This window comes from Mesorhizobium ventifaucium, from assembly GCF_935822925.1.
In the GTDB taxonomy this organism is placed as follows: domain Bacteria; phylum Pseudomonadota; class Alphaproteobacteria; order Rhizobiales; family Rhizobiaceae; genus Mesorhizobium; species Mesorhizobium ventifaucium.
The window spans coordinates 84973-140261 of sequence record NZ_CAKXZS010000009.1 but is presented as its reverse complement, the minus strand read 5'-3'; the positions used below and the strand labels follow the sequence as shown (position 1 = coordinate 140261).

General features: G+C 63.1%; 54 protein-coding genes and 1 pseudogene (1 of these 55 running past the window's edge). 29 read left to right on the top strand and 26 right to left on the bottom strand.

The features are described 5' to 3' along the window. A protein-coding gene (locus NMG70_RS07510) for a hypothetical protein (RefSeq protein WP_254023940.1) crosses the window boundary here: on the top strand, positions 1 to 64 show its 3' portion. Its footprint begins 566 nt before the window's first position; the window shows 64 of its 630 coding nt (coding positions 567–630); its start codon lies off the left edge, out of view; the stop codon is at positions 62 to 64. Positions 65 to 230: 166 nt separating this feature from the next. Beyond that, a complete protein-coding gene (locus tag NMG70_RS07505; protein ID WP_023799890.1) occupies positions 231 to 1166 on the top strand; it encodes a ribose-phosphate pyrophosphokinase in 936 nt (311 codons plus the stop codon). Positions 1167 to 1212: 46 nt separating this feature from the next. Here NMG70_RS07505 and NMG70_RS07500 read toward each other — a convergent pair whose 3' ends face one another. Then, the gene (locus NMG70_RS07500) at positions 1213 to 2103 is read right to left on the bottom strand and encodes an AraC family transcriptional regulator (RefSeq protein WP_254023939.1); all 891 of its coding nucleotides are present in this window, start codon (positions 2101 to 2103) and stop codon (positions 1213 to 1215) included. Positions 2104 to 2221: 118 nt separating this feature from the next. On the opposite strand from NMG70_RS07500, the gene NMG70_RS07495 reads away from it, so the two are divergent. Beyond that, positions 2222 to 3484: an MFS transporter gene (locus NMG70_RS07495; protein WP_254023938.1), complete on the top strand. Its 1263-nt coding sequence runs from the start codon at positions 2222 to 2224 to the stop codon at positions 3482 to 3484. Positions 3485 to 3589: 105 nt separating this feature from the next. Here NMG70_RS07495 and NMG70_RS07490 read toward each other — a convergent pair whose 3' ends face one another. After that, positions 3590 to 4189 (bottom strand): TetR/AcrR family transcriptional regulator, encoded by a 600-nt coding sequence (locus tag NMG70_RS07490; protein ID WP_254023937.1) that lies wholly within the window; start codon positions 4187 to 4189, stop codon positions 3590 to 3592. Positions 4190 to 4312: 123 nt separating this feature from the next. Between NMG70_RS07490 and NMG70_RS07485 the strand changes: the two genes are divergently transcribed. Beyond that, on the top strand, positions 4313 to 4801 hold the full coding sequence (locus NMG70_RS07485) for an anthrone oxygenase family protein (protein WP_254023936.1): 489 nt from the start codon (positions 4313 to 4315) through the stop codon (positions 4799 to 4801). Positions 4802 to 4838: 37 nt separating this feature from the next. On the opposite strand, the gene NMG70_RS07480 is transcribed toward NMG70_RS07485, so the two are convergent. Then, on the bottom strand, positions 4839 to 5267 hold the full coding sequence (locus NMG70_RS07480) for a nuclear transport factor 2 family protein (protein WP_254023935.1): 429 nt from the start codon (positions 5265 to 5267) through the stop codon (positions 4839 to 4841). Between the two features lie 55 nt (positions 5268 to 5322). Beyond that, entirely contained in the window at positions 5323 to 6315 is a 993-nt protein-coding gene (locus NMG70_RS07475) for an SDR family NAD(P)-dependent oxidoreductase (protein WP_254023934.1), read from the bottom strand. A 95-nt stretch (positions 6316 to 6410) separates the two neighbouring features. Here NMG70_RS07475 and NMG70_RS07470 point away from each other — a divergent pair, with 95 nt between their 5' ends. Next, positions 6411 to 7052, top strand: a complete 642-nt coding sequence (locus NMG70_RS07470) for a LysR family transcriptional regulator (RefSeq protein ID WP_254023933.1) — start codon at positions 6411 to 6413, stop codon at positions 7050 to 7052. Positions 7053 to 7060: 8 nt separating this feature from the next. Beyond that, positions 7061 to 7417, top strand: a complete 357-nt coding sequence (locus tag NMG70_RS07465) for a LysR substrate-binding domain-containing protein (protein ID WP_254023932.1) — start codon at positions 7061 to 7063, stop codon at positions 7415 to 7417. Positions 7418 to 7615: 198 nt separating this feature from the next. Here NMG70_RS07465 and NMG70_RS07460 read toward each other — a convergent pair whose 3' ends face one another. Then, a complete protein-coding gene (locus tag NMG70_RS07460) occupies positions 7616 to 8293 on the bottom strand; it encodes an ArsR/SmtB family transcription factor (protein ID WP_254023931.1) in 678 nt (225 codons plus the stop codon). A 123-nt stretch (positions 8294 to 8416) separates the two neighbouring features. Here NMG70_RS07460 and NMG70_RS07455 point away from each other — a divergent pair, with 123 nt between their 5' ends. From NMG70_RS07455 to NMG70_RS07405, 11 genes and pseudogenes are all read left to right on the top strand, one after another. Beyond that, positions 8417 to 8908 carry a DUF2938 domain-containing protein gene (locus NMG70_RS07455; protein WP_254023930.1) on the top strand — a complete coding sequence of 164 codons (492 nt, stop codon included), beginning with the start codon at positions 8417 to 8419 and terminating at the stop codon, positions 8906 to 8908. Between the two features lie 97 nt (positions 8909 to 9005). Further along, positions 9006 to 9222, top strand: a pseudogene (locus NMG70_RS07450) (hypothetical protein); the annotation flags it as partial. A gap of 64 nt (positions 9223 to 9286) precedes the next feature. Then, positions 9287 to 10180, top strand: a complete 894-nt coding sequence (locus NMG70_RS07445; protein ID WP_254023929.1) for a helix-turn-helix domain-containing protein — start codon at positions 9287 to 9289, stop codon at positions 10178 to 10180. Between the two features lie 60 nt (positions 10181 to 10240). Further along, positions 10241 to 11272 (top strand): aldo/keto reductase, encoded by a 1032-nt coding sequence (locus tag NMG70_RS07440; RefSeq protein WP_254023928.1) that lies wholly within the window; start codon positions 10241 to 10243, stop codon positions 11270 to 11272. Further along, the gene (locus NMG70_RS07435) at positions 11257 to 11979 is read left to right on the top strand and encodes a formylglycine-generating enzyme family protein (RefSeq protein ID WP_254023927.1); all 723 of its coding nucleotides are present in this window, start codon (positions 11257 to 11259) and stop codon (positions 11977 to 11979) included. The genes NMG70_RS07440 and NMG70_RS07435 overlap by 16 nt, the downstream gene beginning before the upstream one ends. Positions 11980 to 12344: 365 nt before the next feature. Further along, positions 12345 to 12983, top strand: a complete 639-nt coding sequence (locus NMG70_RS07430; protein WP_254023926.1) for a 50S ribosomal protein L25/general stress protein Ctc — start codon at positions 12345 to 12347, stop codon at positions 12981 to 12983. A gap of 23 nt (positions 12984 to 13006) precedes the next feature. After that, positions 13007 to 13732: an aminoacyl-tRNA hydrolase gene (gene pth, locus NMG70_RS07425; RefSeq protein WP_254023925.1), complete on the top strand. Its 726-nt coding sequence runs from the start codon at positions 13007 to 13009 to the stop codon at positions 13730 to 13732. 95 nt (positions 13733 to 13827) lie between these two features. After that, positions 13828 to 14931, top strand: a complete 1104-nt coding sequence (gene ychF / locus NMG70_RS07420) for a redox-regulated ATPase YchF (RefSeq protein WP_254023924.1) — start codon at positions 13828 to 13830, stop codon at positions 14929 to 14931. 361 nt (positions 14932 to 15292) lie between these two features. Beyond that, positions 15293 to 16267 carry a magnesium/cobalt transporter CorA gene (gene corA / locus NMG70_RS07415; RefSeq protein WP_254023923.1) on the top strand — a complete coding sequence of 325 codons (975 nt, stop codon included), beginning with the start codon at positions 15293 to 15295 and terminating at the stop codon, positions 16265 to 16267. A 132-nt stretch (positions 16268 to 16399) separates the two neighbouring features. Then, positions 16400 to 16897: a MaoC family dehydratase gene (locus tag NMG70_RS07410; RefSeq protein ID WP_254023922.1), complete on the top strand. Its 498-nt coding sequence runs from the start codon at positions 16400 to 16402 to the stop codon at positions 16895 to 16897. Beyond that, the gene (locus NMG70_RS07405; protein ID WP_254023921.1) at positions 16894 to 17364 is read left to right on the top strand and encodes a MaoC family dehydratase; all 471 of its coding nucleotides are present in this window, start codon (positions 16894 to 16896) and stop codon (positions 17362 to 17364) included. The genes NMG70_RS07410 and NMG70_RS07405 overlap by 4 nt, the downstream gene beginning before the upstream one ends. Positions 17365 to 17528: 164 nt before the next feature. On the opposite strand, the gene NMG70_RS07400 is transcribed toward NMG70_RS07405, so the two are convergent. The 4 genes from NMG70_RS07400 to petA all read right to left on the bottom strand — a co-directional run bounded on the left by NMG70_RS07400 (position 17529) and on the right by petA (position 21142). Next, positions 17529 to 18074 carry an adenine phosphoribosyltransferase gene (locus tag NMG70_RS07400; RefSeq protein ID WP_254023920.1) on the bottom strand — a complete coding sequence of 182 codons (546 nt, stop codon included), beginning with the start codon at positions 18072 to 18074 and terminating at the stop codon, positions 17529 to 17531. Positions 18075 to 18297: 223 nt separating this feature from the next. Beyond that, positions 18298 to 19170, bottom strand: a complete 873-nt coding sequence (locus tag NMG70_RS07395; protein WP_254023919.1) for a cytochrome c1 — start codon at positions 19168 to 19170, stop codon at positions 18298 to 18300. Between the two features lie 89 nt (positions 19171 to 19259). Next, entirely contained in the window at positions 19260 to 20564 is a 1305-nt protein-coding gene (locus NMG70_RS07390; protein WP_254023918.1) for a cytochrome b, read from the bottom strand. 17 nt (positions 20565 to 20581) lie between these two features. Further along, positions 20582 to 21142, bottom strand: a complete 561-nt coding sequence (gene petA, locus NMG70_RS07385) for a ubiquinol-cytochrome c reductase iron-sulfur subunit (RefSeq protein ID WP_027151039.1) — start codon at positions 21140 to 21142, stop codon at positions 20582 to 20584. A 302-nt stretch (positions 21143 to 21444) separates the two neighbouring features. Between petA and NMG70_RS07380 the strand changes: the two genes are divergently transcribed. Then, positions 21445 to 21801, top strand: coding sequence for a cupin domain-containing protein (locus NMG70_RS07380; RefSeq protein WP_254023977.1), 357 nt, complete (start codon positions 21445 to 21447; stop codon positions 21799 to 21801). 576 nt (positions 21802 to 22377) lie between these two features. Further along, positions 22378 to 24123, top strand: a complete 1746-nt coding sequence (locus NMG70_RS07375) for an adenylate/guanylate cyclase domain-containing protein (protein WP_254023917.1) — start codon at positions 22378 to 22380, stop codon at positions 24121 to 24123. A 400-nt stretch (positions 24124 to 24523) separates the two neighbouring features. Here the strand turns inward: NMG70_RS07375 and NMG70_RS07370 are convergent, their stop codons facing one another. From NMG70_RS07370 to NMG70_RS07345, 6 genes are all read right to left on the bottom strand, one after another. Next, positions 24524 to 24958, bottom strand: coding sequence for a RidA family protein (locus NMG70_RS07370; RefSeq protein WP_254023916.1), 435 nt, complete (start codon positions 24956 to 24958; stop codon positions 24524 to 24526). 463 nt (positions 24959 to 25421) lie between these two features. Then, a complete protein-coding gene (locus NMG70_RS07365; protein ID WP_254023915.1) occupies positions 25422 to 26099 on the bottom strand; it encodes a methyltransferase family protein in 678 nt (225 codons plus the stop codon). Positions 26100 to 26285: 186 nt separating this feature from the next. Further along, entirely contained in the window at positions 26286 to 28307 is a 2022-nt protein-coding gene (locus NMG70_RS07360) for a hypothetical protein (protein ID WP_254023914.1), read from the bottom strand. 186 nt (positions 28308 to 28493) lie between these two features. After that, the gene (locus NMG70_RS07355) at positions 28494 to 29672 is read right to left on the bottom strand and encodes a hypothetical protein (RefSeq protein ID WP_254023913.1); all 1179 of its coding nucleotides are present in this window, start codon (positions 29670 to 29672) and stop codon (positions 28494 to 28496) included. A gap of 28 nt (positions 29673 to 29700) precedes the next feature. Next, positions 29701 to 30306, bottom strand: a complete 606-nt coding sequence (locus NMG70_RS07350) for a helix-turn-helix transcriptional regulator (protein WP_254023912.1) — start codon at positions 30304 to 30306, stop codon at positions 29701 to 29703. Between the two features lie 584 nt (positions 30307 to 30890). Beyond that, positions 30891 to 31880, bottom strand: coding sequence for an acetylserotonin O-methyltransferase (locus NMG70_RS07345; RefSeq protein WP_254023911.1), 990 nt, complete (start codon positions 31878 to 31880; stop codon positions 30891 to 30893). A 731-nt stretch (positions 31881 to 32611) separates the two neighbouring features. Between NMG70_RS07345 and NMG70_RS07340 the strand changes: the two genes are divergently transcribed. After that, positions 32612 to 34828, top strand: coding sequence for an adenylate/guanylate cyclase domain-containing protein (locus NMG70_RS07340; protein WP_254023910.1), 2217 nt, complete (start codon positions 32612 to 32614; stop codon positions 34826 to 34828). Between the two features lie 7 nt (positions 34829 to 34835). Here the strand turns inward: NMG70_RS07340 and NMG70_RS07335 are convergent, their stop codons facing one another. The 6 genes from NMG70_RS07335 to NMG70_RS07310 form a co-directional block, all read right to left on the bottom strand. After that, positions 34836 to 35276: a YHS domain-containing (seleno)protein gene (locus tag NMG70_RS07335; protein WP_254023909.1), complete on the bottom strand. Its 441-nt coding sequence runs from the start codon at positions 35274 to 35276 to the stop codon at positions 34836 to 34838. Between the two features lie 13 nt (positions 35277 to 35289). Continuing rightward, positions 35290 to 36024, bottom strand: a complete 735-nt coding sequence (locus tag NMG70_RS07330; protein WP_254023908.1) for an ankyrin repeat domain-containing protein — start codon at positions 36022 to 36024, stop codon at positions 35290 to 35292. 403 nt (positions 36025 to 36427) lie between these two features. Continuing rightward, positions 36428 to 36742, bottom strand: coding sequence for a DUF6665 family protein (locus tag NMG70_RS07325; protein ID WP_254023907.1), 315 nt, complete (start codon positions 36740 to 36742; stop codon positions 36428 to 36430). 30 nt (positions 36743 to 36772) lie between these two features. Next, positions 36773 to 38656 carry an ABC transporter ATP-binding protein gene (locus tag NMG70_RS07320; RefSeq protein WP_254023906.1) on the bottom strand — a complete coding sequence of 628 codons (1884 nt, stop codon included), beginning with the start codon at positions 38654 to 38656 and terminating at the stop codon, positions 36773 to 36775. Positions 38657 to 38695: 39 nt separating this feature from the next. Then, on the bottom strand, positions 38696 to 40570 hold the full coding sequence (locus tag NMG70_RS07315) for an ABC transporter ATP-binding protein (RefSeq protein ID WP_254023976.1): 1875 nt from the start codon (positions 40568 to 40570) through the stop codon (positions 38696 to 38698). 29 nt (positions 40571 to 40599) lie between these two features. Next, complete coding sequence (locus NMG70_RS07310; RefSeq protein ID WP_254023905.1) at positions 40600 to 41130, bottom strand: hypothetical protein; 531 nt, start codon at positions 41128 to 41130, stop codon at positions 40600 to 40602. Positions 41131 to 41414: 284 nt separating this feature from the next. Here NMG70_RS07310 and NMG70_RS07305 point away from each other — a divergent pair, with 284 nt between their 5' ends. Further along, positions 41415 to 41873 (top strand): tRNA (cytidine(34)-2'-O)-methyltransferase, encoded by a 459-nt coding sequence (locus NMG70_RS07305; RefSeq protein WP_254023904.1) that lies wholly within the window; start codon positions 41415 to 41417, stop codon positions 41871 to 41873. Positions 41874 to 42041: 168 nt separating this feature from the next. Next, positions 42042 to 42494, top strand: a complete 453-nt coding sequence (gene soxR, locus NMG70_RS07300) for a redox-sensitive transcriptional activator SoxR (RefSeq protein ID WP_254023903.1) — start codon at positions 42042 to 42044, stop codon at positions 42492 to 42494. Positions 42495 to 42680: 186 nt separating this feature from the next. Here the strand turns inward: soxR and NMG70_RS07295 are convergent, their stop codons facing one another. Continuing rightward, positions 42681 to 42938 carry a hypothetical protein gene (locus NMG70_RS07295; protein ID WP_006202578.1) on the bottom strand — a complete coding sequence of 86 codons (258 nt, stop codon included), beginning with the start codon at positions 42936 to 42938 and terminating at the stop codon, positions 42681 to 42683. A gap of 107 nt (positions 42939 to 43045) precedes the next feature. On the opposite strand from NMG70_RS07295, the gene hemF reads away from it, so the two are divergent. The 3 genes from hemF to NMG70_RS07280 all read left to right on the top strand — a co-directional run bounded on the left by hemF (position 43046) and on the right by NMG70_RS07280 (position 44899). Next, positions 43046 to 43960, top strand: coding sequence for an oxygen-dependent coproporphyrinogen oxidase (gene hemF / locus NMG70_RS07290; RefSeq protein WP_254023902.1), 915 nt, complete (start codon positions 43046 to 43048; stop codon positions 43958 to 43960). Positions 43961 to 44206: 246 nt separating this feature from the next. Next, the gene (locus NMG70_RS07285) at positions 44207 to 44467 is read left to right on the top strand and encodes a DUF1344 domain-containing protein (RefSeq protein WP_254023901.1); all 261 of its coding nucleotides are present in this window, start codon (positions 44207 to 44209) and stop codon (positions 44465 to 44467) included. 246 nt (positions 44468 to 44713) lie between these two features. Beyond that, a complete protein-coding gene (locus NMG70_RS07280; RefSeq protein WP_254023900.1) occupies positions 44714 to 44899 on the top strand; it encodes a DUF1059 domain-containing protein in 186 nt (61 codons plus the stop codon). A gap of 117 nt (positions 44900 to 45016) precedes the next feature. Here NMG70_RS07280 and NMG70_RS07275 read toward each other — a convergent pair whose 3' ends face one another. The 3 genes from NMG70_RS07275 to NMG70_RS07265 form a co-directional block, all read right to left on the bottom strand. Next, positions 45017 to 46273, bottom strand: coding sequence for a CCA tRNA nucleotidyltransferase (locus NMG70_RS07275; RefSeq protein ID WP_254023899.1), 1257 nt, complete (start codon positions 46271 to 46273; stop codon positions 45017 to 45019). Between the two features lie 8 nt (positions 46274 to 46281). After that, on the bottom strand, positions 46282 to 46914 hold the full coding sequence (locus tag NMG70_RS07270) for a CoA pyrophosphatase (RefSeq protein WP_254023975.1): 633 nt from the start codon (positions 46912 to 46914) through the stop codon (positions 46282 to 46284). A gap of 77 nt (positions 46915 to 46991) precedes the next feature. Next, positions 46992 to 47621, bottom strand: coding sequence for a DUF1285 domain-containing protein (locus NMG70_RS07265; RefSeq protein ID WP_254023974.1), 630 nt, complete (start codon positions 47619 to 47621; stop codon positions 46992 to 46994). Positions 47622 to 47767: 146 nt separating this feature from the next. Between NMG70_RS07265 and NMG70_RS07260 the strand changes: the two genes are divergently transcribed. The 4 genes from NMG70_RS07260 to NMG70_RS07245 are packed head-to-tail and all read left to right on the top strand — an operon-like array spanning position 47768 to position 54599. Continuing rightward, positions 47768 to 48772, top strand: a complete 1005-nt coding sequence (locus NMG70_RS07260) for an AAA family ATPase (protein WP_254023898.1) — start codon at positions 47768 to 47770, stop codon at positions 48770 to 48772. Then, positions 48772 to 49686, top strand: coding sequence for a DUF58 domain-containing protein (locus NMG70_RS07255; RefSeq protein WP_254023897.1), 915 nt, complete (start codon positions 48772 to 48774; stop codon positions 49684 to 49686). The genes NMG70_RS07260 and NMG70_RS07255 overlap by 1 nt, the downstream gene beginning before the upstream one ends. Beyond that, positions 49683 to 52508 (top strand): DUF4159 domain-containing protein, encoded by a 2826-nt coding sequence (locus NMG70_RS07250; RefSeq protein ID WP_254023896.1) that lies wholly within the window; start codon positions 49683 to 49685, stop codon positions 52506 to 52508. The genes NMG70_RS07255 and NMG70_RS07250 overlap by 4 nt, the downstream gene beginning before the upstream one ends. A 3-nt stretch (positions 52509 to 52511) precedes the next feature. Then, on the top strand, positions 52512 to 54599 hold the full coding sequence (locus NMG70_RS07245) for a hypothetical protein (protein WP_254023895.1): 2088 nt from the start codon (positions 52512 to 52514) through the stop codon (positions 54597 to 54599). Positions 54600 to 54775: 176 nt separating this feature from the next. On the opposite strand, the gene clpS is transcribed toward NMG70_RS07245, so the two are convergent. Continuing rightward, positions 54776 to 55081, bottom strand: coding sequence for an ATP-dependent Clp protease adapter ClpS (gene clpS, locus NMG70_RS07240; protein WP_254023894.1), 306 nt, complete (start codon positions 55079 to 55081; stop codon positions 54776 to 54778). Positions 55082 to 55289 lie beyond the last annotated feature (208 nt).

Genomic DNA, 55289 nt, shown 5'->3' with positions numbered 1-55289 from the left:
GCAGGCGATCGCCGACCAGACCATCGACCAGTTTGCCACATGGCTTGGCGGCCAAGCGGGCTGACCGGCGGGCTGACATGTTGCCGGCTTTCCTCGCCGTTCATGTATATTGAGATTAGCCGGCGGATTCCGATCACGACGCTTGCAATACCGGCACGGGCCGCTAAAAGCCCCGACTAAGGGGCTCAAGAGAGTCTGCCAGAGTCTCCATCCTTCACCAGGAACGGTGCATGAAGCTTTTCGCGGGCAATTCCAACAGGGTGCTGGCCGAAGCGGTCGCCCGCTATCTCAACATCCCGCTGGGCAAAGCCAGCGTCAGGCGCTTCGCCGATCAGGAAATCTTCGTCGAAATACAGGAGAATGTGCGTGGCGAGGATGTCTTCATCCTGCAGTCCACCTCGTTTCCGACCAACGATCACCTGATGGAGTTGCTCATCATGATCGATGCCTTCATGCGCTCGTCAGCCAAGCGCATCACCGCGGTCATTCCCTATTTCGGCTATGCAAGGCAAGACCGCCGCGCCTCGGGCCGCACGCCGATTTCGGCCAAGCTGGTCGCCAACATGATCACCCGGGCGGGTGTCGATCGCGTCTTGACGCTGGATCTCCACGCCGGCCAGATCCAGGGCTTTTTCGACATCCCGACCGACAATCTCTTCTCGGTGCCGGTCATGGCCCGCGACGTGAAGGCGAAATACAAGCGGCTTGCCAATGTCATGGTCGTGTCGCCGGACGTCGGCGGCGTGGTCCGCGCCCGCGCGCTCGCCAAGCGCATCGATGCCCAGCTTGCCATCGTCGACAAGCGTCGCGAGCGCCCCGGCGAATCGGAAGTGATGAACGTCATCGGCGACGTGCGCGGCAAGGATTGCCTGCTGATCGACGACATCATCGATTCGGGCGGCACCTTGTGCAATGCGGCCGATGCGCTGCTTGCCGCCGGCGCCACCAGCGTCACCGCCTACACCACCCATGGCGTTTTGTCGGGCGGCGCCATCGCCCGCATCGGCGCCTCGAAACTGCAGGAACTGGTCATCACCGATTCCATCCAGCCGACCCAGGCGGTGCTCGACGCCAGCAACATCCGCGTTGTCTCCATCGCCGACCTGATGGGTGAGGCGATCTCGCGCACGGCGACCGAAGAGTCGGTGTCGAGCCTGTTCGACTGAAATCTCTGCCCGCGCTATCTTGTTTTTGCGCATGATCCTTTCGGGGTCATGCGCTACCCGTCGACATCCTGATGTTGTCCCTTGAGCCGCGCATATAGCCGCGTGGCGACGCCCCCAGCATTCGCTTGAACATGGTGATGAAGGCCGGCACGCTGTCGTAGCCGAGATCGAGCGCCACCCTTGTGATCGGCTCGCCGTCGGCCAGCCTCGGCAAGGCCGCGAACAGGCAGGCCTGCTGGCGCCATGTCGACAACGACAATCCGGTCTGGCGATGAAAGGCGCGGGTGAAGGAACGCCGGCTCATGCCGACGATATCGGCCCATTCATCGATCGTCGCGTGCGGCGAGGGTGCTGCGACGAAGCGCCGGCACAGTGCCGCGAGCCTTGGATCCGAAGGAAAAGGCAGGCCGAGCGGCCGTTCCGGTAGGTTCGGGATTTCATGCAGCAGGAGGCTCATGATCAGCCCGCCGCGCCCCTCAAGCTCGGCGCCCTGCGGCAGCTTTTCCGATTCCACGATCAGGCTGTGCATCAGATCGGTGATGCCGACGACGCGCAAGCCATCCGGCAGCCCGGCGATGGCGTCCGGCATCACATAGACCGAGCGCATGCTTACGTCGCCAAGCATCTCGACGGAATGCTCGGTGCCGGCAGGAATCCACATCGCATGATCGGGCGGCACCATCCAGCGCCCATGCCGCGTCGTCACCAGCACGACGCCGACAAGCGCATGCAGCAACTGACTGCGACTGTGACGGTGCTGCGGCACGTGGTAACCGTCGGGATATTCGGTCGGCAGGGCCACCGCCGGCCCGACGGCCTGCTCCAGCCACTGCCAGCGGCGCTGATGCAACTGCCCGAGATCGGTGAAGTGCCCGAGATCGGTAAATTGGTCGAGATCGGTCTCGCCCGCTTTGAAGATTTCGTTGCCATGCGGCATTGGCTAATGGCCCACTCGCGAAACTTTTGGACCAAACCACGAAAGAAGTCGCCCGGCAAGTAACTTATAAGGCAGCGGGCCATAAGGGCCGCCTGCGGCAGCGTCCGCCAAAGAGACCATGGAGCCTGCCTTGACCGATACGACAGCCACCGCCGCCGCCGCGCCGGCGACGGCCAGCCACACTTCGGCGCAAGCGACGGCCTTCAGCGTCATCCTTGCGGTGAGCTTCTGCCACTGCGTCAACGACATCATGCAGTCGCTGCTGTCGGCCATCTATCCACTGCTGAAGGACAATTATGGTCTCGATTTCTGGCAGATCGGCCTTTTGACCTTCACCTTCCAGGTGACGGCGTCATTGCTGCAGCCGCTGATCGGCATGGTCACCGACAAGCGGCCGATGCCCTATTCGCTGCCTTATGGCATGGCGTCTTCGCTGATCGGCCTGATCGTGCTGGCCTATGCCGGACATTATTGGCTGCTGCTGATCGGCGCGTCACTGATTGGCATCGGCTCGGCAATCTTCCATCCGGAATCCTCGCGCATCGCCCGCTTCGCCTCGGGCGGCAGGTTCGGCCTGGCGCAATCGCTGTTCCAGGTCGGCGGCAATCTCGGCCAGGCCATCGGGCCGCTGCTGGCCGCCTTCATCGTCGTGCCCTTCGGCCAGACCAGCATCGCGTGGTTTGCCGTCGGCTCGCTGATCGGCATCATCGTGCTGTGGCGGGTCGGCGGCTGGTACAGCCGCCTGCGCGCCTCGCTTGCCAGCCGCAAGGCGGCAGGCTTCGTCTCGCCCTTCCCGCGCCGCAAGGTGATCGGCGCGCTGGCGGTGCTGACCCTGCTGGTGCTGACCAAGAACGCCTACGTTGCCAGCCTCGCCAGCTACTACACCTTCTACGCCATCGATAAATTCGGCGTTTCGGTTCAGATGTCGCAGGTCATGCTGTTCCTGTTCCTCGGCGCCTCGGCGCTGGGCATCCTGCTCGGCGGCCCGTTCGGCGATCGCTACGGGGAGAAGGCGATGATCTGGTTCTCGATCGTCGGTGTGCTGCCCTTTACGCTGGCCTTGCCCTACGCCAATTTCGAATGGACCATGATCCTGACCGTGCTGATCGGCCTGATCCTGTCCTCGGCCTTCCCGAACATCGTCGTCTTCGCCCAGGAACTGGTGCCCGGCCGCGTCGGCATGATCGCCGGCGTCTTCTTCGGCTTCGCCTTTGGCATGGGCGGCATCGCCGCCGCCGTGCTCGGCGTCGTCGCCGACCTGAAAGGCATCGACTTCGTCTTTCAGATCTGCTCGTATTTGCCGCTGCTCGGGCTGCTGACGGTTTTTCTTCCCAATATGAGGCAAGCGGGGAAGCTCGAGGAGGAGACCACGATCGGGTGAAGCTTGAGTTGGATTTCGGCCTTAAGCCAGGCTGTCATTGCTCTCAGGAGCAGCCGTCTCCTGCTCACCCTACGTGTGAGAACGGTCGCAGGTCGATCTTTGCCGTCACGTGCTGCAGAGCTTTCTAAACGCACTGATCGCGGCAACCGCTCTTGAATGGATGTCCTTGTCTGAAGGAACCGGCAGAGTGCCAATGACCCGTCGGATCTGCAGATCACCTATCAGCAGATTCAAGAACCAGTCGGCCGCTATGCGCGCAGATGGGGCGGCCAGCGCACTGCGCTCCAAGCCGCGCTGGATCAATTTCTCGATCAGCGGAAATACCGAATCGCGGCCCCCTGCGGCGATCGTCGCACCCAATTCGCCACTCTCGTCAGAAGCAGCCGCGCGGTTCAGGGAAATTGCCCGCTCGCCAAGCAACATCGAAAGGAGGATCGGAGCAGCATCTTCAAGGGTTGCCAGAGGATCGGCTTCGTCCCTGATTGCCGCATCCAGTGCCGCCTTCGTCATCCTTGCATTGTTTTCGACCATCGTCTTGAACAGGCCCTTCTTGTCGCCATACCAGCGATAAAGGGTCTCGTTTGATGCCTTTGCCTCTTTGGCTATGCCAAGCATGGAAGTGCCGCCGTAGCCTCTCTCCTTGAGAAGCTTGTAGGCTGCCCGCTCGATCTGTGCCCGCCGCGCAGCCTTGCTGTCTTCGCGCATTCCAATCTCCGAAACTGCCAATCTCCTAACTGTGCCGATCTTCGAAACCGCTTGACCAGAACCGTACACTTTTGTACGTATATGTGAAAGCGTACACGACGATACGGTTTAGTGGAAGCAGCTATGCCTGGGATGGTCGTAGGATTGTCGGTCACCTCGATCGTCTTTTGCGGGGCGATCTTCGGATTTTTCTACGCCTGGGTCTGCTCCACAATGTGGGGGCTCGACCAGACTGATCCGCGAGTGGCGATCGAGGCTATGCAGGCGATGAATGCATCGGTTCGCAACGCCGTGTTCTTTCCCGCATTCTTTCTGACGCCGGTCGTCCTCGGGCTCACGGCTGCCGCGATGCGTTTCAATGGCCGCAAATCGCCTGCGTTCTGGTTCGCTGCGGCGGCGCTCGTCTATCTGACATCGGGCCTCTTCCTCACATTGGCGGTGAACGTGCCGATGAACGAGGCATTGGCCGCAACTCCCGTCCCCAGGGATATCGAGACTGCGCGAGAGATCTGGCAGGACTATTCACAACGGTGGCAGTTCTGGAACCAGGCGCGAACCATCGCATCAGGTATCGCCCTGGCTTTTGCCGGCTTCGGTCTGGCGAGATTGTGACCGGGAGCGTTCAGCGGAGCAAGGCGATCAGCCGACATCAGCCAAGGCTGCTGTGGATGACATTGGCATGCCTTGCCAGCAGGCGCCAACGCGCGTCGCTCCAAACGTAGACGTTGGTGAACCGGCGCTCGAGCGGTCCCCCGGAGAACATTTCGGCCGAGATGCTGCCTGAGGTGGCAACGATGGTCTCTCGACCCATAACAACGCCGACGTTTGCGGTGATGGCAATGCGTTCGATCGTCCGGTCCAAGCTGTCGCTGGCGATCGCCCCGGATGCCATGAGCGAGCGGACCGCTTCGCCATCGACGACGCGATTGTTCGGCGCGTTGCCGAGATAGTTAGGATGCTGGATTGCCGCCATGGCGTCCGGATCGCCACTCGATCCGGCCTTTAATTGCATGTGATCTGCGGCGCGCAAGGCTTCTTCGGTCGGTTCCGTCGACGCGGAATGGGCTAAGGTTTTCATGGCTGCCCTCGGCTTGAAGGATCGTTTCAGCAAAGACGGCAGCGCGGCCTGCAACTCACCGCAGCTTCAACAGATCGGCGATGCGGTTATGCGCGATCATTTCGGACTGCAGCGCGTCATGTGCCGCGTTCACGGGATCGAGCCCGTCCTTGTAGGGGCCGACGGCAAGGCGTCCGGGCCTTGTGCCGAACTCCATCCCGGCCAGCGCAATGACAGCATCGGAGACCTCCTTCGGATCGAGTTCTGCATCAGGCGCCAGATCCGTCAGCATCGCCTCAATGTGCGTCCGATAGGCAGCAAGCGCCGCCTGGTTCGGTTGGCCCGGCTGGTCGATCATGGCCTGCCAGTAGCGCTTGGCGTTCGCTTGGAATTTGGTCGGATAAGCGCCGGCGGGCTGCACGATCGTGACCTCGATGTTTGATGCCGCCACTTCGTAGGCCAGTGCGTCGGCGGCCGCCTGCACCGCCAGTTTCGACGCGCAGTAACCGCCGAGCATTGGGTCGATGGCGCGGCCGAGCGCGCTCGACATCTGGATGATGGTGCCACTGCCCTGCGTCCGCATCACCGGCAGCACGGCCCGGCACATGCGGAGCGCGCCGCCCATATTGGTGTCGATGTTGGAGGCGAAGTAGCTCAGCGGCTGAAGCTCGACAGGACCCGGTACGGCGATACCGGCATTGTTGACCAGAATGTCGATGCGCCCGGCCAACTCCACTGCGCGGGCGACGCCTGCGGTGACCGACTCATCGCTCAGCACATCAATCTCGACGACGTCCAGCGGCAAGCCGTTCGAAGCGAGCGCGCCGAGGTCCGCGGCCGCTTGCGCGTTACGTTCGCGGACATCGCGCATCGTGGCGAGGACGCGTGTTCCGCTACGGGCAAACCCTTCCGCCATCAACCGACCGAAGCCGGAACTGCTCCCCGTTATCAGGACAACCTTCGGGGCCGAAGGCGCCGGCTGCGCGAATGCAGGCGCGGCGGCTACCACCGCCAAGGCTGCGCCGGTCTTGATGACGTTGCGCCGAGATATGCTCCTTCCACCTGGCATAACCTTCACTCCTGTTGGGAGTTCAGAAGATGACGGCGTCGGCACCGGCATGCTAGACATGACATTAGAGAAAGTTCGTTCGAAAATTTGTACCAATGGCGAATCCTGGAAACATCGCCCTATTTCTGAAGGTGGTTGAGACCGGCGGCTTCTCCGCAGCCGCACGCGCGTTGGGCGTTCGCAAGGCGACGGTCAGCCGGGGCGTGGCGCAGTTGGAGAGCGAGTTGGACGTTCGACTGCTGCATCGAACGACCCGGAAAGTGACGTTGACCGCGCTGGGTGCGACGTTTCATCGAGAAGCCGAGCGCGGCTTCGCTCACCTGCAATCGGCCGAAGAGTTCGTGCGAGCGGCTCGTGCCGAGCCGGAGGGACGCCTACGCGTTTCGGCGCCGATCTATCTGGGCACGCACCATCTCATGGACTGGATAGCATCGTTCCTGGCACAGCACCCGAAGGTGAGCATCGAGTTGCGCCTTACCGACAAACATGTCGATCTGGTCGCGGAGCGCATCGACGTCGCACTGAGGACCGGCCGGCTGCCGGATTCGAGCCTCGTTGCGCGACGTCTTGGCGCGGTCGAAGGTATCTTCGTTGCCAGCCCGGAGTATCTACGGAGCCGTCATGCTCCGACGACGCTCGGCGACCTGGACGATCATGACCTGATCCTGCTCGGCGGTACACTTGAGCCACGAAGCGTCGCGTTGCAGGTTTTGGGCAGCGCTGTCGATGCACGCTGAGACCGCGGATGGTTGTCGACAATGCCGAGGCTGCCCTGCGCGCTGCGCGTTCCGGTGTCGGCATCGCCCTGCTGCCGCTCGGCGTTGCGGCGCACGACCTTTTATCGGGAAGGTTGGTGCGTGTTCTTGGCGATTGCCGGCAGGATGGCGGCGCGTTTCACGTCGTATTTCCGAGCAACCGACACATGCCGGCGGCCCAGCGCGCCTTTATCGATCACGTCGTCGCCGAGAGTGAGGTCATGCTGGCGCGTCACGCCAAAGCAGCAGCAATGCAGGCTGGGCCACTACCGGGTGAGCTTCGTCCCGGCTCGATCAAATGGGATAAGGGTTCGGAGCGGTCCTTGCGCAAGCACCCTGCCTGGTGAGCCTCATCGCAGCCGCGGCCGCAGCCAGGTAAAAGAGGCATGCAGCGCCGAATGCCCAGCCATAGCCTCGCACGACGTCGCTTTGCGTCGCGGCCACCGACATCAGTACCCGCCAAGCCCATAGTAGGGCCGAGTTCGGGCAGCGGTTCTAAGTTCGTTCATTTTGCGGCTTTGGCCGGCGACGCCGCTCGGCTTCTATCAGCCGCTTTCGTAGTTCATGCCGTCGTCATCAAGGCTTGAATTCAGCCACTCGGGCAAGCCGCCTTCGAACCGCCGTGAGTCCCAGCCTCGCGCCCTCAAAATTGCCAGCGCGTCGGCAGAGAGAACGCACTGGACACCACGACAATAGGCGACGATGACCTTCTCTCGTGGAAGCTCCGCAAGTCGTTCTTCCAGCTCACCCACGGGGATGTTGATCGCGCCCGGCAAATGCCCGGCCGCGTATTCTTCTCGCGGCCGAACGTCGAGCAGCACGATTTCGTCGTCCCGCATGCGGCGCACGAGTTCCTCGCGCGAGATGCTCTCCAGACTGTCCGGCCGGCTCATAGTGTCATCGATAAGCTCGCGGATTTGCTCGCGCCTGTGGTTTGCAAGGCTGCGCAAGGCCCCAAGCACGTTTTCGATCGGGCCATCGGCCAAACGATAAAGCACGCGTTTCCCGTCTCGCCGGGTCTGCACCAAGCCGGCCCGCTTGAGCTGTTGAAGATGCTGCGACGTGTTGGCCAAGGCGATCCCGGAAAGTTGCGTGAGCTGCTCCACGGCCAGTTCGCCGTCGGCAATGTGGCGGAGAAGAACCAGCCGGTGTGCATGCCCCAGCGTGCGGGCGAGATCGGCTATCTCGTCAAAGATCGGATGATGGACATCTGCGTTTTTCATACTGCAATTCTATCATCAATCAATTAATCAATCAATACATTGAATGACTGATTTTCATCGGCTAGTGTCTGACGCCGAAGACGGCAGCATGGGCAACACAGGAGCATAGAAATGAACAAGCAGTTGGAGTTCGTCGTCCGCGCTGCCGCGATCGGAACGGGGGCGACGGCGGTGATGGATCTTTGGGGATTGTTTCTGAAACGAACGTTCGCGATTACGCCTTTTGATTATGCCTGGGTCGGCCGCTGGATCGGCCACTTTCCGCGAGGCCGCTTCGCGCATGCGAATATCGCGCAGGCTCCCCGAATTCGCGGCGAAACGCCTATTGGGTGGGTCGCGCATTACGCGATCGGCATCGTCTTTGCTGCATTGCTGATGGGAGTTTGGGGCCTCGACTGGGCGCGACACCCGACATTGCTTCCCGCCCTTGTTGTCGGCATGTCCACTGTCGTCGCCCCGTTTTTCGTAATGCAGCCAGCCTTTGGAGCCGGAATTGCAGCCTCGAAAACGCCCAATCCGAGCACCGCGCGTCTGCGCGGCCTCATGACTCATCTGTCCTTCGGGGTCGGGCTGTATGTCGCTGCGTTGCTTTCGGCACTGCTGTTTCCGGTCTGACACCGATCGATTGCGGTCGGCTTTCAAGACATGACCCAAATGTTTGAAAATGGGAAATTCAAAGCGAGACACTATCCATGCCTGCAACGGCTTGCCCGCAGGCCGACTGGTGACCGGCCGGGTCGGCATGTTCGCCGGTATCTTATTCGGCTTTGCCTTCGGCATAGGCGGCCTCGCCGCCGGGCCTGGGGTCGTCGTCGACATAAGGGCATCGACTTCGCCTTTCAGGTTTGCTCCTCATGCCGCTGCTTGACCTGTTGACGGTGTTTTGCCGAACTCGTCGCCTTCGGGAGCGTGACGAACTGCACGGTTGATTTCGCCGCCGTCCCTTTCCATCTTGGGATTCTAAACGACCGAGAGATTGGTATGACGGAGCTAATGACCGGCGCGACCTGGACTGTCTCACCGCGGCCTCAGAGCCAAGCCACCTGCGGCTGGCAAGGGGGCAGGTTTGAGACAGCTGCGCGTCGCTATACCCGTGCGGTGGAAGGCAATATTCGCTCCGATTGTCACCTGATCATGGCAACTACAAAGGGTGGAGCCATCCGGCATGAGTTCAGGACTGACAGCGGTCTGCGGTATTCCGGCCGAGACCGAGCGGGAACCGTGTCCTTCCTGCCTGCGGGTTGCGAACGGCGGCTCTCCCTGGAGCACGTCGCATGGGAGTGGGGTGCGATCGCCGTGCATCCGGGATCCGTCGCCGCAGACATCATGTCGATAGCTCCTTTCATCGAACCTTCGGAACCATTTTTGTATGGTCTGATAACGCAAATGAAAAATCTGCTGTCCATCGATGGCGCGCTCGACGCCACTTATTGCAGCGTCATGACGATGGCGCTTGCCGAATATCTGCTGCGTCGATCCGGTCGCCCCGTTGGGGCCAAGGGTATCCGGCAACTCTCGCCCAGGCAGCTGCGTATGACGATGGACCGCATCGATCATATGCTGCCACAGCCGATCCAGATCGCCGATTTGGCCACTCCGCTCGGTATTTCAGAAGGCCATTTCTACCGGGCCTTTCGGGGCGCGGCGGGCCGCACGCCCGTTCAGGCGATCTCTGAGCGGCGCGTAGAGCGCGCGGCTTCATTGCTGGCTCAGACGGATTGTTCCGTTAACCGTATCGCTCTCGAAGTGGGCTTGATGAGCCCCAGCCACCTTGCGAGGCTGTTCCGTGCCGTACTCGGCACGACGCCGTCGGAGTATCGACGTGAGTTTCGAGCGGTCGCCGTCCCAGCAAGAAACGATCAGGATGAAGCGATCCGGTCAGGATGAGGCGCGCATTTGCTCCGTGTTTTTGGCTAGCTTGCACGCACATCAAACGGAGTGCCCTCGATGTCTCGTCCCGAGTTTCTCACCACCCGCCGCCATTTTCTCCGTTCCACTGCAACGCTGGCCGCCGTGGCCGCGGCCAGCCAATTTCCCATCAAGGCAATCGCGCAAGAGCGCTCGGCCATCATGCGGCCAATCCCCAAGACGGGCGAGATGATCCCCGCCGTCGGTCTGGGCACTTTCGAAACATTCGACATCATGCCCGGTGAACCGCGAGACCACATTCGCGAGATCATCCGTTCCTTCCATGAGATGGGCGGGCGCGTCATCGACACATCGCCGCTGTATGGGATGTCCGAGGTCAGCGTCGGCGATTTCATGATCGAACTTGGCATAGCCGACGACATTTTCATCACCAACAAGACCTGGACAACGGGCGAATACCTCTCGGACAACAGTCACTCGGAGGCGCAGTTTCTTCGCTCGCGCGAGCGCCTCTGGCGCAGCCGGATGGATGTCCAGCAGGTCCATAGTCTCGAGAACCACGATCAGGTCCTGCACCTGTTGCGCCAATGGAAGGAGGAAGGCCGGACTCGGTATATCGGGGCGACGCAGTGGAGCGCCGAATACTATGACACCATGGAGCGGTTGGTTGCAGGCGGCACGCTCGACTTCGTTCAGATCGCCTATACCATCCATACGCGGGCGGCGGAAAAGAGACTGCTGCAGGCCTGTGCCGACAATGGCGTCGCCGTGCAGGTGAACATTCCCTTCGAGAAGGCGCGCCTGTTCACGCCCGTTGCCGGGCAGCCTCTTCCGCCTTTCGCTGCCGAGTTGGGGATCGAAAGCTGGGCCGAGTATTTTCTCAAGTTCATCATTTCGCACCCCAGCGTTACCGTCGTGATTCCCGCGACCAGCAATCCCGAACATCTCGTGGAAAACATGGGCGCGCTCTTTGGCGAACTGCCGGATCAGGCGATGCGGGAGCGTATGGCGGACCATTATGCGTCCCTTCCCGGTGTGGCCGACGCCCTCCGGCAGCCGCCCTATCCAGGAAAGAACTATGGAGGGGTCGTGAAGTGGCCTTTCGCTTGAAGAATGCTCCGGCAGTTCTCTCGATCGCCATTCTTCTGGCAACCTGCGGCCCGCTCAGCGCCGGCGAAAGAGTTGTCGTGGGACAGTTCGCCATCGACCGTACCGAAGTGACGATCGGGCAGTTCGCCGGCTTCGCCGGTGCGACCGGGATGGTGACGGCCGCCGAAACCATGGGTGGCGGACACGAGTGGGGCTCGGGCTGGGAGCGTCGTCCAGGATGGACGTTTCGGACGCCCTTCGGAGAGGCGCCGCAATCGACGAGCGAGCCGGCCGTTCATCTCAACTGGCATGAGGCGGCGGCCTATTGCGCCTGGGCCGGTGGCCGCTTGCCGACCTCGGAAGAATGGAACCGAGCAGCCTATCGCGAAACCCGCCCTGGCCCATCGGCGGGCTTCATCGCCGGCAGGCAATATGCGTATCCTGTCGGCGACACGCCCGTCGGCGCCAACACGCGGGGCGACGATCCTTGGCCGCGCCATGCGGCAGCGGGCACCACGCAGGTCGGGGTCAATGGTCTCTACGATATGGGTGGCAACGTGTGGGAATGGCTTGCTAATCGTGATGGCCCCGCGGCTCTAACTGCCGGTGGTTCCTGGTGGTATGGGGCCGAAGAAATGGTGTCCAGCGCGATGCAATGGAAACCTGCCGATTTCTACGTCGTCTACATAGGTTTTCGCTGTGTCTACGATCACGGACGTGCCCGATAAATCCTGAGTTGCGGGCTTATCATCGGCGGGAGCTCCGCATTTTTGGCGATCTTGCTTCTTCGCGCTGGAAGCTCAGATCGTCTGCCCATAGCGGGAACAGGCTGTTGTTCCGGGGTCGGCAGACACATCCGTGCCGTTCGGAGTTCCCCACGACCCACGGCCTTGCACCCCGCCCCGCCTTCCGCTATAGAGCCGCCACCCGCGTAGACACCCTTGGAGGCAACGCGGCGGAAGGCTGTCCGGCCTCACGTGATCCCAAAGAAGATTTTGGACCAGATCATGTAACGCCATGACGGCTTTCGACGTTTACGGCCCAGGCATCTCGCCGGCCGCGAACGCTCCAGAACAACGCGAAAGGAAATGCCATGAGCGATACTTACGAGCTCAAGGCCGAAGCGCGCGAACAGGTCGGTAAGGGGTCCGCCCGTGCAGTTCGCCGCAACGGTAAAGTGCCTGCAGTAATCTACGGTGACAAGCAGCCTCCCCTGGCGATTGCGCTGACCTACAAGGACATTTACTACAAGATCCATGGCGGCGGGTTCCTGACCACGATCGCCACGATCGATGTCGACGGCAAGAAGATCCAGGTCCTGCCCAAGGACTACCAGCTCGACCCGGTCAAGGATTTTCCGGTCCATGTCGACTTCCTGCGCATCGGCAAGGACACCGAAGTCAATGTCGACGTGCCGGTCCACTTCATCAACGAGGACAAGTCGCCCGGCCTCAAGCGCGGCGGCGTGCTCAACATCGTGCGTCACGAAGTCGAGTTCCACTGCCCGGCCAATGCGATCCCGGAATTCATCACCGTCGATCTCACCGGCACCGATATCGGCGATTCGATCCACATCTCGGCGGTCAAGCTGCCGGCCGGCGTCAAGCCGGTGATCTCCGACCGCGACTTCACCGTCGCGACCATTGCCGGCTCCTCGGCGATGAAGCCGGAGCCTGAAGAGACGGTCGAAGCGGCTGAGCCCGAAGCAGCTCCTGCCGACGAAGAGAAGTAATCGTTTTTCGCCCGGAGGTGACGATGCTGCTGTTTGCAGGCCTCGGCAATCCGGGCGCGAAATACGCTGACAATCGGCACAATGTCGGCTTCATGGCGGCGGACGCAATCGCCCGCCGCCATTCCTTTTCGCCGTGGTCGAAAAAGTTCCAGGGCCTGATCGCCGAAGGCACGCTTGCCGGCGAAAAAATCATCCTGATCAAGCCGCAGACCTTCATGAACCTGTCCGGCCAGTCGGTCGGCGAAGCCCTGCGCTTTTACAAGCTCGAAGCTTCGGCGCTAACCGTCTTTTATGACGAGATCGATCTTGCCGCCGGCAAGGTGCGGGTCAAGGTCGGTGGCGGTTCCGGTGGCCACAACGGTATCCGCTCGCTCGAGCAGCATGTCGGCAAGGGTTTCCGCCGCGTGCGTATTGGCGTCGGCCACCCCGGCATCAAGGAAATGGTGCATGGCCATGTGCTTGGCGATTTCGCCAAAAGCGACCGCGAGTGGCTGGACGTGCTGCTCGACACCATCGCCGACGATGCCGAACTGCTTGCCAAGGGCGACGACAATTCCTTCATGAATCGCGTGACGCTGGCCTTGCGCGACAAGCTCACGCCGACGGGCGAAGACGACCGCCCGCCACCCAAGGCGCCAAAAGTACAAAGCCACGTTCGCCAGGCGCGGCCGCAGCTGCCGGCAGCCAAGCTGCCCGAAACCGGCCCCATGGCCGCCATGCTGAAGAAGCTGTTTGGCGGCAAGGGTTGAGCCTGGCCACGGATCGGGGCCAGGGCTTGACGTTCGTCACCCCTTTCGCCCATAGCCCTCATCAAATTTCGATTTCCCGATAGGACCGGATAAAAATGGGTTTCAAATGCGGCATCGTTGGCTTGCCCAACGTCGGCAAGTCGACGCTTTTCAACGCGCTGACCAGAACGGCGGCGGCACAGGCCGCCAACTATCCGTTCTGCACCATCGAACCGAACACCGGCGAAGTCGCGGTGCCCGACCCGCGCCTGCAAAAAATTGCCGCGATCGGCAAGTCGAAGGAGATCATCCCGACCCGCATCTCATTCGTCGACATCGCCGGCCTGGTGCGCGGCGCCTCGAAAGGCGAAGGGCTGGGCAACCAGTTCCTGGCCAATATCCGCGAGGTCGACGCCATCGTCCATGTGCTGCGCTGCTTCGAGGATGGCGACATCACCCATGTCGAAGGCCGCATCGATCCCGTCGCCGACGCCGAGACCGTCGAGACCGAGCTGATGCTCGCCGACCTCGACAGCCTCGAGCGCCGCATCGTGCAGTTCCGCAAGCGCGCTTCCGGCAAGGACAAGGAGGCGCTGACCGTGCTTCCGTTGATGGAAGCCGCTCTGGAACTCCTGCAGGTCGGCAAGCCGGCCCGCATCCTGCTCAAAAATATCTCCGCGGAGGATCTGCGCATCCTGCAGGGGCTGAACCTGCTGACATCGCACCCCGTGCTCTATGTCTGCAATGTCGCCGAGGCCGACGCCGCCACCGGCAACGCGCATACCAAGGCGGTCGAGCAGATGGCTGCCGCGCAAGGCGCCCGCACCGTGGTGATTTCCGCGGCGATCGAAGCCGAGGTCGCGCAGCTCAGCGACGAAGAGGAAATGGAATTCCTCGCCACCCTGGGCCTCGATGAGCCTGGCTTGAACAAGGTGATCCGCGCCGGCTACGAGCTGCTGCAGCTCATCACCTATTTCACCGTCGGGCCGAAGGAGACGCGCGCCTGGACCGTGCACAAGGGCGCCAAGGCGCCACAGGCGGCAGGCGTCATCCACACCGATTTCGAGCGCGGCTTCATCCGCGCCCAGACCATCGCCTACAACGACTTCGTCACGCTGGGCGGCGAAGTGGCGGCCAAGGAAGCCGGCAAGGCACGCGACGAAGGCAAGGAGTATGTCGTCCAGGACGGCGACATCATGCTGTTCAAGTTCAACACCTGAGCTGACCGACGCTTCTTCCTTCTCCCCTTGTGGGGCCTGAAGGGCGGGCGAGGCCGGTGACTCGCCCCGGGCGGTGGATTGGCGCGCAGCGCCAAGACGGTTGAGGGGTGTTGGCCGGAGCGCTGTTGGTGCCAAGCTGGAACACCCCTCATCCGACCGAGCTTCGCTCGGCCCTTCTCCCACACGGGGAGAAGGAAGAGACTGCGCGGGCCCTTTCCGCGCGCCTTGACTGCCCGCAATGCCCGGTCTAAGGGGCGTCTGCCCTCAGGTCTGCTTTCGTCGAAAGCGCCCGCCCCGTGCAATCCGAAACGACGCGCCCGCTCGAACCCATCCTTTTGGCCTCAGCAAGGGAGACCCGGCGATGATCAAGGCATTCGTCGTGGACAATGATCGCCTGCGCCTTGCCGACGATCTCTTGGCAAACAGCGACCAAATCGTCTGGGCCGACCTTGTAAGCCCGACAAAGGAAGAGGAAGCGGCCATCGAGGCCTGGCTCGGCGTTGCCATTCCGACACGCGAGGAGATGGAGGAGATCGAGATTTCGAGCCGCCTATATGTCGAGGACGGCGCCTATTTCATGACCGCCATTCTGCCCGCCCAGACCGAGGCCGACGATCCCTTGATGTCGCCGGTCACCTTCGTGCTGGCCGGCAACAGGCTGATCACGGTGCGTTACCACGAACCGAAGGCTTTCAAGACTTTTCCGCAGCGTGCCGAGAAGGTGGCGACCGGCTGCACCAGCGGCGACACCATCCTGATCGGCTTGCTGGAGGCGATCGTCGACCGCCTCGCCGACATTCTGGAGCGCGCCGGCCGCGACATCGAGGCGATCTCACGCGACATCTTCCAGGCAAGCTCGACCAAGGCTTCCAAGCGCAACCGCGATTTTCAGGAATTGCTGAAGGCGATCGGCCGCAAGGAGGACATCGCCTCCTCGATCCGCGACAGCCTGATCTCGCTGCAGCGGCTCGCCGGCTTCCTCACCCACGCCTCGACCCAGACCAAGATGAGCAAGGACATTCGCGCGCGCATCAAGACCTTGTCGCGTGATGTGCTGTCGCTCGCCGACCACGCCACCTTCCTGTCGCAGAAGATCAACTTCCTGCTCGACGCGACGCTCGGCATGATCTCGATCGAGCAGAACGCTATCATCAAGATTTTCTCCGTCGCTGCCGTCATCTTCCTGCCGCCGACGCTGGTCGCCTCGATCTACGGCATGAATTTCAATGTCATGCCCGAACTGACCTGGAACTTCGGCTATCCTTTCGCCATCGGCTTGATGATCCTCTCGGCGATCCTGCCCTTCTGGTATTTCCGCCGCCGCGGCTGGTTGTAGAGGCTTCGGAGCTTCTATTGCGTTGGGCGCGATGGCCTGGCACACCAGAAATGACTTGACCAAATCCCGCCCCGCCTGCATCCGGGAAACCGATCCGTGGCGATCGTACAATCTTGAACCGGATTCCTGACCATGACCGGAAAGAACGCAAAGACTTCGGCCTATGAAAAGACTTGGGCCTATGAGGATTTCGTCGAGGGCGCCTCGCTCGACCTCGGCACGAAACTGGTGAGCGCGGCCGAGATCATCGAATTCGCGCAAGAGTTCGATGCGCAGCCGATGCATCTCGACGAGGCGGCGGGCAGGGCCAGCATCCTTGGCGGGCTGGCGGCCTCCGGCTGGCACACCTGCGCGATGTTCATGCGCATGCTGTGCGATGCCTTCCTGCTGGATTCGACCTCGCAAGGCGCCCCTGGTGTCGACCAGGTCCGGTGGAAGAGGCCGGTGCTGGCCGGCGACATCTTGAGCGGCAACACCACCGTCCTTGCCAAGCGTCTGTCCAGGTCCAAGCCTCAGCTCGGCCTCGTTACCTTGCGCAGCGAGCTTTTCAACCAGCGTGGCGAAGGCGTCTTCGAACTCGAGAACACGGTCATGTTCCTCGCCCGTGATGCCGCACAGGGCCGCTCATGACATTGGACGAGTTCTTCCGCATCGGCGTCACCGTCACCCTCGGGTCGCATAGATTCGAGCCCGAGGCGATCAAGGCGTTCGCCCGCAAATACGATCCGCAGATATTCCATCTCGATGAAGAGGCGGCGAAGAACAGCGTGTTCGGCGGCCTGTGCGCCTCCGGCTGGCACACAGCTGCAACCTGGATGAAGTTGAACATTGAGACCGGCGTGGAGGCCGAAGGCATCAGCTGGGCCGGCGCTGGGCCCGCCCCCGAATTCGGCCCCTCGCCCGGCTTCAAGAACCTCAAATGGCTAAAACCCGTCTATGCCGGAGAAACCGTGACCTTCACCCGCACCGCGCTTGCCCACCGCCCCCTCGCATCGCGGCCGGGCTGGCGAGTGCTGACGCTGCGCTCGGAGGCTTTCGATTCGATCGGCGACAAGGTCATCGAGTTCGAAAGCGCCGTTCTGGTGAAGGTGGGATAGTTTCTTCCTTCTCCCCTTGTGGGAGAAGGTGGCCGAGCGAAGCTCGGTCGGATGAGGGGTGTTCCAGCTTGGCACCGACAGCAACCCATGCAACACCCCTCTTCCGTCTCGGCGCTGCGCGCCGATCCACCTTCTCCCACAAGGGGAGAAGGCAAGAGCTCCCCTCAATGCCCTTCGAACTCGATCAGCGTCCTGACCGGCACGCCGAGCGCTTCGAGCTTCTCGCGACCACCGAGGTCCGGCAGGTCGATGACGAAGCAGGCGGCGACGATGTCGGCGCCGACCTGCCGCAACAGCTGGACCGCCGCCGCCGCCGTGCCGCCGGTTGCGATCAGGTCGTCGACAAGGATCACCTTCTCACCCGGAGACACGCCATCCCGATGCATCTCCATCTCGTCCAGCCCGTATTCGAGGCTGTAGGCGACGCGCACCGTCTCGTAGGGCAGCTTGCCCTTCTTGCGGATCGGCACGAATCCGGCCGAGAGTTGGTGGGCGACGGCGCCGCCAAGAATGAACCCGCGCGCCTCGATGCCGGCGATCTTGTCGACCTTCTGGCCGGCATAGGGATGCACCAGCTCGTCGATGGCGCGGCGGAAGGCGCGCGCATTGCTTAAAAGCGTGGTGATGTCGCGAAACAGGATGCCCGGCTTCGGATAGTCCGGAATGGTGCGGATCGCGGCAAGCAGCGTGTCTTCGAGCGAAGGTTTCATGGGCGGCTTTCCGGGCGTTCGTCCGACTTTGAAGACGTGAAAGGAATTTTGGCCGATCGTAACCCGGCGCGGCCGGCGACGGCTACCGCGATGTGGCGCCTGGAAGAAAATATACGGCAAAGGACTGGAGCCGGCGGCCTTCGGAGGCGGTCTTCGGAGGCAGTCCTCGGACATGCAAAAGGGCGCCTTTCGACGCCCTTTTGATCTCATGGCTTTGCATAGCTCAGTGCGCCACGCCGGCCCACACCTTGCGCTTGGTCAGATAGACCAGCGCGCCGAACAGCAACAGGAAGACCAGCACGCGAAAGCCGGTCTTCTTGCGGGCTTCCAGATGCGGCTCGGCTGCCCACATCAGGAAGGCCGACACGTCGCGGGAATACTGGTCGACCGTCTGCGGCGCGCCGTCGTCATAGGTCACCTGGTCGTCGGAAAGCGGGTTGGGCATCTTCAGCGACACCCCGGCTATGAAGTACGGATTGTAGTGGGTGCCTTCCGGTATCTCCATGCCGGCCGGCGGCGGCTCGTCATAGCCGGTCAGCAGCGAGTGGATATAGTCGGGACCGCCCTGCGCGTATTGCGTGAAGATGTCGAAGACGAAACGCGGGAAGCCGCGCTCGACGCCGCGCGCCTTGGCCAGCAGCGACATATCGGGCGGGGCGGCCCCGCCATTGGCGGCCGCTGCTGCCTGATCGTTGGGGTACGGCGCCGGGAAATAGTCGGACGGTATGCCGGGACGATCGAACATCTCGCCGGCATCGTTGGGACCATCATTGATCGTGTACTCGGCGGCCAGCGCCTTGACCTGCGCTTCCGAATAGCCAAGGTCTTCCAGCGTGCGAAACGCCACCAATTTCATCGAATGGCAGGCCGCGCAGACTTCCTTGTAGACTTTCAGCCCGCGCTGCAACTGCGCCTTGTCGTAGGTGCCGAACGGCCCGGCGAAGCTCCAGTCCATTTCCTTCGGCTCGTGTATCGGGAAATGCGTCGGCGCGGCTTCGCTGTGCGCCTCCTCCTGGGCGATTGCCCCGGTGGTCGCGGCCCCGGTGCCTGCCAGCACAAGGCCGAGCAGCGCCAGCGAGGTGAGAATCGTCTTCATACCAAATCCCCTTGAGATTCTCTGGCGCGCTATCGTCGTCTCGAGCATGATCTTGTCCGAAAACCGGTCTCCACTTTTCGGGGTCATGCTCAGCCCTTGGTTTCCGGCGCGGCTGTCGCGCGGGCCGGATGCCCGCCACCGCCACCCTTGTTCTTCTCGAGCACCGCCTCGGTGATCGAGTTCGGCAATCGCCGCGGGGTTTCGATCAGGCCCAACACCGGCAGCACGACCAGGAAGAAAGCGAAGTAGAACAATGTCGCCATCTGCGCCATGAAGACATAGCTGCCTTCGGCTGGCTGCGAGCCCAGCCAGCCAAGCAGGACGGCATCGATCACGAACAGCCAGAAGAACAGCTTGTACCAGGGCCGGTAGACCGCCGAGCGCACTTTCGAGGTGTCAAGCCACGGCACCAGGAACAGCATGGCGATGGAACCGAACATCGCGAGCACGCCACCGAGCTTGGAGTTGATCGGCCCGATATTGAAGGTGATGGCGCGCAGGATCGCGTAGAACGGCAGGAAGTACCATTCCGGCACGATATGGGCCGGCGTCTTCAGCGGGTCGGCGACGACGTAGTTGTCCGGGTGGCCGAGAAAGTTCGGCAGGTAGAAGACGAAATAGGCGAAGATGAACAGGAACACCAGCATCCCGAACGCGTCCTTGATGGTCGCGTAAGGGGTGAAGGCGACGGTATCGGTCTTCGATTTGACCTCGATGCCGGTCGGGTTCGACTGGCCGACCACATGCAGCGCCCATATGTGCAGCACGACGACGCCGGCGATCATGAACGGCAGCAGATAGTGCAGTGAAAAGAAGCGGTTCAGAGTCGGGTTGTCGACAGCGAAGCCGCCGAGCAGAAGCTGCTGGATCCATTCGCCGACCAGCGGGATGGCGCTGAAGAAGCCGGTGATGACGGTCGCGCCCCAGAACGACATCTGTCCCCAGGGCAGCACATAGCCCATGAAGCCTGTCGCCATCATCAGCAGATAGATGATGCAGCCGAGGATCCACAGAAGCTCGCGCGGCGCCTTGTAGGAACCATAGTAGAGGCCGCGGAAGATGTGGATGTAGACCGCGACGAAGAAGAACGACGCGCCGTTCGAATGCAAATAGCGCAGCAGCCAGCCCGAATTCACGTCGCGCATGATCTTCTCGACCGAATCGAAGGCGAGACTGCTGTCCGCCGCGTAGTGCATGGCCAGCACGATGCCGGTCAGCATCTGCGCCCCCAGCATCAGCGCTAGGATGCCGCCGAAGGTCCACGCATAATTGAGGTTACGCGGCACCGGATAGGCGACGAAGCTGTCATAGACCAGCCGCGGCAGCGGCATGCGGGCATCGACCCAGCGTCCGATACCGGTCTTGGGCGTATAGGTCGAGTGTCCCTCGCTCATCGAAATTTCCCCTCGCCTCAGCCGATACGGATCTTGGTGTCGGAAATGAACTGGAATACCGGCACCGACATGTTCTCCGGCGCCGGTCCGCCGCGGACGCGGCCGGCGGTGTCGTATGTCGAACCGTGGCACGGGCAGAACCAGCCGCCGAACTCGCCTTCCTGGCCGAGCGGAATGCAGCCGAGATGCGTGCAGACCTGTACCATCACCATCCAGGCCTCCTTGCCCGGCATGGTGCGGTTGGCGTCGGTCGCCGGCGCATCGGCCGGCAGATTGGCGTTGCGGGCGAGCGGATCCTTGAGCTCGGCCAGATTGACCGCCTCGCCGTCCTTCATCTCTTGTTCGGTGCGGTTGCGCACGACCACCGGCTTGCCGCGCCATTTCACGACAAGCGACGTTCCCGGCGTCAGCGAGGAGACGTCGACCTCGACCGAGGCCAGCGCCAGCGTCGAGGCATCCGGACGCATCTGGTCGATGAACGGCCAGGCGACAGCACCCGCGCCGACCACCGCGGCCATGCCCGTGGCGACGTAGAGAAAATCACGACGGTTGGGATCCTGGATGTCGGTTGCGCTCACGGGTGCCTGATCCTTTCGCCTCTTCCGTGCCGGTGGCCGAGGCTTGTTCCCCGCTCTTTCACGCCAACCCGACAGCGCATGGCGAACAGGCTAGCGAATTCCTCCGGCAATTGGAGTTCGGTTTATGCGTGAAGCCCGTTTTTGTCCAGACGGGTGAAGGCACAAGGGCAGATTGTCGCGGGGACGCAATTCGACGGCGGGCGGCGTGGCGACGAAGACGGCGAAACCACAGGAAAACAATGGCAAAACCGGCGCCGGTGTTTGCCTCGACAGGAGACCCAGCCTCGGTCTATCCTCGGCTCATGGCGCATGTCATCGACCGCGACAAATGGGCCAGGACGCCCGACCGCTGGCCCGACCATTGGCAGGGCGAACTGCAGTGCGGCGCCTACGGCTCCAAAAGCTGCCTGATCTTCAACCATCTGCCGGAGATCGGCGGCGGCCCGCGGCCGCACATGCATCCCTATTGCGAGATTTTCATCATCCGCACGGGCACTGGGCTGTTCACCGTCGGCGACCAGCAGATCGAGGCGTCGGCCGGCCAGATCCTGATCGTGCCGCCGAACACGCCGCACAAATTCACCAATCTCGGCCCAGGCCCGCTGGAGACCACCGACATCCACGAAAGCGGCAGCTTCATCACCGAATGGCTGGAGTAGACCCCGAACCGAAAGTCCGCGTCAGCGAAAAGTGGAAACCGGTTTTCGGAAAAGATCATGGTCAAACTAGTGGTGAAAATCTGACGCTTGGTACCCGAGGTTAGACAACCGCTTGGGTGGGAGATCGCCACTCGGCGGGGATCGGCCGAACGGCTTAGGAGCGCCACTTGCCGACCTCAGCACCTCTAAGCGCGAACATCTGGTGTGATGCACCGATGCGCGCGTACGTAGAGCATCTCGCTGTTACATCGCAGTGACAAACGTGCCGCCACGCTGGCGTCAACCGGTTACACAGGGCAGGAAATATCTCCGGCCTTCTGGGAGTGGCGTGTCGGCGTCCCCAGAGGCTGCGTGGGCGTGTCGTCGGTTGGCTGTTAGCGCGGCGACTGGAACGCTCCACGCCTCGCAAGCGGGATAGCGAAATCTCGTGAAGGCAAGATCAAGCTGCGTTCTCCGTTCTGTATCGGCGACGGGCGGCGACTGGGAGAGATGGATACCATGCACGTAGGGCGTCTGGAAGTCAGCGGGACATGGACGCGGGGCGGCCCGCGTGCAGGCACTTGGCTGAGCGGTGCAATGACCACGCAGCGCCGCCTCGCAGCGATCCTGGCTTGCGACATGGTCGGCTATTCGCGCCTGACGGAGCGCGACGAGCGCGGCACGCTCCAGCGGCTGAAGATCTACCGCAAGGACCTTCTCGAACCGCTGGTCTCGGAGCACCAGGGTCGGATCGTCAAGCTCACCGGCGACGGGATGCTGTGCGAGTTCGCGAGCGTCGTTAACGCGGTGACCTCGGCGATGGCGATCCAGCAGGCCCTGGCAGAACACGAGGCGGAGACGCCCGAGGAAGAGCGGATTCGCTTCCGCATCGGCGTCAATCTCGGCGACGTGGTCTGCGAGGAGGACGGCGACCTCTACGGCGACGGGGTCAACATTGCCGCCCGCCTCGAAAGCATCGCCGATCCCGGCACCGTGGTCGTCTCGGGCACCGCCTACGATCACCTTCAGGGCAAGCTCGACTGCGGCTTCACGCCGCTCGGCGACCTGCGCCTCAAGAATATCGAGCGGCCTGTGCGCGCCTACCGCGTCGAGACCGACGCCAGCGCCTCGGTGGCTGCACTGCCTCCCCTGCCCGAGAAACCCTCGATCGCGGTTCTGCCTTTCACCAACATGAGCGGCGACCCCGACCAGGAATACTTCGCCGACGGGCTGGTGGAGGACATCATCACGGGATTGAGCCGGGTGAACTCCTTCTTCGTGATCGCCCGCAACTCGTCCTTCACCTACAAGGGCCGAGCGGTGGACCTGCGCCAGGTCGGGCGCGAGCTGGGCGTCCGCTACGTGCTAGAAGGCAGCATCCGCAGAGCAGGATCGCGGGTGCGCATCAGTGGGCAGTTGGTGGACGCGATCAGCGGACACCATGTCTGGGCCAATCGCTTCGAGGGCGACGTGAGCGACATCTTCGACCTGCAGGACAAGGTGACCGAGAGCGTCGTCGGCGCTGTCGAACCGAGCATCCGGCTGGAGGAGATCAAGCAGGCGCGCATGAAGCCGACCGAGTACATCAGCGCCTACGACCTCTACCTTCGCGCGCTGCCGCGCTTCTACAGCATGACGCGCGAAGGCTTTGCCGACGTGCGCCGGCTCACCAACGAGGCGCTCAGCATCGACCCTGGCTTCTACTTGGCGAAGGCACTCGGCGCCTATATCCGCAGCCTATCCGTGAGCCAGTGCTGGCACGAGCCCGACGATATCCGAGTCGCCGCGCGCATGGCGCGAGAGGTTCTGGCGGAAGCGCGCGACGACCCCACGAGCCTACGCTTCGCCGCGCAGGTGATCGCCTACAGCGCGAAGGACTACGAGATGGCGCTGGGCACGATCGAACGATCCCTGCTACTCAATCCCAATTCAGCGCAGGGCCATACGGGCAGCGGCTGGGTGAACGCACATTCCAGCCGCCCGCTCGTCGCGATCGAGCACTTTCACAGAGCAATGCGGCTGAGCCCGGTCGACCCCGAGAAGGGCATCGCGCTCTCCGGCATCGGGATGAGCTACCTGATGCTCGAGCGCTACGAGGAAGCGCTGGCATGGGGAGAACGCGCGCTGCACGAGATGCCGAACTACGGCTCCTCGCACCGGGTGGTGATCATGGCGCTGGTCAAACTCAACCGGCTGGACGAGGCGCAGGCGGCGGCGCGGCGGCTGATGGAGGCGTTCCCGACCTACACGCTCACCCTGCAGAGACAGATCAACCCGTGGCTGGACAAGGTGTTCGCCGAGCGTTACGTCGAGGCGCTGGGCATCTCCGGCGTGCCGGAGTGATCGTCGCGGGTGCAAAGATGCCCTGTCCTGCGCGTCACGTCCGGCCAGGCGACGTCCCTTGATCTCGCGATAGTTCTCTGGCCGGCATGTCCGAGGACTGAGCGCGTAGAGCAGCCGTGAACAGCCGGCGAGATCTCTGTTGGGTTCGCGTCGAACTTCCGGTCCACCTGACGAGACTTACCGACGGTCCAGACAAATGTCGCCGTTGGGTCAATTCTTCGGCTCTCGAACCGGAAGCTTGCGCCACAACCAGGCATTTCCGATGCTTCTCCAAACCCGACCTTCGCGCTACAGCTTGAGGCGAGCTTCTCTGCCGTTCCCATTTTGGAGACCTACGGCACACCATGATCCTTTGAAGTCGTCGCGACCAGCACAGCGATCGACAGCCGTTTGCCCAAAGTCACGCGGATCGAGTGGACGGCGATCTGAATTTCTCATGCGGTATAACGGCGACGACTGTAAGTTCTACGAGAAGTGCGTCGTCAACAAGCGCCGCAACTTTCACGCCTGTCACAGCTGGCCCGGCATTGAACGAAAAGCGAGTACGCCTCGCTTCCTGGATGGCATCAAGGTCTTCGTCTCGCACATAATACATCGTGGTTGAAACGACATCTTCGATGGTGCCGCCAAGATTTGCTAGGACTCTTTCGATATTATCAATTGCGGCGTGGGTTTGCTTCCCAGCATCGTCAGGACTAATTACTTCAAAATTTTCAGTCCAGGCAACCTGACCCGTTAGGTGAACCCGCTTTCCCTCTGGCTCGACAACCGCATGACTCATCGGAAACTCAGAGTCATTCCACACGCCATCGATGGTCACTCTCAAACCCGACATCCAGTAAATCCTCCGTCTGTATCGATGCTTCCAATTGGAGTAAGATGTGCAAAACTACGGGCTGTTAGCAATGGCAACTTTGTCGCTCGATGCTCGTTCCAGTCCACGAGACGTACGGCAGGAAGCCACCCGATGCGGACCTCTACGCCGGACTGCAGACGGTGGGCTTAGGGTGGTGGAAAGCTGCCCTCTGTCTTGCCCACAGCAGTTGCACCAAAAGCGGGGGCTGCGCTCGGCAATGTCGCTGTTCGCGGGCGATCGTGACAGTCGTAATAATGGCACGCGTATTCAACATCTCGCGGCAGCGGCGTTACTTGCCTTGTCGTCCCGGGGCGCGGCACCGTTCCTGTATCGTTGCCGAACTGGGCAGGGGTTGCCTTGATCGCAACAGGCGCGGTTCTAGTGGGTTACAAAGGCTAAATGGTAGGCAAGTTGGCGACGGCGGATTGCCTCGACCTTGGGATTAGAATAGCCAGAAATAGGTTGGCAGATAACCGATCACCTGGAGGTATTCGATGCCTTCGATGGCTGGAAAGACCGCGAGAAAATAGAGAGCATCGAAGAATGTGCTTCTTAGCGCTTTCGTGGAGAACGTGTGCTGATGCTCGTCGTGATAAAGCCATAGTTTGGGCCAGAACCGTGGTGTTCTGGCCGCATACGCCTCGTATTTCGGGCCAAACTTTCCCAGAAGAAACGCCTCTTCCTTTCTAGCGGTTATCCCGAAAACCGCGTAGGTGCACACTCCGAGAACGACGGCAACGATGATCGACCCGAACATGAGGCCGATGCCGAATGCTCCAATCATCGAAAACAGATACAGGGGATTGCGAGTGATCGAGTATGGCCCGTTTACCGCCAACTCGGTGTTCTTCCGGCCCCCGACATATAGGATGCTCCACAATCTTCCGAATATGCAGACGAGGATCAGGACAAAGCCTGTCATCTCGATAAGTTCATGAAGGGTCGATGCTTCGTCCCAGCCTGGTCGAGAGAACAACAGCGATCCGATCGCCGCGATGCTCAAGCCCTGGACGACAAGAAGTCTCTTTCGCTGATTGAAAGGTTGCGGGGCAATTGAAGCGGACATCATGGTTCCTTTGACAGAGGCTTTTTTGGCGCTCGCGCCAAGCATCCGGTTCATTTTCGGGAGAGGCGCCGCAAGTTTAGGGCCAATGACCGCGGAGCAAGCGGCGCCGGCCCATGCGGCCCTATTCCTTATTATTAATCAGAACTTCACGAGCCGTGCTGCGCTTGTAGCGCTTGCAGGTGACTCCTTCCAGCCGATGGGGCAAGGGCGCGGCCAGGGAGACCGCGCCCCGCCCGCGCGTCAGACGAAGAAGAAATCGGAGGCATTGATCCGCGCGGAGTCGAAATTGGCGATCTCTACGGTTCCCTCCGCGAAGCTCAGCACGGTCGAATGTCCGTCCTGCGTGACGGCGACGTCCTCGAAGCTCTCGACGCCCGTATAGGTCGCGATCTCGATGCGATCGGCGCCGTTCTCGAAGCCCCGGATTAGGTCACTGCCGAAAGGGATCAGGTCGAAGACAAAGACGTCCTCGGCGCCGGCCTCGCCAAAGAGGGTATCGTCGTCCGCGCCGCCGGACATCCGCGCGCCGTCGCCGCCGGCCCGGAGCCGGTCGTCGCCTTCACCGCCCTTGAGCTCGTCGAAGCCATCGCCGCCGCAGAGCCGGTCGTTACCCTCGCCACCCGCGAGTTCGTCATCGCCCGCACCGCCCTGAATCCTGTCGCGACCCTCGTCGCCATCGATCTCGTCGTCGCCCTCGCCGCCGAACAGCCGGTCGTGCCCCTCCTCGCCGGAGATCTCGTCATCGCCGGCGCCGCCATATGCACGATCGTTGCCGTCGCCGGCCTCGATCTGGTCGTCGCCGCCGCGACCCCGGATCACGTCATTGCCGTCGAGCGCGATGAGCTGATCGTCCTCGTCCGTTCCGACGAGCCGATCCTGGCCGTCAGTGCCGATCAGGCGGCTGATGCCAGTCGCCTCGACCAAGGCCTTGACTGTCTCGCCGCTGAGCGGCGCATCGCTGACGGCAACGAAAGCATCGTCGAAGTCGCCGTCGAAGTCCTCGGTGCTGGCCAGGCCATCCTCGAAGCTCACCACCTCGACCCCGGCGAGGCCGTCGTCGATATCGCTTGCAAGGGCGTTCTCGCCGGCCACCGGGTTCAGGAAGTTGAAGCCGTCGCGGTTGCCGACCGAGTGGAACGCCCGGATCGGCAGCAGGTTGCCGTCAGCGTCGGTGACGACCGGCGCCACCCGGTCGTAGATGGTGGCCGGGCCAGGCGTGTAGGTCGTCGCATCGTCGCCGTCGTAAACGTCGGCGACATCGCCTGAGGTGAAGTTGCGGAAGAAGAGGCCGCCGTTCTCGTAGTCCTCGAGCTCGAGGCCGAGTTCCTCGACATCCGGGATGAGGAACAGGCCAAGCGACTGCCCGGCCGCGACTGCCATCGTCGCCTCGGTGCCCGCCTTAACGTCCTCGGTGTCGGCAAAGAGGATGCGCGCCTCGCCGATCTCGCCCGTCGCCGTGTCGAAAGTATAGGCGCCGATCGCGCCGTTGGTGCTCGCGTCCTCGCTGATGAAGGTGATGGTCTTGGCGGTGCCATCCCCCGCGAAGGCAAGTTCCGTCGGATCGACGGGGGCGGAAACGTCAACCTCGCGCCTGTTCTTGATCTCGATGACGAGCTCGGGCTCGTCCTCCGAGAGCACGACCTCCTCCTCCAAGACCAGGCCGATGCCGGGCGCGAAGTACTTGTAGGCGCCCACGCCGGGCTCCAGGCCGGAAGTGTCCAGGATCTTCACGACGTCGTCAAAAGAGCCGAAGTCGGTCTCGACGGTGAGGCCTGTCGCGATCACCTCGCCTTCATCCTCCGCCACTCCGGCGTAGAACTCCTGGAAATAGCTGTCGCCCGGCATCGGCGCGGCGCGCATGATCCAGCCCGGCGCGGCGCCGTCGACGCCTGCCTCCCACGATCCGCCGAAGTCGGTCCCGATGAACTCGCCGTCGTCGTTGTAGTTGTAGTTCGTCGCGATCTCGCCCAGATACCAGACGTTGCCTTCATCGTCCTGCGCGTACCAGTCGAGCGTGTCCTCGACGAGGACGCCGTCAGCATAGGCCGTATCGCGGACGACGACGGTCTCGACGCCCTCGATGATCTTCGTCTCGAACGTGGCGAAGTGATCGTTGCGCTCCGTCTCCTCCTCGCCGGTTTCGGGATCGATAAGCGCGGCGTCGTAGCTGTTGATGGTGCCTCCGGGCAGCGGGAAGAACGTGTTGTCGACATTCGTGGAATTGCCGAACGTGGCGGCGGAGAAGTCGGGTAAAATGGCCATGGGAATGTCCTCCGAGGTGGATCGCGTCGCGGGCGCGTCCGCGGCCGGACGCTCGCCGCAGTCCCCAGCATGGCTCGGCTCCCGCCTCACGGGAATCCGGCAGGCGTGACGGGTAAAAAGACTCAGCCTTTCAAAACCCTAGACGGCGCATCCTACGGATGTGAGTCCGTGCCGACGTGCGGCAGTCTACCTGCCGAACTCCACACCTCCGCTGAAATCGAACACCGCACGCACGCTGAGAATGTGAGCGTTTTCGTGATCCGCATTCCGCGCGAACGTATAGGCGGCGGCGAGTTGCCATTTTGATCCAACGAACGGCGTATTGTCGTCGGACGAATATATGACCTCGAAATCAGCTAGGTAATCGCGGGTATCCGGACCTCCGGCGACCAGGTTCGTCTGCTCCGTGTAGGTCGCGATATAGGTTAAGGAGTCTACGTCGAGCGCGGCGGAGCCCGTGACGACCAGGGCATCGTCCTGGCGGCCGTCAAAATGCCGAAGATAGGACATTTCGCCCAGCAGCCTGAGCGTCATTTCGTCCAGTTCGAAACTCTTGGTCGCGGCGGCGAGGTAGGCAAGTTCGTCACCAAGCTTAACGTCGTCTTCGATGTCCTCCTCGGTAGGATGCCCGGCCCTCTGATACCGAAAGCCGAACCTGTAGCCAAATTCGCCGTCCAAATAGCAATCCGCTGTTTCCGAACCTTCGCAGCCATCAAGAGTTACCGAGAACGACGACACGCCCTTTGTGTTGCCCGCGCCGCCATCCGACAGGCTGGCCCGGCCCCGGTTGGTAAAGAGCGACTCGCTGAGGATCGTGCGATCGGTTGTGAATGCAGTCGCTGCCAAAGCATGGTTCAACCCGAGGTTTTCGAAGCGGAGGACAATTTCCCCGCCTAGACGTTCGTCCGCGTTGAAATCCGACACCAGTTCCGTGGCATTGATCCCTGGCGCGACTTCGCTGGCGAGACTGAAGATCGTATCGAATTTTCCGGCCCGCGTGGTAGCGGGACCTGCCTCGATCACGGTATACAGTTCGGCTACGTAGGTGCCAATTCCTTCAAGAACCGTATTCTCGCCGGGCGCCGAGTCCACCACCGGCTCGGTGATGATGGAAGTCTCCAGTTGCAGATAGTCCGTCGGCGCGAAAAGCAAATCGGCTGTGAGTGTCGGTTGAAGCACGTCGGACGTCAGGAATGACGGATCGGCCGCAAAAATCCAGTCGTTTTGAAGTTCCGTAGATAGTTCGTAACTGACACAGGGCGCCGCGCAGCCCTCGACCAGCTCCGCTACTGGATCTTCGGCCAGTACTGGAGTTGAGAATACAAGCAACCCCAGGCCGGTGAGAACTGAGGCAAGAAAGCGCACGGCCCGTGACCCTGGAGCTAGCTCCGCGCTACGCCCGGCGCGATGCGGCCGGCCGGCTCGACATCTCGGGACGAGTAAGGTCGTTGCGAGCCCCCAAGGAGTTCGACGGCACCGGCGGCAGAAGCAACTCCTCGAGGAAATAGGCAGAGAGCGCCGCGCGGCCCGAGAGCTCAGCCTTGTGGTAGAGCGCAGTCGCTTGCTGGCGAATGGTCGCTTCGCTTGCTCCCCGGATTCGCGCGATCTCCTTGTGGCTGAAGCCCTTGAGCAGCAGGAGCCCGACCTCCTGCTCCGTCTGGGTGCAACCCCAAGCCGCAAACTGGCGCTGGATGGCGGCGCCGAGTTCCTGGAAATGGTCATCCAGGCCGGCCCGCCACTGCGTGTCGCGCTCACGGATTCGCGCAATCTCATCGCGCATGTCGAAGCTTTCCGCTTCCTGCTCCCGCAGGCGCGAGGACAGGAGCGCAACGCAGGCCGAGCAGCCTACGAGAAGTGCAATGCCCGCCGCTTCCGTCAACAGCTCGGTGAGGGTCACCCCCTCATCCTCCCTCACCGCCTCCATGCCGAGCAGGAGGGCGAAGGCCCCCACCGCACCCGCAATCAGGATCTGCCGGCCGCGTCCCTTGGTCCAGTCCATGGTCTGTCTCCGAAGCTCGAGTGGCGGCTGCGCCCGCCATGTCCCAGGCATTCTGCGCCCGCCCGCGGCACCGCGCAACAGATGGGCACGGGCGTCGGTCAGTTGATGAAGAAAAAGTCGTCGGCGCTGTGGCGGAAAATCGGAAGCTGTTGGCCCCTACTACGCCGACGAGCAGGTCGCCCTGATGCGCCGGACAGGCGTCAGCGGAAGTCCGTGTTTGGCGGCGCAAAGCAGACCTTTGTCCAGCTTCCACCGAATGGCATCTCCTGGCGCAACCGCGACCTCCGGCGTGGTCACCGGTAAGGCTGCTTTCAGGCGGTGGCAAAGCTAATCTCAACGGCCGACACCAGGCGCAAAGCTGTCATGCACGGCTCCGTTTGCGAGAGTCTGCTTCAGGTCAATCCTTCCAGTTCTCGAACAGGAAGGTTGCGCCAATTGCCGACCTTCCCGGCGCATCTCCAGAGCCGACCTTCGCGTTCCGACCGGTGTCGACCCAACACAGTCCTTCTCGAAAGGAAATTGGAACGTCCGGACTTTGGCTCAACTTCGCCTTTCCCAAAGGGATGCCCGACCGCAATTCAGTCTTAGGCCGGAGACGCCTCAAGGATGGAAATGGGACCTTGGGTCTGAATCACTTGTTCAAGCCGTAGCCCGGCGGCGTCGAACAGGCTGGCATATTGTGCCTCCGTCCTCTCCAGGCCGCCGGTGACGGCGAGCATGACCACGTCGATACCTTTAATCTGGTTCGGTTCGTCACCCGGCGGCACGAGCGTCTCGGCCACAAGCACCTTCCCGTTCGGTAGCATCGCCTTGCGGCAATTTCGCAGGATCGCCGCAGCACGCCCATCGTACCAATCGTGAACGACCTTCTTAATGACGTAGACGTCACCACTGGGAACGCTCTCAAAGAAATCACCAGCGATAAATTCGGTGCGCGGCAGGTCGCCTCCGGCACCCTCATGTGCCGCCGCGACGCCCGAAGGCAGATCGAAAAGCACGCCGCTCAAATGGGGGTTGCGGGCCAGGATCGCCGAGAGAAGCTGACCATGTCCGCCGCCAACGTCGATGATCCGCGTGAACGGCCTGAAGTCATAAGCTTCGGCAACGGCCTCGTTGCTGCCTTGGCTCAAGGCGACCATGGCACGCTGAAACAAAGCAGCCTGCTCCGGGTGTTCCGACAGCCAGTCAAACCTTGGGCTCCCGAACACCTTGTCGAAAGCTGGCATTCCTGTGCGGACAGAATACAGGAGTTGCTCGAAGGCAAGATAAGCCTCGCTGTTGATCATACGCACGAAGTCACGGGGACCCGGCCGATCGGAGCGCAGCACTGCGCCAACCTCGGTCAACTCGAAATGCCGGGGCAATACTTCCCTGAAGACACCTTCAGCCGCGAGAAGTCGCATGACACGATAAAGCGCGTCAGCATCTGACCGAGTGGCAGCCGCCAATTCATCCACCGACTGCTCGCCGGCGGCCAGGAGATCGGGGACACCAAGTTCGATCACGACGCGCAGCGCCTGTGACACGGCGAACCCAAATCCTAGCCTCATGATCTGTTGCGACGGGTTGGGCATGGCTTTTTCCTCGAGTGTCAACGCACGTTAGCAGAATGGAGCGAGCGTAACGCTTCCCCAAATTGGAGGATCACGAGGTGGCTGTCGAGAGCCTCGGTTCGCTCAGACACTGTCACGGAAGGCCCGGAAAGGTAGTGCAGTCCGGTCGTTGGTCAGAACTTCGGCGACGATGACCTTCGTCCCACCCGGCGGGACCTTTCCGAGCCACATCGGGCAATCTGAAGGCTGAACGCACCAACCGACCACGTGCGCCATGACTTGTCATTGATTGGGTGACTGCCGAACGGCCGATTTCGCCTGTAAGGGCGACGTTCAAGTTGCAGCGATGATTTTGAGGCGGTCCTGAACTGGTCGCTATTGCGCGATCGCTGACGGCACTTTGGTTGTGGAGTTCTACACCGGCAGAAACGTGCTCTGCTGGCCACCAAGCTCGATCATCTTGCGGGAGCCGGCCTACCCATTGACCAGTTACCCGTCTTGTAACATGCGGTCGAGTTCGGCCGGAAGGCGGATGGAAGAGTACTTCGCGAACCAGCCGAGAAAAGGGCGGTCATGTTGGCTTCAGGTAGAAAACTGGTGAATCGTGTTGCTGATGGCCGATAACGGAACTCATTCGAGACTACCGGGATGGAAATGGCTTTGGATGGGCTATCATGGTAAATACCGGAATGACGCAGCGTTCGCCGCAAGTGTAGCGAAAAATCGGCAGAAACTCTCGAACGTCCATCGCAATGGCCGAAGACAAATTGGAACGGCGGCTCGCCGCGATCCTAGCCGCCGACATCGCCGGCTATTCGCGGCTGATGGGGGAGGACGAGGAAGGAACTCTGCGAGATCTCAGGGCCGTGGACGAGGAGGTTCTGTCTCCCCAAACGGCGCAGCACCAGGGGCGCATATTCAAGCGCATGGGCGATGGCTTCCTCGCCGAATTTCCCAGCGTAGTGGAGGCGGTGCGCTGCGCGCTCGCCATTCAAGGCGATATGGCGGCGCGCGCCGCGGCCAGCCCCGGTGCCCGCAAGCTCGCGTTTCGCATCGGCGTGCACCTGGGCGACGTCATCGCCGATCGTGGTGATGTGTTCGGCGACGGCGTCAATGTAGCCGCGCGCCTGCAGGCGCTGGCGGAACCCGGAGGCATCTGCGTGCATCGTTCCGTGCGCAACGAGGTGCGCGATCGCTTGCCTGTCAGGTTCGTCGACATGGGCGAAATCGAGGTCAAGAACATCGCCCGACCGATCCGCGCCTTCCGGGTGGCGCTAGACGGCGTGGAGGCCGGCACCCGAGCGGCCCCAGGTCGCAAGCCGAAGTTCGCCCTACTGGCAATCGCCGCGGCGCTGCTCGCGTTCGTCGGGTTGGCGGTGGCGGCCTTCTGGCTGAGCGGCGCGCCGCGGCCTGATACCACCGATCCGGCAGGCGCCGGCAAGCGGTCGATCGCCGTCCTGCCCTTCGCCAATGTCAGCGGCGATTCCGAGCAGGACTACTTCGCCGACGGCCTGAGCGACGGTCTCATCACCCAACTCACCGGCCTTTCCGGCCTGTTCGTCATCGCCCGCGGCTCGGTGCTGCCCTACAAGGGAAAGACCGTCAGCCCCCAGACGGTCGCCCGCGACTTGGGCGTCCGCTACGTCCTCGAAGGCAGCGTGCGCAAATCCCAGGATCGCTTGCGCATCAGCGCCAACCTGGTGGAAGCCGAGACCGCCCAGCAAATCTGGGCCAAGCAGTTCGATGGGCGCCTCGCGGACATCTTCACCGTGCAGGACGAGGTGATCAACGAGATCGTGGGAGCGCTTGCGGTGGAGCTCACCTCCGCGGAAGCGGCCGAGCTGAAGCGCATTCCGACCGCCAACCTCGAGGCCTACGATTGGTACCTGCGCGCCGAAGCGCAGAGCTATTATGTCGTCGATGCCACGACGCAGGGCCGGGCCTTGGCCGCCTACGACAAGGCGATCGCGCTCGACCCCTCCTTCGCCGATGCCTATGCCGGCTATGCGCGGACGTCGGCCCAGATCTGGCTGACCGTGTCGGATCAGGTTCTGTCCGCAACGGTCGCCCGCAAGCGGGCCTACGAGGCCGCCGGCAAGGCGCTGGAGCTCGATCCCAACAATGCCCGCGCCTTCGCGGCGCTCGCAGTCTTTCAGTTGGCTGACGGCCGCCCCGACGACGCCATCGCCTCGGTGCGGCGCGCGGCGGCGCTCAATCCCGGCGAAGCCGAGGCCAAGGCGAACCTCGCCTTGGTGCTGGCCTATTCCGGCGAGTTGGACGAAGCGGTGAGCGCCATTGCCCAGGCCATGCGCCTGAACCCGAAACCGCAACCCGGGTTCCTTCAGGTTGCGGGCATCGTGCACACGCTGGCCGGGAAATACGAGCTGGCGCGGACCGAGCTCGAGACTGTGGCCGCCGCCTTTCCGGCCTCGGAAAGCACGCGGGAATATCTGGCCGCCTGCTATGCCGCGCTCGGCCAAACTGGCGAGGCGCACAAGCTCTCTGACTTCTTGACGAACTATCCATTCGCCAACCTTGCCGCCTTTCGCAACCTTTACACCGGCTTGTTCCGCAATCCATCCGATCTCGCACGCTATCTCTCCTTATTAGCCAAGGCCGGCATTCCCGAATGGCCACTCGACTATCGGGGGAATGAGCAAGCTCGCATTCGCGGCGAGGCCTTGGCCACTCTCACCGTTGGACGTGGCTGGCAGGGGATCACCACGTTCAAACGCGGCGAAACGGCGCCTTTCTTTCTGCAGGTCACCAAAGACTTCCGGGCCGCCTATCGCGGCGCCAACACCTTTCTGACCGGGCTGGCGCGAATCGAGAACGACCAGCTCTGCCTGCAGTTCGAGGCGAGCTTCCGCGGTCACTGGCAATGCGGCGCGGTCTATGCGGACAAGAGCGCCGGCCTGGACTACGCGCTGGTTCTGCCCGACACGCTTCGCTTTTTCTCCGTCAAATAGCGCAAATCTATTTCTGCAGTTCGGCGTGTATTGTCGGCCAGTTGGCATCCGATTTGAGTCGGTTGGTGGCGAGGTCCTCGAAGGCGGCGCCAGCCGATATATAGAGCTTACCGTCGATAATCTGCCAGACCTCCGGTTCAATGTTCACCGTCATCTCGTTGTAGCCAACACCCTCGGCGCACAGGCCACCATATTGCGGCGCGTAGTCCATTGGGCTGGCATCGAACTTCTTCCGGTTTTCGTCGCTGGAGAACTGCCAGGTAGCGCCGAGCCATTCCGATTGGAACTTCTCAGAGCCCTTCACCGCCCGTTTTTCGGTGAAGTAGGCAACCGTGTCGTAGCCCTCGATGGCGACGTTGCCGAAGTAGCCGGTGTTGACCTCGCCGGCCAGCGCCGGCATGGTCCAGACGGAAGCGATGCAGAGACACGTCAATCCGAGGCGTTTCATGGTGCTCATCCTTTCATTTGGAGACTTGAGGTAGACGCGCCGTTTCGGCCGCCAGCTTCAGGCACTCCCCACTCCACCCACCCGCTACCTTCGCCGGCTGGCAACGGCCACCGCGCGCCAGCAGGAAGGCGATTGTCTCCTTCCGCGCCTTGAACCCGGCCCGGGTTAACGCCGTGAAGCCGTGCCGCTCGGTTTCTTCCGAATCCGCACCGGCCGCCAGCAGCATCGCCAGTATGTCCGGATGGTTTTCTTCGGCGGCGACGATGAATGGCGTCGTCTTGAAGCGGTTTTCGGCATCGCTAGGCGAAGCCCCGGCCACCAGCAGCTGCCGCACACATTCCGCGCACCCCGCATAGGATGCACCGTGCAAAGCCGTCATTCCCCGGTTGTTCCTTGCCACAACATCGGCACCGCGTTTGATCAGCAAGGCGACGGCTTCCGGCCGGCTGGCGAGGCAGGCAACGACCAGCGCCGTCTCACCGGTGGGGTTTTTCTCGTCGATGGCCGCGCCGCCATCGAGCAGGGCCTTGAGCGCCGCTTCATCGCCGGAGCGCGCCACGTCGTGAAGCGGCCCGGCCATCGCGGCTGCCGCCGTCAATCCGAACCACAACGCCACCGCAGACAGTGGTCTGAGCATTTCGCTTCCTGCTGAACGGATAAATGCTAGCACGCTGAGCGTTTCCTGGTCCAGCCCCGTCGCCTGCGGAGCTGGAATTCCGTTCACGGCTGTGCCAGTGATGCAGGCCATCGCCTCGCAGATCCATGACGCAGGAAACCATCGCACCTTTGAGCGAAGATCCCTTCATCAGCCTGCCAGCCGCGGGCGCTGATCTGCCCGGCCTGTTCCGGAGAGCACGGCGATCGAGCCGTCACCTAACCACGGGCGCGATCCACTCGACTCGAATGCTGCTCTGGATAAGCCGACGGTCTGCTATGGTACGGCAACGCGACGTTGATGTCTCAACACGCGAGGTCCGGATTGGGTCATCAGTGCTGGTTGCCGCGAATGTCGGCTATCGGGTAGCAAAACGGGTTGATGAAGGTCGGCTTGGGGTCAACTTATTCCGTAGCGCGAGCGAATCTGGACGACTGGAACGGGTCGAAATCGGTATTTCGTCATCGGTACCAAGCATCAGATTCAACACCGGTATCTATTTCGCGCCGAGCCTGGCCAGGACGGCCTTGGGAATATTGTATTCCCGGATCACCGCGTCGTGCTTGCGCAAGCCGCACAATTCGCGCTGGATGAAGTAGGCGTGGACCGCCTCGGCCGCGTCCTTGAGCAGTTGGGCACGATGTTCGCCATCGTCGCCATGTTCACGCAATCTCGCCAGCGTTTCATCCACGCGCCGGCCGGCGCGGCCGAGCGCTGCCGCCTTTTCGCCGAGGATTTCATGGCCGAGCAGGTCGAGCGCGCTCTCCTGCGCCCCCGACGGTCCGAAATTCGATGGCATTCGCACCGACATGATTCACTCCGATTTGCTGAAATTCTGGCCCTACTCCGCCGGCCGCGTCTCCTCCAGCACGCTCTCCTCGTTGAACAGGAAGCCGCCGGACTGCCGCTTCCACAGCCGCGCATAGAGCCCGTCGAGCGCGACCAGCTCGTCATGCGTGCCCTGTTCGACGATGCGGCCGCCGTCGAGCACCACCAGGCGATCGAGTGCGGCGATGGTCGACAGCCGGTGCGCGATGGCGATGACCGTCTTGTTCTCCATCAGCCGCGCCAGGTTTTCCTGGATGGCCGCCTCGATGTCGGAATCGAGCGCCGACGTCGCCTCGTCGAGGATCAGGATCGGCGCGTCCTTGAGGAAGACGCGGGCGATCGCCACGCGTTGGCGCTGGCCGCCCGACAATTTCACGCCACGCTCGCCGACAAAGGCCTCATAACCCTGGCGATCGCGATTGTCGCGCAGGTCGAGGATGAAGTCGTGCGCCTCGGCCTTCTTCGCGGCCGCGATCACGTCGGCATCGGTTGCTTCCGGCATGCCGAGCTTGATGTTGTCGCGCAGGGAACGGTGGAAAAGCGCGGTATCCTGGCTGACGACGCCGATGTTGGCGCGCAGCGAATTCTGCGTCACCTTTGAGACGTCCTGGCCGTCGATGGTGATCTTGCCGCCCTCCAGGTCGTAGAGGCGCAGGATCAGATTGGCCAGCGTCGTCTTGCCGGCGCCGGACGGCCCGACCAGTCCGACCTTCTCGCCCGGCCGCACGACAAGGTCGATGCCGTTGAGCACGCCGAACCCCTTGCCGTAGTGGAACTCGACGTTCTTCACGTCGATCCGGCCGCCGGTCACGACAAGCTCCTTGGCGTCGGGCGCATCGGTCAGGCCGAGCGGCTGCGAGATCAGCGCCTTCGAGTTTTCCAGCACGCCGAGATTACGCAGGATGCCGTTGAGCTGCATCATCAGCCGGACGAGCAGCATGTTGAGCCGCAGCACCAGTGACAATGTGAAGGCGACGGCGCCGACGGTGATCGAGCCTTCGACCCAGAGATAGACCGCAAAACAGGCGATCGCCGTGATCATGATCCCCGACAGCGTCGTCAGCGCCATGCGCACGCCGGTCAGCCTGCGGGTGAACGGGCGCAGCGCGTCGAGATAGATGTCGAAACCGCTCCTGATGTAGCGGTCGTCGCCGTCGGCGGAGAACAGCTTCAGCGTCTGCACGTTCGAGTAGGAATCGACGATGCGGCCGGTGATCATCGAACCGGCCTCTGCGGTTGCCTCGGCGTGCTTGCGGATCGCCGGCAGATAGCGCCTGGCCAGCCAGCCGAAGGCGGTGATCCAGATCACCACCAGCACCGCCAGCCGCAAGTCGAGGCCGGCGACCAGAACCAGCGTCGTCACCGTATAGACGACCATGAACCAGACGACCTCGATGAAGCTTTGCATCAAATCGCCGGTCGCCTGCCCCGCCTGCCAGACTTTTGTCGCGATGCGCCCGGCGAAATCGTTCTGGAAAAAGTCGTAGGACTGGCGCGAGACATGGCGGTGCGCCTGCCAGCGCACCAGATTGTAGAAGCCGGGGGTGATCGTCTGCTCGTCGACCAGCGCCGCCAGGCCGACGACGATGGTGCGGATGACCAGCACCACGGCGGCCATGAAGACAAGCTCGGGACCGGCGGCAGTCCACAGCGCGTCCCAGCTGCGCTCGCCGGGGAGCTGGTCGAGAATGTCGACCAGCCTGCCGACGAAGTAAAACAGTCCGGCTTCGACCAGCGGCGCGATGCCGCCGATGACCAGCATGGCGAAGAAGGCGACCTTCGCCTGGCCGACATAGTGCCAGAGGAAACCGCTGACGCTGACCGGTGGCCGAAGGCCCGCGGGCTCCCTGAACGGATAGACCCAGTTCTCGAACCAGCGATAGACGGCAATCATCATTCCGGTGCCATCATTCTGCGGCCCATCATTCTGCTGCCCTCATTCTGCGGCTTGACCCCTAACGATGGCATCGTTGGCGGCCGCACCCTCGTCGAGCAGGAAGCCGCCCGACTGACGCTGCCAAAGCTGCGCATAGAGCCCGCCGCTGGCGACGAGTTCCTCATGCGAGCCTTCCTCGATGACGCGGCCCTTGTCCATAACGACGAGCCGGTCCATCGCCGCGATGGTCGAGAGCCGGTGCGCTATGGCGATGACGGTCTTGCCTTGCATGAGCTTGTAAAGGTTCTCCTGGATTGCCGCCTCGGCCTCCGAATCCAGCGCAGACGTCGCCTCGTCGAGGATGAGGATCGGTGCGTCCTTCAGCATAACACGGGCAATCGCGATGCGTTGCCGCTGGCCGCCGGACAATTTGACGCCGCGATCGCCGACATGCGCATCGAAACCCGTGCGGCCACTGGCGTCCGAAAGCTTTGATATGAAATCAAGCGCCTCGGCGCGGCGTGCTGCCTCGACCAGCATCTCGTTGCTGGCGTCCGGTCGGCCATAAAGGATGTTCTCGCGCACTGAGCGATGCAGCAGCGAGGTATCCTGCGTGACCATGGCTATCTGGGCGCGCAGCGAATCCTGCGTCACCGCCGCGATGTCCTGGCCGTCGATCAGGATCCGGCCAGCTTCAAGGTCGTAGAAGCGCAACAGAAGGTTGACCAGCGTCGACTTGCCGGCGCCCGAGCGGCCGACGATGCCGACCTTTTCGCCCGGCTTCACCGTCAGCGACAGGCTTTCGATCATGCCTTTCTGCTTGCCGTAGTGGAAGCGGATGTCCTCGAAACGGATCTCGCCCTTGGTCACGACAATGTCCTTGGCGCCAGGCCTGTCTTCGACGACGCGCGGCAGCGAGATCGAGCTGATGCCGTCCTGCACCGTGCCGATATTCTCGAACAGGGTGGACATCTCCCACATGATCCATTGCGACATGCCCCAGAGCCGAAGAACGAGCCCTATGACCAGGGCGACGGCGCCGATCGTCACTACCTGGCCGAGCCACAGCCACAGCGAGATCGCAGTGACCGAAAACAACAGCAGTGAGTTCAGGACGTAGAGCAGGCCATAGAGCTGCGTCACCAGCCGCATCGACCGGTAGACCGTATCGAGAAAGCCGGCCATGCCTTCCCGGGCGAAGGAAGCCTCGCGCCGCGCATGCGAGAACAGCTTGACCGTCTGGATGTTGGAGTAGCTGTCGACGACGCGGCCGGTCATGGTCGAGCGCGCGTTGGCCTGCTCCTCGCCGACCTTGCCCAATCGCGGGATGAAATAGCGCAGGAGCAGGACATAGCCGGCAAGCCAGACGGCAAGCGGTGCCGCCAGCCGCCAGTCGGCCGAGCCGACAATGAACAGCATGCCGAGGAAATAGACCACGACATAATTGAGCACGTCGATGAGCTTGATGACGCATTCGCGCACGGCGAGCGCCGTCTGCATCAGCTTGGTCGCGATGCGTCCGGCGAACTCGTCCTGGTAGAAGGCCATCGACTGCTTGAGCAGGTAGCGATGCACCTGCCAGCGGATACGCATCGGGTAGTTGCCCATCAGCGTCTGCTGGTTGAGGAGCGCATGGAACCAGACCGTCGCCGGCAGCGCGAACACCACGATGAAAGCCATGCCGGCGAGCTTCCAGCCCTCGGTCTGCAGGAATGTCTCGCGGTTCTGCACCGACAGCCAGTCGACGATCCGGCCCATGAAGCCGAACATCCACACCTCGGCAAGGGCGATAGCCGTCACCAGCATCGCATCGATCGCGATGTAGGGCCAGGCGCCGCGCGTATAGTGCACGCAGAAGGCGATCAGCGTCTTCGGCGGCTCGACCGGCTCCTCGGCAGGGAACGGATCTAGCCTTGTTTCAAACCAGCGGAACATTGTCTTGGTACTCATGTGCTTGTTTTCGCTCACGCGCGCGGGAACGCGTAGCGTCCTGGGAGGAGCGCGTGGCGGCAAAGACCGGCGTCCCGGCCGCCGATCCTGCTTCGCGCAATATAGGATGTCGCGGGCTTTTCGCCGACAGGCCCGTTTGACGATCCTGACAGCGCTGTGTCGACGACCCAGAGTTTCGCGCCGGTTTTCGCGCCAGGGCGGATCAGCCTGATGATCCGGCGCACCAGCGACGGGCGGCTGCGGTCGGGAACCGCGTGCGAGAAATCGACGTCCGGCAGCATGCCGCGATGCGGGCGCCGGCGGGTTTCGGCGTGAACCGCCGACGAGTAGGTTTCGCCGACCAAAAGCACTGAGGTCGCCATCCTGCGCTCGTGCAGGTTTCTCGAGCCGGGAATCTTGCAGGCATCGAACATCGGTCCGTCCTCCATGTGAAAATAGGGAAAAAAATCCGGCCGGTTCGCAGGTGAATGGCCGGCGAAAGGCAGGGATTGAACAGAGGCGTGTTCAGGCGGGGCGTTCAGCCCCTTCGACAGCTTGAAAAACATCGCAGGATTCCTTCGAAGACCGAAAAAAGGTTTCGGCGGGAATCGGTGCGATTGAAGCTTAAAAGGTCAGGAGAATCGTCGTACCGAAACCGCCGGCAGGCTGGTAAGCCCACAAGAGGGGCGCTGGATGTACATGATCATCATGAATTACCCCTCCATCGGTTCGGGTTGACAATGCCCGGCGTATAACCGACTTCGCAGAAAATGACCACCCGCCAGTCCAGCAATTTCCAAAACCGCGAACCGGCTGTGGCCGATCTGCCACTTATTAGAAGGATGCGGAAATGAACCACCGTCTCCGCATCGCGCTCTACCAGCCGGATATCGCCGGCAACACCGGGACAATCCTGCGCTTCGCGGCTTGCCTCGGTCTCGGCGTCGACATCATCGAACCGGCCGGCTTCCCGCTCTCCGACCGGGCGCTGAAACGAGCCGGCATGGATTATCTCGAAATGGCGGCGCTGACCCGGCATGTCGACTGGCACGCCTTCGAGAACTGGCGCAGAGGCGAAGCGCGGCGGCTGGTGCTGCTGTCGACCAGAGCCGCGACCGCCTACACCGATTTCGCCTTCGCCGATGCCGACATTCTTTTGTTCGGCCGTGAATCCGCAGGCGTGCCGGATCCTGTCCACGAGGCGGCGGATGCGCGACTGATCATCCCGATGCAACCGGGCGCGCGCAGCATCAACGTCGCGCTTTCCGTCGCCATGGTGGCCGGCGAGGCGATCCGGCAGCTCGGATAGGATTTGCAGACCCTCAGTGGACGCCGCGATTATAGCCGCTTTCTGGCCGACGACTGCACCGTCTCTTGTCATTCTCACCCAGGCGCACATCGCCTTCTCCTGCGTTTGCATGTCCAGGGTTTCTTCGTTACAAGCTCAACTTAACTTGAGGTCAAGCGGAAAATTCGAATGGCTGCAGTGACGGAACTGACGGTCGGCCAGGTGGCGACGCGAAGCGGGGTGGCGGTATCGGCGCTGCATTTCTACGAGGCGCGCCGACTGATCCGCAGCCACCGCACATCAGGCAACCAGCGGCGCTACGGCCGCGACGTGCTGCGGCGGGTGGCGATCATCAAGGTGGCACAGGAGGTCGGCATCTCGCTGGCCGAGATCGGCGAGGCATTGGCATCCCTGCCTGAAGGCCGCACGCCGACGCGTGAGGACTGGAACCTGCTTTCAACCGCCTGGCGTGACCAGCTCGACCAGAAGATTGCCCAGCTGAAGAAGCTGCGCGACGGGCTGACCGACTGCATCGGCTGCGGCTGCATGTCGATCGACAAGTGCCCGCTGCGCAACAAGGACGATCGGCTGGCGAGGGAAGGCACCGGGGCTAGAAGGCTAATGGTCGCTTCACCCCGCTGACGCTACGCTTCAGAACAGTTCGCCACATCAGCGCTGCCCCTCAATTCTGCAGCGTTGATGATTGGCGAAACCATTGACGGGTGTGCTTTCTCCCCGTCACTATACGGGGAGGAATGTCCGGCAGGACAATGAGGGGCAGCGCCGGGCATGACAATTTGCCTGAGGGAATATACGTCCCGCGAGGTTCTAATCCGCCGCGGGCAATCGCCTGATGGTGAATTCGATGACGTCGCCCGGCCGCTCGAACCAGCTTTCGATCTCGGTCCAGTAGGCCTGCTTGGGAAAGCGCTCGAACCATTCCTTCGCCTTGAGCCGCGCATCGGAGCGCGGCAGGACGAAGGTCTCGCGCAGGAACCCGTCGCGCGGCATGCGCTCGCGCTCGGCTCGCGAACGGTCGAGCCTCTTCTTTAGGCCATCCAGCGGCGGTCTTGCCGGGGTGCGCACGAAAGAACTCCATTCACACTTGACCCTTGCACCTAAGAGATTAGGGATCGCGGCCGGAAAAGACGAGTCATTTGTCGGGGTACGCGCCCCACAAGCGGAGACAGCATTTGCAACGACCAGAAATACCGGCGGGGCTGCCGGCCGACTTCGAGAAGAAGAAGATGAAGGCGCGGCTGTGGTTCGAGACGTTGCGCGAGCGCATCTGCGCCGCCTTCGAGCAGATCGAGCAGGACCTGCAGGGGCCGCAGGCTTCATGGTCGCCCGGCCGCTTCGAAAAAACGCCGTGGGGGCGCGACGCCGGCAAGGGCGGCGGCGGCACCATGTCGATGATGCGTGGCCGCGTCTTCGAAAAGGTCGGCGTCCACACCTCGACGGTCCATGGCGAGTTCTCGCCGGAGTTCAGGAAGCAGATGCCGGGCGCCGAGGAAGACCCGCGCTTCTGGGCAAGCGGCATTTCGCTGATCGCCCATCCTTGGAACCCCAACGTGCCGGCGGTCCACATGAACACGCGCATGGTCGCCACTTCGCGCCAGTGGTTCGGCGGCGGCGCCGACTTGACGCCGGTGCTCGACCGTCGCCGTAACCAGGACGACCCGGACACGGTCGCCTTCCACCGCGCCATGCAATTCGCCTGCGAGAAGCACGTTGGCGTCGCCGACCACGCGAAATTCAAGGCCTGGTGCGACGAGTATTTCTATCTGCCGCACCGCAACGAACCGCGCGGCACCGGCGGCATCTTCTTCGACTGGCTGCATTCGGACGAGGACAAAGGCGGCTGGAACGCCGATTTCAACTTCGTCCAGGATGTCGGGCGCACTTTTCTCGTCGTCTACGGGCATCTGGTGCGGGCCAATTTCAACGACAACTGGACCGACGGCGACCGCGAAGAACAGCTCATTCGCCGCGGCCGCTATGTCGAATTCAACTTGCTTCACGATCGCGGCACCATCTTCGGGCTGAAGACCGGCGGCAACGTCGCCGCGATCCTGTCCAGCCTGCCGCCAGAGGTGAAATGGCCGTGAAATCTCGGTGAGTCGGACGTGAGCCGCAATCAGGTCCAATTCGCAGGATTTTGGCGGCGAATGTGGCGCGCAGAATATCTTTTTTCGTCTACTATCCACTTGAAAGAACAGACTATTTTTCGTTACGGGCCGGGAAACGCCGGCGGTTCTCGCCTCCCTGGAACCGCGACCCGACGCGACCGGACGGCCCATGATTGAGTGGGGCACCTTCCCAAGATTGTGCCTCATTTTCCAGGAGAGCATGCCATGCGCAAGCTTGTTATGTCGGTTGCGGCTGCTGCCGTTCTTGCCTCTGGTGGCGCTGCCTTCGCAGCGGTCAAGCACACCACCGGCACGGTCAAGACCTATGATGGAACGGCGATGAGCCTTGTTCTGGATAACGGATCTACCTTTACGCTGCCCAAGACCTTCAAGAATCCTGGCCTGAAAGCCGGCGAAAAGGTCCGCGTCTCGTGGGACATCAGCGGCAAGCACAAAATTGCCAAGGCAGTCAGGATCGTGAAGTGATCGGCTGCCCGCTGGAGCAAGACGAGGTCTTGCCTCCGGGGTAGCGTTAAGAGGGCGGAGCAGCGATGCTCCGCCTTTTTCGGTCCCTGCGGCAACCAAAACCAGCCGATCGTGTTATGCTGGTTCGCCAGCGCATGACCCGGAAACCGAACCGGTTTCCGACAGAGATCATGCGTCGATCAAAGGTGCTGGAGCTTCCGGGTCAGAGCAGATGCGGCGCTCCGAGGAGGAAAAGGAAGAAATCCGATGAAGGAATTCCACTGCGGCTCGCTCGTTCCGGGTTGTGACTGGCATACGCGCGCCGACGAGGAAGCCGAGATCATGCGGCGCGCCGTCGAGCATATGCGTGAGACGCATGGCGAGACGATCATTCGCGAGACGATGATCGAAGCGATCCGTTCGCGCATCGAACAGGCTCGCGACGCGGCCTGATTTTTCCTAAAGCGCGTCACGTTTGAAGGGATTCATGCGACGCGCCTTTAAGTTCTGTTTTGTGCATGTCGTTATCGCAAGACCGCTGCGCCCGAGGCGTGCTTTGCGCGACATGCATCAGTTTTCGAGTGCTTCTGCGGCGCGCTCGAGGAGTGCGCCGCGATCCAGCGCAAAGCCGGATTCGATCCACTCGTTTTCGAGGTTCTTCAAGGTTGCGCCGAGTTTTGGCCCGGGCGACGCGCCAAGCCTCGTCAGATCGGCGCCCTTGAGCGGAAAGTCGGGCTTTTTCCATTTTCCGGCGAAAGCCAGCAGCCGCGAGAGGCCGCCGGCCTCGAGCAGCGCGTCGTTGTCCTCGACCGCTTGGGCTCGAGCCGAAGCGAGCGACAGCCGCAAGCGATCGACAATGCCTTGACGATCGCCGCGATAGAGCCGTTTTGCGAATCCCACTTCGGTCGTCATCGGCTCGACGGGCGCTGTCAGCGCCCACTGCCTGAGACGACCGGCGTCGCTGACGGAGAACCTCAGCCGCTCGGCGAGCGTCTTCATCCGCGCCGCGTCCGGCGGCACGATCGCTTCCAGCCTGAGCAGCGGGTCGGGCGTCCAGCCGAGATCCTTCTCGGCCCTGGTCAGCGCATGGATCGCATCGATGCCCCATTTCTCGCTCTCCGGCAGAACGCTGGTGAGCACGCCCGCCTGGCGCATCCACAGCATGGCGCGCGATGGATCGGGGGCCGACAGCAGCTTCTTCAGTTCGGACCAGACGCGCTCGGCCGAGAGTTGGCCAAGCCCCTCCTTGAGCCGGGCGCAAGCCTTCAGCCCTTCGGCATCCGGCCGGCCGTCGCCATACCAGGCGAAGAAGCGGAAAAAGCGCAGGATGCGCAGATAATCCTCGCGGATGCGCGCCTCCGGATCGCCGATGAAGCGCAGCCGGCGCGCTTCGATATCGGCAATGCCGCCGACCAGGTCGACGATCGTGCCGTCGGCCTCGGCATAGAGCGCGTTGATGGTGAAATCGCGCCGTTCCGCATCGGCCTTCCAGTCGCGCCCGAACAACACCTTGGCCCGCCGTCCGTCGGTCTCGATGTCGGCGCGCAGCGTAGTCACCTCGAACGGCTTCCCGCCGGCGACAATCGTAATGGTGCCGTGCTCGATGCCGGTCGGCACGGCCTTGAACCCCGCCGCCTCGGCGCGGCGGATGGTTTCATCAGGCAGGCAAGTGGTGGCGATATCGACGTCGGCGACCGGCTGGCCGATGAGCGCATTGCGCACCGCACCGCCTGCGACGCGCGCCTCCTCGCCGCCATCCGCCAAAGCCGCCAGCAGGCGCTGCAAATGCCGTTCCCCGAGCCAGTCGGCTTTGCCCGCGAGCGACATCCGACCGCTCACGTATAGAGCCTTTCATAGAGCGTGCGGATGATGCCCGCGGTGACGCCCCAGATGCGTTGTCCGTCATAGGGCATTTCGTAGAAGACCCATTCGAGATCGTTCCACATGCGGCTGTCGCGGCCGTGGTTGGCCGGGTCCATCAGAAAGCGCAGCGGCACTTCGAAGGCGGCGTCGACCTCCTCGGAATTCAGCGTCAGTGAAAAATCCGGCCGCACTATTCCCAGCACCGGGGCGATCCGGTAGCCGCTGCCGGACACGTAATCGGGCATGCGGCCGATGATCTCGACCCGGTCCTGGCTGAGCCCGATCTCCTCGAATGTCTCGCGCAATGCCGCCGCCTCCGGGCTCGGGTCGGTAGGATCGATCGTGCCTCCGGGAAAGGCCACCTGCCCCGAATGGTTGCGCAGCTTTTCCGCCCGCTTGGTCAGCAGAACCGTGGCGTCGTGTCCGTGATCGACCACCGGGATCAGCACGGCGGCATCGCGCAGCGCCTTTGCGAGCTTCAAACGCGGATGTCCGGGGTTGAAGCGATGGTCGCCATAATCGTCGGCGGCATGCGCCAGCGGCTGCGCCGCGACGCGGGCGCGAAAATCCGTGGCGGAAAACGGCGCCCCTGTCACCTGGTCCATCATGTCACCTGGTCCATAGCGTCACCTGGTCCATCATGCCCCAATCCGCCTTGCGCTGGCCATTTGGCGCTGCCCTCTCATGCGCTCAGCCGCTGCAGTTTTTCCGCCGGCATGATCGGATAGACCGCACCCTTCGAGCGGACGGCAAACATTCTTTGGCCGCCGACCTCGATCTCCTCGCCATGCTCGACCAATTCATACATGACCGGCCGCGCCACCAGCGCCTCCAGCCGTCCGCGCACCAGCACATAGGGTTTCAGACCGCCGGTCGCGTCCTCGTCGACAAAGCGCAGCGGATGCTCCGGCCCGGCCTCGACCACATCGCCGACATTGGTACGAAAGGTGATGACTTGGCCATCGCCGGCGCCGCAAACATCCATCTCGACGGCGATGAACGGCGCATCGACGACGCGGAGGCCGACCTTTTCCACCGGCGTCACCAGATAGGTCCTGCCGTCTTCGTCTTTGCGCAGCACGGAGGAAAACAGCTGCACCAGCGGCATGCGGCCGATCGGCGTGCCCTGGTAGAACCAGGTGCCGTCCTGTCTGATCTCCATGTCGAGATCGCCGCAAAAGGCCGGATTCCAACGATCCACCGGCGCCGGCCCTTTGCCAGCGCGGGCGGCACGCGAGATCAGCGCCTCTAGTCCGCGCGCCTCGGTCGCGGTCGTCAAACTTCCTTCACGATCGTCGGCGCGTTCTGTCATGGTCACGAAATAGTCACTGTTGTTCCGCTTGTCAGCCTAAGTCTGTGATTTAAGTTCAAAGACAGGCGCCACGCGAGGCCGAATCGCGGCACTCTGTGGCGTCGAAGTTGCAAGCCGGTATTTCCAACGAGAAGGATCGATGCTGCATGAGCGTGATGATCAAGGAAAGCCCGATCAGCGAAAAGGACATGATCGCCCAGGCCGAGACGGCACTGGCCGACATTTCCAGGGTTCGCGAGGGCGTCGGCCGCGTCATCTTCGGCCAGGAAAGCGTCGTCGAACGCACGCTGGTGGCGCTGCTCGCCGGCGGCCATGCGCTGCTGGTCGGCGTGCCCGGCCTCGCCAAGACCAAGCTGGTCGAGACGCTGGGCATCGTGCTCGGCCTCGATTCCCGCCGCATCCAGTTCACGCCCGACCTGATGCCGTCTGATATTCTCGGCACCGAGGTGATGGAGCAGGACGAATTCGGCAAGCGTTCGTTCCGCTTCATCTCCGGGCCGATCTTCGCGCAGCTGCTGATGGCCGACGAGATCAACCGCGCCTCGCCGCGCACCCAGTCGGCGCTGCTGCAGTCGATGCAGGAATACCACGTCACCATTGCCGGTGTCCGCCACGACCTGCCGGCGCCCTTCCACGTGCTGGCGACGCAGAACCCGCTGGAGCAGGAGGGCACCTACCCGCTGCCCGAGGCGCAGCTTGACCGTTTCCTGATGCAGGTCGACATCCTCTATCCGGAAATCGAGGCGGAGCGCCGCATCCTCCTGGAGACCACCGGCATTGAGGACGCCAAGGCGCAGAACGTGCTGCAGCCAGCGCGGCTGAAGGAGATCCAGACCCTCATTCGCCGCATGCCGGTGCCGGAAAGCGTCGTCGAGGCGATCCTCCAGCTGGTACGCTCGGCGCGCCCCGGCCAGGGCAATGCCGAGACCGACAAGCACGTCGCCTGGGGCCCGGGCCCGCGCGCCAGCCAGTCGCTGACACTGTGCGCCCGCGCCCGCGCCCTCTATGACGGACGGCTGGCGCCGTCGATCGACGACATCAGAGCGCTGGCCGAGCCGGTCCTGCAGCACCGCATGGCGCTGACCTTTGCCGCCCGTGCCGAGGGCACGACCGTGCGCGACGTGGTGGCGAAACTGGCAAAAGGCATCTGATGGCGCGTATAGGCGAGGCCCAGGCACCGGCGGCGACGCGTGACGCGCTCGCCCGCGGCCGGTTGCGGGCGTCGTTGGTGCCGGACCTGCTGGTCGAGGCGCGTCGCATCGTCAACACCGTGATCGCCGGCTGGCACGGCCGCCGCAAGCGCGGTATCGGCGAGAATTTCTGGCAGTTCCGGCCCTATGTCGAGGGCGACTCCTCGCGCATCGACTGGCGCCGCTCGGCCCGCGACGACCACATCTATGTGCGAGACCGCGAATGGGAGGCCGCCCATACGGTGTGGCTGTGGGCAGATCCCTCGCCTTCGATGCTCTACAAATCGACCGGCGCCACCGTCTCGAAGGAGTCCCGCGCGCTGGTGCTGGCGCTGGCCATGGCCGAGCTTCTGTCGCGCAGCGGCGAGCGCATCGCCTGGCCCGGGCTGACCGATCCGTTCACCGCCCGCAACGGCGCCGAGCGGATCGCAGCACAACTCACCCATGCCGGCGAACTGCCGGCAAAGCCCGACCTGTCCGCCATCCGCCGCTTCTGCGACATCGTCATCGTCAGCGACTTCCTCGATCCGGTCGAGGAGACCATCGCCTGGCTTGACGTGCTCGCCCGCCACGGCGTGCGTGCCCATCTGATCGAGGTCGCCGACCCGGCCGAGGAGAGATTTCCCTATGCCGGCCGCACCGAATTCACCGATCCCGAGACCGGCGAAAAGCTGACCGCCGGCCGCGCCGAAACGCTGGGCGATGACTACCGACTGCTTTACATCGCCCGCCGCCAGGAACTGACCGACTGGTGCAAGCGCCTCGGCTGGAGCTTCACCGTCAACCACACCGACCGCCTCGCCTCCGATGCGCTGGTGCGTGTCCACATGGCGATGACCGTCGATGGCAGCTCAGCCGGGAGGATCCGCGCATGAGCTGGCTGCCGCTCTCGTTCGGGGCGCCGATGGTGCTGTGGGGGCTTCTGGCCCTGCCGGTGATCTGGTGGCTTTTGCGGTTCACCCCGCCCAGGCCGCAGACCGAGATCTTCCCGCCGCTGAAGATCCTTGCCCGGGTGCTGAAGCGCGAGGAGACGCCGCAACAGAGTCCGTGGTGGCTGACGCTGCTCAGACTGCTGATGGCGGCCCTTATCGTTGCGGCGTTGGCCGAACCTGTCTTCAACCCGCGTGAAAGACTGCCGGCCGAGGGCGCCGCGCTTGCGCTGGTCATCGACAATGACTGGGCAAGTGCCGCCGACTGGGGCCAGCGCGTCGCCACTGCCGAACGGCTGATCGCCGATGCCAGCTCCAACGACGTGCCTGTCATCATCGCCTTCACCGCCGAAAAACCGAATGCCGAGATCGGCCCGTTCGACGCCGCCACCGCGCTCGACCGGCTGCGCGCGGCAAAGCCGCGGCCGATCCCGACCGACCGCCCGGCCGTCTACGCCCGCGTCGCGGCAACCCTGGAGAGCTTGCCGGGCGCCAGCGTCGCCGTGCTCGCCGACGGTCTGGCGGCGGAAGGCGACGAGGCCGCCTTCAACACGCTTCTGTCGAAGAACGCCGCCCGTGTCGTCTGGGCCGCTTCCGACCGGCCTGGCTTGATCGGCCTGACCGGCGCCGACAACCAGGTGGACGGCTTCGAGCTGACCGCCATCCGCGCGCCGGGCGATCCGGCGCCGGCTCAGGTGACTGCCGGCGCCTTCGACGACAAGGGCCGCCGCATCGCCGACGCCACGTTGACCTTCTCACCGGGCGAATCCACTGCCACCGGCACCATGGCGGTGCCTTTCGAGCTGCGCAACGACTTCGCCTCGATCGCGATCGACGGTCAGCGGCAGGCCGGCGCCGTCCGCGTGCTCGACGAGAGTTCCAAGCGCCGCCGCGTCGGGCTGCTGTCGCAGGCCGAAGCCGACCAGGCGCAGCCGCTTTTGTCGCCGCTGTACTACATCCGCCGCGCGCTGCAGCCCTTCGCCGATCTGGCCGAGCCGTCGAGCGCCGACCTTGCGGACGCCATCCCGCAGCTCCTCGACCAGAAGCCGGCGATGATCGTCATGGCCGATGTCGGCACCATTCCGCAGCAGGTGCGGCAAAGGCTGGTCGACTGGGTCGACAATGGCGGCATGCTGGTGCGGTTCGCCGGCTCGCGGCTGGTCGCCGCCGGCAATGACGACGACCTGCTGCCGGTCAGGCTGCGCACCGGCGAGCGCTCGCTCGGCGGCGCGCTGTCGTGGACGACGCCGCAGCCGGTCACCGATTTTCCGAAGACCGGCCCCTTCTCCGATCTCGCTCCGCCCGCCGAGGTCACCGTCACCAGGCAGGTGCTGGCCGAGCCGACGCCCGATATTGTCGAGCGCAGCTGGGCCACGCTTGCCGACGGCACGCCGCTGGTGACCGGGATGAAAAAGGGCAAGGGCACACTTGTCCTGTTCCATGTCACGCCGGAGGCGACCTGGTCGAACCTGCCGATCTCCGGCAGCTTCGTCGAGATGCTGCGCCGCATCGTGCAACTGTCGCGCAACCAGGGTGCGGCGGTCGCCAATGCAGAAGCCGCCGCCGCCTCGCTGGCGCCCTACCGCATGATATCAGCCGATGGCACGCTGGTGCCGCCGACGCCGGATGCACGGCCGCTGGTGCCGGGTGCCGGCCCGCTGCCGGTGACGTTCGAGAACCCGCCCGGCCTGTACGGCTCCGACACCGGCGTCATCGCCCACAATCTGCTCAATGCCGAAAGCAGCTTCGCACCTTTGGTCCGTCCTCAGATCACCGTGCCGGTCACCACCATCCAGTATGCTTTCGACGAATCGCACAATTTGAAGGGCCCGCTGGTCGCGGCAGCCCTCCTGCTGATGGTGCTCGATACGCTGGCCGTGTTCTGGATGGGCGGCCTGTTCTCGCGCCGGCCGCGCCGCGCCGTCACGGCTGCTGCAACCACCGCCGCCCTGCTGATTGCGCTCGGCGCCCTGGTCGGCCAACCCGACATCGCCCGCGCCGACGATGCCAAACCCGGTGATGAGCGGGCGATCGAGGACATTTCGAAAACCCGGATCGCCTATGTGCAGACCGGCGACCGGAGCGTCGATTCGATCAGCCAAGCCGGGCTGGAGGGCCTGACACGCTTCCTGATCGAGAAGACCGCACTTGAGCCGGGGGCGCCGGCCAGCGTCGATATCTCGAAGGACCAGCTTGCCTTCTATCCGCTGATCTACTGGCCGATCGACCCTGCCGCACCGATGCCGAGCCAGGCCGCGATTGCCCGCGTCGACGCCTATATGCAGCAGGGCGGCACGGTACTGTTCGACACGCGCGACCAGTTCGCCACCGGCATCGGCGCGGAGCAGGCCAGCCCGGCGACGGAGCGGCTGCGCGACATCCTCGGCAACCTCAACGTGCCGGCGCTGGAGCCGGTCCCGTCGGACCATGTGCTGACCAAATCCTTCTACATCCTGCCTGAGTTTCCCGGACGCTTCGCCGGTGGCCCGCTCTGGGTCGCGGCGTCGCTCGAAGCCAGCAACACCGAGAACCGCCCGGTACGCACCGGCGACGGCGTTTCGCAGATCATGATCACCGCCAATGATTTCGCTGGCGCCTGGGCGGCCGACGAGAATGGCGACCCGCTTTTGCCGACCGTGCCGTCGGATCCGATGCAGCGCATTTATGCCCTGCGCGCCGGCGTCAACATCATGATGTACATGCTGACCGGCAACTACAAATCCGATCAGGTGCATGTGCCGGTGCTGCTCGAACGGCTGGGGCAGTAAGCCATGAACTTGTCGCTCGCCTTCGAACCGCTCATCTCCTGGCCGCTGCTCGGCCTGGTGCTGGCACCGCTGTTGCTGCTGGCATTGGTCGGCCTGTGGTTCCGCCAGCGCGGCGCGGTCTTCCGTTTTGCCGCCCTGCTGGCGCTGACTGCGGCCCTACTCAATCCGGTGTTGCTCGACGAAGAGCGCGAGGCGCTGAAAAGCGTCGTCGCCGTCGTCGTCGACCGCAGCCAGAGCCAGGACATTGGCGAGCGCACCAAGCAGACCGACGAGGCGCTGGCCGGGCTTCAGCAGCGCCTCGGCCGCTTCAAGCAGTTCGACGTCCGCGTCGTCGAGGCCGGCAAGTCGGAAGCCGCCGAGGAGCGCACCGAAACGCGGCTTTTCGGGGCACTTGAGAGCGCTTTCCGCGACGTGCCGCCTTCGCGCATCGGCGGCGCCATCATGATCACCGACGGCGAGGTGCATGACGTCCCAGGCGGCACGCCCGACTTCAACGCTCCGCTGCACGCGCTGATCACCGGCAACGACCAGGAAAAGGATCGCCGCATCCGCTTCGAGAATGCGCCGCGCTTCGGTCTGGTCGGCAAGCCGCTCGAAATGACCTATCGCGTCATCGGCACCAACAACGAGGCCGGCTCGGTCGATGTGCGCGTCTCGGTCAATGGCGAGCAGGTTTCGGTCGAGCGCGCCACCATCGGCCAGGCCATGCCGCTGCAGGTGACCATTCCCGGCGCCGGCCGCAACATCGTCGAACTCGCAATCGATCCCGAACCCGACGAACTCACCGACACCAACAACCGCGCCATCGCGCTGATCGACGGCATCCGCGAGAATTTGCGTGTGCTGCTGGTCTCCGGCGAACCGCATGCCGGCGAACGCACCTGGCGCAATTTGCTGAAATCCGACGCCTCGGTCGATCTTGTCCACTTCACCATTCTGCGCCCGCCGGAAAAGCAGGACGGTACGCCGATCAACGAATTGTCTCTGATCGCCTTCCCGACGCGCGAACTGTTCGTCGAGAAGATCAAGGATTTCGACCTGATCATCTTCGACCGCTACCAGCACCGCGACGTGCTGCCGATCCTTTATTACGACTACATCGCCGAATATGTCGAAAAGGGCGGCGCGCTGCTGATCGCGGCAGGACCCGAATATGCCGGCGAAAGTTCCATCGCCCGCACGCCATTGATGTCGGCGCTGCCGGCGATGCCGACCGGCGAAGTCGTCGAAAAGGCCTTTTATCCGCGCCTCACCGAGCTCGGCCAGCGCCATCCGGTGACGCGCGGGCTTGACGGCTCCGCCACCGAGCCGCCGCACTGGAGCCGCTGGTTCCGCACCATCGGCGTCGAGAACCCCGGGGGCGAGGCGGTGATGAAGGGCGCCGACGACCGTCCGCTGCTGCTGCTCGACCGTAAGGGTGAAGGCCGCGTCGGCATGTTCTTGTCCGACCAGGGCTGGTTGTGGGCGCGCGGCTTCGAGGGCGGCGGCCCGCATGTCCAGCTCTATCGCCGCATCGCCCACTGGCTGATGAAGGAGCCCGAACTCGAGGAGGAGCGGCTGACCGCCGACGGCCGCGGCATGATGCTGGAAATCCGCCGCCAGACGATGAGCGACGATCCTGGCCCGGCGCAGATCATCACCCCGTCCGGCAAGGCGATGACCGTAAAGCTCGAGAGAGCCGAACCCGGCGTCTTCCTGGGCAGCATAGAGACCAGCGAGATCGGCCTCTATCAGGTCGGCAATGGCGACCTGAAAGCGCTTGCCCATGTCGGCCCGGTCAACGCACCGGAATTCACCGACGTCGTCTCCACCGAGAACCGGCTGAAAGCCCCGGCAGAGGCCACCGGCGGCAGCGTGCGCCGGCTGGCGCCGTCTTCGGCGCTTGGCAACCTCGCCGGCGGCGTCACGCTGCCGTCGGTCGTCCCGGTCCGCTCCACGGGCGCGGCGACCGGCAACGACTGGATCGGCCTGCGCACCACCGACGACAGCGTGCTGAAGGCCGTCTCGCGCGTGCCGCTGTTCGGCGGGTTCCTCGGCCTCGGTCTGCTGCTGCTGGCATTGGGCTCGATGTGGTACCGCGAGGGGCGGTAGCGACGCCGACTTTCCCTTCTCCCCTTGTTGTGGGAGAAGGTGGATTGGCGCGCAGCGCCAAGACGGAAGAGGGGTGCTGGCCGGAGTGCTGTTGGTGCAAAGCTGGAGCACCCCTCATCCGACCGAGCTTCGCTCGGCCTCCTTCTCCCACAAGGGGAGAAGAAAAAACCGCTGCGCTACTCCTCCGGTTCCGTCGTGAACATCAGCGGGTAGCCCTTGGCCTTGCCGGCATCGGTCGCCCGTGTCGCCTTGGTCTCGGCAACGTCCCTGGTGAAGACGGCGACGACACAGACGCCGCGCTGGTGCGCGGTGATCATCACCCGCCGCGCCTGGTCTTCGCTCAGCTTGAATTCGCCCTTGAGCACCGTCACCACGAACTCGCGCGGCGTGAAATCGTCATTGAGGAGGATAACCTTGTAGAGCTTCGGCCGTTCGATTTGCGGCTTCGTTTTGGGGCGGGGTTTGGTGACGATCTCAGGCATTGGAACCGGCAACTGCGCGCAAGAGATTTCGCTTTCATTCTGACATAGGCAAAAGCGGTCGTCCATTTTGAGCCGCGCCCAAACCGCCTTCCCGACGGGCGCGGCCATTCACAAGTCTGTGCCCATGCGATTGACGAAATCCGTGACTGCCGCACATCTCCCCCGCGGGGGAGATGTGCGGCAGTACAGAGACGCGCGCGCGAAGGAA

What these genes read in the sequence shown, in the direction of transcription:
- clpS (WP_254023894.1), bottom strand. Translation starts at nt 55,081, where the DNA reads ATGCCTGAGATCGTCACCAAACCCCGCCCCAAAACGAAGCCGCAAATC.
- NMG70_RS07470 (WP_254023933.1), top strand. Translation starts at nt 6,411, where the DNA reads ATGGCGAATCCTGGAAACATCGCCCTATTTCTGAAGGTGGTTGAGACC.
- NMG70_RS07460 (WP_254023931.1), bottom strand. Translation starts at nt 8,293, where the DNA reads ATGAAAAACGCAGATGTCCATCATCCGATCTTTGACGAGATAGCCGAT.
- NMG70_RS07375 (WP_254023917.1), top strand. Translation starts at nt 22,378, where the DNA reads ATGACCACGCAGCGCCGCCTCGCAGCGATCCTGGCTTGCGACATGGTC.
- pth (WP_254023925.1), top strand. Translation starts at nt 13,007, where the DNA reads ATGCTGCTGTTTGCAGGCCTCGGCAATCCGGGCGCGAAATACGCTGAC.
- NMG70_RS07265 (WP_254023974.1), bottom strand. Translation starts at nt 47,621, where the DNA reads ATGACAGAACGCGCCGACGATCGTGAAGGAAGTTTGACGACCGCGACC.
- NMG70_RS07310 (WP_254023905.1), bottom strand. Translation starts at nt 41,130, where the DNA reads ATGTTTTTCAAGCTGTCGAAGGGGCTGAACGCCCCGCCTGAACACGCC.
- NMG70_RS07315 (WP_254023976.1), bottom strand. Translation starts at nt 40,570, where the DNA reads ATGTTCCGCTGGTTTGAAACAAGGCTAGATCCGTTCCCTGCCGAGGAG.
- ychF (WP_254023924.1), top strand. Translation starts at nt 13,828, where the DNA reads ATGGGTTTCAAATGCGGCATCGTTGGCTTGCCCAACGTCGGCAAGTCG.
- NMG70_RS07335 (WP_254023909.1), bottom strand. Translation starts at nt 35,276, where the DNA reads ATGAAACGCCTCGGATTGACGTGTCTCTGCATCGCTTCCGTCTGGACC.
- NMG70_RS07350 (WP_254023912.1), bottom strand. Translation starts at nt 30,306, where the DNA reads ATGGACTGGACCAAGGGACGCGGCCGGCAGATCCTGATTGCGGGTGCG.
- NMG70_RS07405 (WP_254023921.1), top strand. Translation starts at nt 16,894, where the DNA reads ATGACATTGGACGAGTTCTTCCGCATCGGCGTCACCGTCACCCTCGGG.
- NMG70_RS07365 (WP_254023915.1), bottom strand. Translation starts at nt 26,099, where the DNA reads ATGAACCGGATGCTTGGCGCGAGCGCCAAAAAAGCCTCTGTCAAAGGA.
- NMG70_RS07485 (WP_254023936.1), top strand. Translation starts at nt 4,313, where the DNA reads ATGCCTGGGATGGTCGTAGGATTGTCGGTCACCTCGATCGTCTTTTGC.
- NMG70_RS07370 (WP_254023916.1), bottom strand. Translation starts at nt 24,958, where the DNA reads ATGTCGGGTTTGAGAGTGACCATCGATGGCGTGTGGAATGACTCTGAG.
- NMG70_RS07250 (WP_254023896.1), top strand. Translation starts at nt 49,683, where the DNA reads ATGAGCTGGCTGCCGCTCTCGTTCGGGGCGCCGATGGTGCTGTGGGGG.
- NMG70_RS07305 (WP_254023904.1), top strand. Translation starts at nt 41,415, where the DNA reads ATGAACCACCGTCTCCGCATCGCGCTCTACCAGCCGGATATCGCCGGC.
- NMG70_RS07255 (WP_254023897.1), top strand. Translation starts at nt 48,772, where the DNA reads ATGGCGCGTATAGGCGAGGCCCAGGCACCGGCGGCGACGCGTGACGCG.
- NMG70_RS07440 (WP_254023928.1), top strand. Translation starts at nt 10,241, where the DNA reads ATGTCTCGTCCCGAGTTTCTCACCACCCGCCGCCATTTTCTCCGTTCC.
- NMG70_RS07395 (WP_254023919.1), bottom strand. Translation starts at nt 19,170, where the DNA reads ATGAAGACGATTCTCACCTCGCTGGCGCTGCTCGGCCTTGTGCTGGCA.
- NMG70_RS07495 (WP_254023938.1), top strand. Translation starts at nt 2,222, where the DNA reads ATGGAGCCTGCCTTGACCGATACGACAGCCACCGCCGCCGCCGCGCCG.
- NMG70_RS07245 (WP_254023895.1), top strand. Translation starts at nt 52,512, where the DNA reads ATGAACTTGTCGCTCGCCTTCGAACCGCTCATCTCCTGGCCGCTGCTC.
- NMG70_RS07275 (WP_254023899.1), bottom strand. Translation starts at nt 46,273, where the DNA reads ATGTCGCTCGCGGGCAAAGCCGACTGGCTCGGGGAACGGCATTTGCAG.
- NMG70_RS07320 (WP_254023906.1), bottom strand. Translation starts at nt 38,656, where the DNA reads ATGATGATTGCCGTCTATCGCTGGTTCGAGAACTGGGTCTATCCGTTC.
- NMG70_RS07430 (WP_254023926.1), top strand. Translation starts at nt 12,345, where the DNA reads ATGAGCGATACTTACGAGCTCAAGGCCGAAGCGCGCGAACAGGTCGGT.
- NMG70_RS07465 (WP_254023932.1), top strand. Translation starts at nt 7,061, where the DNA reads ATGGTTGTCGACAATGCCGAGGCTGCCCTGCGCGCTGCGCGTTCCGGT.
- NMG70_RS07490 (WP_254023937.1), bottom strand. Translation starts at nt 4,189, where the DNA reads ATGCGCGAAGACAGCAAGGCTGCGCGGCGGGCACAGATCGAGCGGGCA.
- NMG70_RS07330 (WP_254023908.1), bottom strand. Translation starts at nt 36,024, where the DNA reads ATGGCCTGCATCACTGGCACAGCCGTGAACGGAATTCCAGCTCCGCAG.
- NMG70_RS07390 (WP_254023918.1), bottom strand. Translation starts at nt 20,564, where the DNA reads ATGAGCGAGGGACACTCGACCTATACGCCCAAGACCGGTATCGGACGC.
- NMG70_RS07380 (WP_254023977.1), top strand. Translation starts at nt 21,445, where the DNA reads ATGGCGCATGTCATCGACCGCGACAAATGGGCCAGGACGCCCGACCGC.
- NMG70_RS07325 (WP_254023907.1), bottom strand. Translation starts at nt 36,742, where the DNA reads ATGTCGGTGCGAATGCCATCGAATTTCGGACCGTCGGGGGCGCAGGAG.
- NMG70_RS07400 (WP_254023920.1), bottom strand. Translation starts at nt 18,074, where the DNA reads ATGAAACCTTCGCTCGAAGACACGCTGCTTGCCGCGATCCGCACCATT.
- NMG70_RS07445 (WP_254023929.1), top strand. Translation starts at nt 9,287, where the DNA reads ATGACCGGCGCGACCTGGACTGTCTCACCGCGGCCTCAGAGCCAAGCC.
- corA (WP_254023923.1), top strand. Translation starts at nt 15,293, where the DNA reads ATGATCAAGGCATTCGTCGTGGACAATGATCGCCTGCGCCTTGCCGAC.
- NMG70_RS07475 (WP_254023934.1), bottom strand. Translation starts at nt 6,315, where the DNA reads ATGCCAGGTGGAAGGAGCATATCTCGGCGCAACGTCATCAAGACCGGC.
- NMG70_RS07340 (WP_254023910.1), top strand. Translation starts at nt 32,612, where the DNA reads ATGGCCGAAGACAAATTGGAACGGCGGCTCGCCGCGATCCTAGCCGCC.
- NMG70_RS07280 (WP_254023900.1), top strand. Translation starts at nt 44,714, where the DNA reads ATGAAGGAATTCCACTGCGGCTCGCTCGTTCCGGGTTGTGACTGGCAT.
- NMG70_RS07360 (WP_254023914.1), bottom strand. Translation starts at nt 28,307, where the DNA reads ATGGCCATTTTACCCGACTTCTCCGCCGCCACGTTCGGCAATTCCACG.
- NMG70_RS07260 (WP_254023898.1), top strand. Translation starts at nt 47,768, where the DNA reads ATGAGCGTGATGATCAAGGAAAGCCCGATCAGCGAAAAGGACATGATC.
- NMG70_RS07410 (WP_254023922.1), top strand. Translation starts at nt 16,400, where the DNA reads ATGACCGGAAAGAACGCAAAGACTTCGGCCTATGAAAAGACTTGGGCC.
- NMG70_RS07500 (WP_254023939.1), bottom strand. Translation starts at nt 2,103, where the DNA reads ATGCCGCATGGCAACGAAATCTTCAAAGCGGGCGAGACCGATCTCGAC.
- NMG70_RS07270 (WP_254023975.1), bottom strand. Translation starts at nt 46,914, where the DNA reads ATGGACCAGGTGACAGGGGCGCCGTTTTCCGCCACGGATTTTCGCGCC.
- soxR (WP_254023903.1), top strand. Translation starts at nt 42,042, where the DNA reads ATGGCTGCAGTGACGGAACTGACGGTCGGCCAGGTGGCGACGCGAAGC.
- NMG70_RS07480 (WP_254023935.1), bottom strand. Translation starts at nt 5,267, where the DNA reads ATGAAAACCTTAGCCCATTCCGCGTCGACGGAACCGACCGAAGAAGCC.
- NMG70_RS07345 (WP_254023911.1), bottom strand. Translation starts at nt 31,880, where the DNA reads ATGCCCAACCCGTCGCAACAGATCATGAGGCTAGGATTTGGGTTCGCC.
- NMG70_RS07505 (WP_023799890.1), top strand. Translation starts at nt 231, where the DNA reads ATGAAGCTTTTCGCGGGCAATTCCAACAGGGTGCTGGCCGAAGCGGTC.
- NMG70_RS07285 (WP_254023901.1), top strand. Translation starts at nt 44,207, where the DNA reads ATGCGCAAGCTTGTTATGTCGGTTGCGGCTGCTGCCGTTCTTGCCTCT.